Here is a 57,671-nt window from a genome sequence, read left to right on the forward strand (position 1 = left end):
CCCGCGCGGCCGCCCAAGGCGTGGACCACGAGACGGTTTTAGCCCTGGTGACTGAGGCATTACGCCGATCAGCGGGCCAATCAGGAGCCAGCGCGGAGGCGCCCGCCGACGTGGCGGGCGCCTCCGGCTCGGTCTGACCGGCGGTGCGTCAGACGACCGTGAGGTAACCGTTTGCGATCGTCCCCGCCTCGGTCCAGGAGAAGTTGATCCTGGTGCCCTTCGGGCATGCGCCAGCGGTCGTGTGTGAGATGTTGTTGTTGAAGACGCCTTGGACTCGGGCACACTTCCCGTCAGAGCTGGTGTCCTCAACCCACCCAGCCATGGTGATGTTCCCGCCGCTGCAGGTCAGCGTCCAGTGCGCCTTGCCGCCACCGACCGTCGGGCTGAAGGACTGCCCACAGGTTCCTGCGGACGCGGGACTCGACATCGCGACGATCCCCGCTCCTGCCAGGAATGTCGCTGCCACGGCAGCCCCGAACCTCGCACCAATTCTCGACTTACGCACTACATTCTCCTCCCCGTCTGGAGACCGTGCCGACCAAGTGGCCCGGCCGGGAAGAAATTAGCATCACATTGATTGAGGTCGCTAGCCCCAAGTATTTCAGTTGCTGAGTGATTCCCCTCTGGTCAGGGGCCGTGCTGGGATGTAGCCGACGGCATCGGTACGAAAAGCTGGTCTTGCTGCGACTGGGATCTCGTTGCCGGAGGGATGCCGAGAGCGATGCGCGCTATGTCGTTTGTTGGCGGCGACGAGTCCTTGATCTGATCGTTGGGGCCGCGCGCCAGAACGTAGCGGAATCGGAAAGCCGGGCGCGTAGGTCCAGGCCGTGGATGCCCTCCTCCACTTCGGCGAACAAGTAAGTGCCCACCGAATCCAGGCCCTGTAGGGCCACTGTCTGACGTATCTCGGATAGCTTGCGGATCCGTCCGTTGGCACACGAGGTTTCCCGGCGCCCGCTGGGCGTCAGCAGGGCATGTGCGACACCTCGCCGATCCATGCGTTTCGTCGTATATCGCGGACCTGCCGCTGCACGTTCGTCGTGAAGTCGTTGTCGGTGATGATCAGGAACGGTGAGTTTTGCGGATTTCCTCACGGTGATCGACACCTCGGCCAAGCATGTCCTCCGATGGCTGGGTACCTATGTCGACGGTGCCGAACAGCGTGCCGACGAGGTGCCGGCCCATGATGGGGACCTCGGCGGCTTTTAGAAGCGGGTGCATGATGTCGCTCAATGTCGTGGTAGATTATCCGCGGACAGTCGCGGTGCCGCGGCTGCCGGCCGTCAGCTTGTCGCGTGATCGAACCAGAGATGCCAGTGCACCGCCACAACGACCACCGACTCCGGAAAGTAGATCTCGCGAATGCCGACGGCGGTGGCGACCATGTCTGGACGCGAGGCGGCAGCCTCGCCAACCCAGCCGGCCACCGGGCAATTAAGAATTCGAGCAACCTAAAATCCCTTGGTGGCCCAGAGATTATTCTGTTTCCGCGATACCGGCGGGCACAAGGCCAGACCGTCCGGTCAACAGCCCGCTGTTTTCCGCCGCGCGCGGACAAGGTGACGGGACCGGGGTCAACGGCTGGACCGTCCCGCAGAAGTCGCCCGAAGCCCAGGTCCGCACCAAGTCGTTCACATCGGCCCAAAGGATGGCAAGCCAGGCCAGCCCATGGCTGTTTGGGATGAGTTCTCAGCGCGGGCCCGGCATTTGCTGGTCGGCCGACGTGACGTCCCACCGGTCTGCGAGGTGGTCACGCAACTCGCCGTGCACGAGCTGGTAACCCAGCCCGTCGTGGCGCAGCAGGTGCACAGTGGGGACGTACTCCAGGAACTGGTCGGGCTGCCCAGGTCCGAGGTCGTGCCGAGCCAGGAACCGGAGTAGCGGCGCCAGCCGTGCAGGCACCCCATGAGCAGACCGATCTGGACGACGGAGCTTCGGCATCACCACCGCTGCCATCCGGTACGAGCCACCCGGCTCGACCAGCACCTACCACTGGCAGCTCCTCGGCGCGACCCAGCGGTACCAGCCCGCCGGGGCCCGATACGTCATCCCGGCCAGCGAAACCGGCCTCGGGGGCACCTACGACTATCTCTACGGCTACGCCACCGCCGACGGCAGCCCCACCACCACATCGTTGCCTGCCGCCGGCGCTCTCCCCAGCGAGACACTGACCACCGTCTACGACCCGACCAGCGGTCTGCCGACAGCGTTGACTTCCACCACCATGGGGTCCTATGTCAGCCAGCAGGCATACACCGAGTACGGCGAACCGACCCGGACCGAACGCAAGACCAGCAGCGGCATCTACGTCGAGGACACCGTCACCTACGACCCCGCGACCCGCCGCGTCACCGGCACGGCAATCCGGCCGGAAACCGCCACCGGCAAGGTCGTCGACCGCTCCTACAAGTACACCGACGCCGGCACCATCCGCGAGATCGCCGACACCCCACAGGTGGGCCAGGCCGACACCCAGTGCTTCCGCCGCGACGCACTGACCCGACTCACCACCGCGTGGACACCGAAGACCGGCGTCACCTGCGAACCGGACCCCACCGTCGCCAACCTCGGCGGGCCGGCACCGTACTGGAACTCCTGGACCCACGACGCGACCGGAAACCGACTCACCCAGGTACAACACACCGTCACCGGCAACAACACCCAGACCTCCGCCTACCCCGCCCAAGGCGCGGCCGCCGTACGGCCCCACGCCGTCACCACGGTCACCCGCAGCGGCCCGGCCGGCGCGAGCGTCGATGCCTACAGCTACGACGCCACCGGAAACACCATCAGCCGCCCCGGCGTCTCCTCCGCCCAGTCGCTGACCTGGAACTCCGAGGGCCGGCTCGCCTCGGCGACCGACGCCAGCGCGACGACCAGCAACGTGTACGACGCCGACGGCGGCCGGCTGATCCGCCGCGACGCGGCCGGCACCACCCTCTACCTGCCCGGCATGGAACTCCGCCGCGAAGCCGGCACCACCACCTGCACCCGCTACATCACCTTCGCCGGCCAGACCATCGCCCAACGCACCAACGGCGTGATCAGCGGATTGACCTGGCTCTACGCCGACCACCAGGGCACCGGCCAGACCGCCATCGCCGCTGGTACGCAGGCGGTCACGACCCGCCGGACCACCCCGTACGGCACACCTCGTGGAACGAACCCGACCTGGCCGAACGAAAAGGGCTTCGTCGGTGGTGACATCGACCCCACCGGACTGACCCACCTGGGCGCCCGCGCATACGACCCGGGCCAGGGCCGATTCATCTCCGTCGACCCGGTCTTCGTCCCAGAAGACCCACGCCAGCACCACGGCTACCAGTACGGCGCCAACGACCCGGTCACCCACTCCGACCCCACCGGCCTGAGGCTGGCCTCCGACGGAATGAGCGGCGGCGGCCCACCGCCAGCGAGCACGCCGGAGAAGACGAAAAACCCGAAACCGAAGAAGTGCAACTGGATCTGCCAGAAGGGCAAGCAGATCAGCGGCGCTGTCGACGCGACCAAGAGCTGGGTCAAGGAGAACAAGGCAGAGATCGCCGGCTTCGTCGTCGGTGCGGTCGTCGTCGTCGGCTGCGCCGCCGCGATCGGATGGACCGGTGTCGGCGCCGTCGCCTGCGGCGCCATCGCCGGCGCCGCAGGAGCAGCCGTCACCGGCTACATGAACGGCGAACGCGGCCTCGACCTGGTCACCACCACCATCATCGGCGCCGCAACCGGCGCCGTCACCTCCGTCCTCGGCCCCGTCGCCGCCAAAGCCATCGGCGGAGCGGCCAAAGCAGCAGCCGGAGCAATAACCGGAGGCGGCGCCAGAGCCGCAGCCGGAACCGCCGGAACCGCCGCCAGCGCCGGCGCCAAGAACGTCGCCGCCACCGCCGGCAAGAGCCTCGGTGGCAAGTCCGGTACCGGCGCTAAGGCTGGGCCTGCGGGTGACGGCAACAGTGATGATGCGCTACAGAACTATGCAAATTCGCTTCGTCCGGGTGCCACGAAAAGGGGCCCGCATGTAGCGGCAGAGTATACCTCACCGTCCGGCAACACCTATTATGGCCATAATGGCCACGGAATGTCGCCGCAGGCTGGCGGCGCCCTGGAAAAGGCTTTGAAAAATTCAAAGCACCATGGCCAATGCGCCGAGGTGATGTGCTTAATTCAGGCGGAAGCTGCTGAAGGTGTCGCAGGAATTGTGGGTGGATCTTTTCGGGCCGTGAGGGTTCGTGGCCTCGCTTCAGGAGGAAATGCGCATGGCACTTCCATCGCTCCATGTCACCCGCGATGCAGTACCCTGCTTGGCCTCCTCAAGATCAAGGTGAAGTAGGCTGCTGTTTGATCGTGGGGATCTGTGGCAGTTCGCTTTAGGTTGCTGTCGTCCATGGTGGCGACATAATCTGGGGCTCTGGTTGTGGTTCCTGGTGTGCGGCAGTGTGGGAGGAATCATGGGAGTGGCGGGCTTGCCTTTGTGGCTGCCAGAGTGGAAGGGAGCTGAGGCGGAAGTTCAGAGAATCAACATGCCAGGGCTCCGTCTGCACGCGCAGGCGTTCTTGGACCTAGTCTTCAGTGAGGATTACCTCGATACATTGCCGGAAGGTCTTGAGTCAGCCATTGTTTCTCCTGCGGGCATCCTGGCGGAGGCGATCGACGGCGGAACTAATGTAGAAGTGATTGTGGCATCGCGGTTAGTTCGACGGGCTGTCGAATCATTTTTGGAGGATGCGCCTGGCGATCTGCGGCGCTTGATTTGCCAGTTTCCAATAATCGTTGATCGCGATGGATCGGAAGGTTAGGGTTCGAGTCACTTCGGGGCGCAAGATCGCGAGGCGCCTGATCTGCAGTGACTATCGCTCAAAGGCGGACTGGGAGCGGGGCTGTCTCCGCCTCTGGGAGGCCGATACCTGACTGCGCGGGTTCCGTCCGGCTAAAGGATGTCTCGTAACTCGGTGAAGGCGTTGGCTGGCGGTGGTGCTGGGGTCATCCCGCGAGGATGATGTTGTGGAGATGGGCGATACCGGAAGCGGTGTCGGCCAATGTACGGGCGGCGCGGCGGTAGTCGCGCAGGATCTTGAAGGTCTTCATGCGGGCCAGGGCGTGTTCGATCTGGGCGCGGACGGTGCGGTGCTGCTTGTTCAGGTTGGCTTTCCACCTGGGTAGTTCGCTGCCGTCGGCGGGTTTGCGGTACGGGATGATCACCTCTGGATTGCCGCGGTAGGCGCCGTCGGCCATGACCGGCCGCCCCGTGAGTTTCTGGTCGATGCCGGAGGTGCGGTAGACGGCGCTGTTGCTTTGTCGGTTCGGTGGACACGCAGAGCCGCGTCAGCTGGCACTGGTCAGATCGCTCGGGCGAGTTCGGTGAACGCCGCAGCCACCCGCGTCGCGGGTAGAGCGTCGGTGGCGAGTTCGAAGTGTCCGCGGCGGGGGTTCTGCACGAACGCGTGTCCGGCGATGATCGTCTGGGCGGTGCGATCGGAACGCAGCCCGCGCATCGGTCTGAGTCGCTGCTTGAGCTGGCTGTGGTCAGCTTCGATCGGATTGTTGGCATGCCGTTCGACGTGGTGCCACGCCGACGGGATCAGTTCGTCGAGGACGCCGGGATAGGTAGGGGCGGCGTCGGTGACCACCTCGACCGGCGTGACCTTCACCGTGGTCAGGGCTCGTTCGAAGAACCGGCGGGCCGCCTTTGGTAGAGTGATGTAAGGAGTATTGTGCGTGCCAGGCAGCCGACTACGGATCAGAAGGTTAGGGGTTCGAGTCCCTTCGGGCGCACAAGATCGGAAGGTGCCCGACCTGCGAAAACGCCGGTCGGGCGCCTTCAGTGTTGTGTCCCTTGTAGACGTCTGGGTGCTCGGATGGTGCTCGTGCGGCGAGCATCTCTCCCGTCCGGTCCGGTCTAGTGGGCGTACGCCCGGTCCGGGCGGGTGTTGATCATGGCTCGACGCTTGAAATGGTTGCTATGGATGCGCCCTCCACGGGGGCAGCAAGACGGCATGACCAGTTTAGAAGATCATCGAGCTCCTACGTCTTGTCGATCTATCCGACGTAAGCCCTGCCCGTGCTGCCATCATCGCTCAACTCGACCGCCACCACCGCGAAACCACACCCGATCTTCCTCGAAGACCAACTCGAGGAAGCCCTGCGGCACAGCCAACAGCATCCCCGGCTGACCACACCGACCCGGCGGCAGACCGGGATGCCGCAGTTGGGCTGCGGTGACGGCGGCGGCATGGCACCCCGTCGATCGCATGGATGTCGGTTCGCTAGATCGACGTCGCATTCCGCCGTCTCCCGTCGTCGTCGGCCGGTCATTGATGCCGATGTCGGTGTGTCATGGTGACGACTGTTGGCAAACCACTTCGACTTTCGGTTGCGATCCCCGCCTCAGGCGGTGGCGGGGCTCAGCCGCTCGCGAGCAGCAGAAATAGCGAAGTGGACCTCTCGGCCATGACGCCGGTGTGCAGGTCGTGGAAGCTCGGCGCCGGGCGGGGCCGCCGCGTGATCGGCCCCGCCCGGGCGGGCGATGTCACTCGGTGCGTAGCCCTTCGGCCCTGGTCAGTCGCCAGAGCAGCGGCAGGCTGCCGGCCGTGACGGCTAGTACCATCACCGCCGCGGTGCCGGAGACACCGGCGATCGCCGCCCAGTTGAACGAGATGGGTTCGTTCACCATGGCAAGCAGCACCGCCGCCAGGGCGCCACCGGTGGTTACAGCCAAAATCAACCCCAGCAACACTGGAATCGCCACCTGGTAGACCACGGATTCGGACAACGTCCGGCGGCGGGTGCCGACCGCGGTGAGCGCCGCCAGTAACCGCCGCCGTTCACGAAGCTGTTCCACAATGTTGACCAGCATGCTCGCGCCGATGAGCACCAGCAACGCGACCGCGCCGACCCGCAGCGCCTGTTCGAAAGTGGCAAGCTGGCTGGCGTCGCGCCGATCGTCGAAGGTCTGGACGAGGGCGAATGGATCTATATCGGCCATGACGTTGCGGACCCGTTCGATGGCCTCCGGGTCACCAGGGTCCAGTCCCACGAGAGCGATGTCCGGTGCCGGTATGGGTGCGCCGAGCGCTGCGGGGGTGAGCAGGAAATCGGCGCCACCGAAAGCATCATATTGCCGGACAGTGCGGATGTCGGCTGGCACCGTCCACTGGTGCTCACCGTCCCCGCCGCGGACTGTGATGGTGCTTGCGGGACCGGACGACAGGTTGTCCCGGTCGCTGGTGGCGAAGCTGTCGCCGTCGGTGCAGGAGGGCAGTTCGGCATACTGCCGCAGCGCGTTGCAGTCGGCGATCCGCAGATGAATGTAGTTCGGCGCGTCGGGATCGCCGTACAGGTGGGAAACGCCGGTGATGGCGCGGACCCCGGGGACGTCGGTGAGGACGGTGGTCAGATCCGGCCGTATGTCGTCGGGCGGCAGCATCATGTACATGGTGGCCTGGAATCGGTCGGTGGGGCCGTACGAGGTCGCAAGCTGTGCCTGCGCCGCGCCGAGCACGCCCTGGACGGCGATCACGCCAGCTACCGAGACGGCGATGCCGGCGACGGCGCGCACGGCGGTGTCGCTGTCGAGTTGCAGTCGGCGCACCGCGAGTTCCCACGCGACGCCGCCACCGCCCAGGCGACGGACCACCACCTGGACCAACCAGGGCAGCAGCAGCACGACACCGACCAGCAGGAGGGTCACCCCGGCGGTGACCTGGGCTTCGATCGACCCGCCGCTGTCCTGCAGGTCACCGAGGAGCGGGTACAGCAGGAGCAGACCGACCGCTGGGGGAATCAGCCGCCACCAGAGTCGGCGGCGCCGCTCGCCGCCGCGGCGAACCACGCCGAGCGGCTCGATCATCACTCGCCGCAGCGCCGAGAGGGTGACTAGGACGGCGGCGGTGGGCACGGCGAGCCCGATCAGCACGGCCAGCGTCGGCACCGGGCGCAGGTCAGCGGGGAAGAAGCCGAATCTGGCCGGGAGCAGGTCACCGATCAGCTGGCCGGCGCCGAGGAAGACGAGCGCGCCGATGGCCATCCCCAGCGCCGTGCCGACCAGCGTCTCCCCGGCGGCTATCCGGCGGGTCATGGCGCCGTCAGCGCCCACCAACCGGATCGCGGCCAACTGCCGATCCCGCGCCTCACTGCCGAACCGGACCGCAGTCGTCACGAAGATCAAGACCGGCAGCAGCAGGACCACCAGCCCGAGTACGGCCAGGACCAACAGCACCAACGGCAGGCCGTCCTGCCCCTGCTGCGGGCGGCCACCGAACGCGGTGATCCGCTCCGCGCCGAAGGACTCGTCGGTGAGTCGGTCGCTGCCCAGGTAGAAAAAGTGGTCGCGAGGGCCCACAAGTCCCTCGGCCTCGATGATGCCGACCACCCGGGCGTCCCACCGCTCACGTAGCAGGCCGGCGCCCGGAGAGTTCAGCAGTTCGGCGAGGGCTGGCGAAACGATCATCTCCCCATGGGCCAACTGCCGCGGCACGCCGGGCGGCAATGGGGCCTGTTCACCCTCCGGCCACAGCAAGCGGCCGTTGATGAGCACGTTGCGGTAGTGCGACCGGATCTCCGCGGTCAGTAGGGTGTCCGATCCGCGCTCGGTGACCTCGGGTCCCGGCGTACGAGCGGTGCTTCGGTCGGAGCGGGCCATGCCGACGGTGGGCACGGCACTGGCGGCCAGGAGCATCGCCACCCCCAGCCCCACCCCAACCGCGATCATGGCAAGGCGGGCCCAACCGTAGCGGCCGCCGGCCACGCTCAGCCGTACGCCCAGCACCAGGTCGCCGATCCACGCCGTCGAGCCACGCCGTCCGGGCGTGCTGGCGGCACTCACTTCACGTACTCCGGTGCGCGGACCCTGCCGTCGCGGACCACGGCCTCCCGATCGGAGTACGCCGCGACCCGCGCCTCGTGAGTGACCAGCACCACCGCCGCGCCGGTCGTGCGGGCGGCGGCGATGAACAGTTGCATCACCCGCTCGCCGTTGAGCGAGTCGAGCGCGCCAGTCGGCTCATCGGCGAAGATCACCTTGGGGGTGGTGACCAGCGCGCGGGCGACCGCCACCCGCTGCCCCTGCCCGCCGGACACCTCGCCGGGGCGCTTGTTCGCCACGTCGGCGACCTCCAGACGGGCCAGCAGATCGGCCGCCCGCCGGTGCGCCTCGCGCCGGCCGACGCCGGTCAGCCGCAGCGGTAGCGCAACGTTCTCCAGGCAGGTCAGTTCGGGTACGAGCTGCCCAAACTGAAAGACGAACCCGAAGTCGGTACGACGCAACGCGCTACGCCCCACGTCAGACATGGCGTACACGTCCTGGCCGGCATAGCTCACCCGGCCTGCGTCGGGGGCGACGATCCCGGCCAGGCACTGCAGCAGCGTGGACTTGCCGGAACCGGACGGACCCATCAGGGCCAGCACCTCGCCGGCGTACACCTGCAGCGAGGCACCGTCCAGAGCCTGGGTGGCCCCGAAGGTCTTGGTCAGGTCCTCGGCCACCAGCAGCGGCGCGTCGGTGTGCGGGATGGTCATCGCATCTCCTTCCGCACCTTGGCGCGGAGTTGGTCCAGCCGGGCCGCGGTCAGCTCCAGCCAGCGCAGGTCGGCTTCCAGGTGGAACAGTGCGTGGTCACAGACAAGTTGGTCGGTCAGATCACCGGTGAGCTTGCGGTTGGTCAGCTCACGCATCTGCGTCAGGTGCGCGGCGCGCTGGACGTCCAGCAGATCAGCCGCGTCCCGATCGGTGAGCAGCGCCAGGACGACCTTCGTGTAGAGCTTGCTCTGCAGGTACACCTCGGGCTGCTCCGGCTTGGCCAGCCAGCGCTCGACGTCCGTGACGCCGGCCTCGGTGACGGCATACCGCTTCCGCTCCGGGCCCTCGCCCGGCTCGGACTCCACCTCCACGAGGCCGTTCTTCAGCAGCCGGGCCAGGGTCGCGTAGACCTGGCCGTAGTGCACCGACCGGCCGTGGCCGAACTGGTCGTCATAGGAGCGCTTCAGGTCGTAACCGTGCCGTGGACCACGCTCCAGCAGGCCCAGCAACACATAGCCAACAGACATGAGAGGACTATACACACAAGCTATACACACTGTGTATAGTGCATCAAGCGAGCACCCGCGCCGCCGGCGCATTGATCCTGCTGTTCGGCATCAGCCTGCCACAGGTCCTCAGGTCGAGCCGCCGGGCGGTGTGACGGTCGAGCCGGCCGATCATGGGCTCGGGCGTTCGCGGGGTGGGCTGACGACGGAGCTGCACCTGGCCTGTGAGCAGGGGCAGAAGCCATTGTCGATAGTGCTGACCGCCGGGCAGCGTGGCGGACAGTCCCCAGTTCGTCGTGGTGCTTGACGGCATCCGGGTGCCGCGTCTGGGCGGCGGTCGGCCGCGTACCGCCCTGACCGGGTCCTGGCCGGCAAGGGGATGGGAGAAGATCGGCAAGCTGAAACCGTTCCCGGACTCCCCGAACTACGACGCCTCGCCAGCCGGTGCTGCCCGGGACGGTAGCTGCAGGCGTCCGTCAGGCCCTGGCCGCCGGCTGATGGCCCTCGCGGCCGGCCTTCAGGCTGCTTTCGAGTAACTCGCCGCCCGGCCGGAGACGGCCGCGCCGTCGGGCGCCACGCGTCCTGGGGTAGGAGCGTATGGCAGTCAGTCTCGACGGCCGGCGGCCAGGCGGACGTGACGTAGTCCTGGGCTGAAGGCGGCTACGTGCTCTGCGGTGCCGTGGTGCGCTTCCGACGACGTGAAGCGGCCTTCGCTGACCGCGACGTCGTAGGCGCCCCCGTCGGTGTACTCGGTCAGCATTCCGGTCACCTGGTGCTCCGCGGCCCACGCGAGGCCGGCGTCCTGGCTCGTGAACACCGCGCAGGCGTACTGGGCGGTCACCGTGGAAGATCCAGATGGCCTGCCTGAGCGGGCTCGGCTGATCGGCAGCGGGCCTGCGATGCAGGCCCTCCGGGGTGAACGAGAACGAGGCAGGGAACCTGCCTGGCCGATGACGCACGGCGAGAAGCAACGGCTCGGGATACACGCCCCGTGGCGCTGTCCCGGGTGCGGTGCTCTCGAAGGCATTCCATAGATGGAAACAGATCAAGGCGGCGTCGAGGTCAGCCCTGGTGTAGACGAGCGTCTTGGGAAAGAGCGGGTTGGTTCCGCCGATCCACAGCGACGCGGGCCCGAACGTCCCGGTGAGCTCGGACAGGGGCCGGTCCTGCGTGGCGTGACCCACTCGCCGATGTCGGCGCTCAACCGCTGAAACTCCACCTCCGACAACGCCCGGTCCAGGTCGAGTCAGCCGAGGCGATGGGCGATCTCCGGCGTGCCGGGACCACCGTGCACGAACACGAAGACCGGTTCTTCCGATCCCTCCCCCTGATGGACACGAACTGAGGCACACCACCGAGGTGCAGCACCCGAGTGACGTCTACTGCCCTGGGGGTCGAAAGTCGTTGGAGGCTCTTGATCACCTCGACACAACCCAAATCCGCATCATCGGTCACGCGGCGGATCGTAGATCACGCTCTCATGCCTCGCCCAGGACGCGCGAGTCCGATCGAATCTTCTCGACGACCTGCCTGACGGCGCCATCGACCATCGTCAGGGGTGTTTTCCCCTGGGAGTCGTTGATCAGTGTGAATGTTCCACGTACGCCGCCGCAGTAGTCCACGATGCCGTGTTCCAGTTGGGTGCGCAGGGCCGATTCATACCCGCGCCGCGCGAAGGGTTCTGCTCTCGTGGCGGCGATGGGCACGAAGTGCATGGTCAGCCACTGGAGTGCCGGGGTGATTCCCGTACCGGTGCTGCGGTAGGCAAAGCCATTGGCGAATACGCGATCGAACCATCCCTTGAGCTGGGCGGGCATGGACCACCAGTACACCGGGAACACCACTACGAGATGCTGGGCACGCGCGAGTCGCTGCTGTTCGTCCAGCACATCGGCGGGAAGTCCGCGCGCTCCGTTGTAGGCGAGGTGGTCGTCGAGCGTGAAGCGCGGGTCGAACTTCTCGGCGGTCAGGTCGGCGACGGCGGTACTCAGGGGCGCAAGTCCGGTGATCAAGCGATCGACCACGTGATGGGTGAGGGACGTTTCGTCGGGGTGGGTGGCAACTATCAGGGTGTGCATGGCCCTCCTGTCAAGGGATGGTCGGCTGCAGCCGCTTCCCACCGCGTACGGTGTTGCCTCGGACGTTGTACCACCACCGACCGACGGATTCACACTCATCGACGTGGCCGCCGGCGATCCACCGGTACCGCTCACGCCCGGGGCCACTGCCGGGCCGGCGGCACCGGTGGTGGACTGAGTACGGTGTTGCCGTGTTGTCTCCGGAGGTCGTGCTCAGCGTCCGCTACCGCCTGGACGAACGTGTCGCCACCGGCGGCATGGGTGACGTCTGGCGTGCCTCGGACCTGCTCCTCCGCCGTTCGGTCGCGGTCAAGGTGCTGCTGCCCGCGCTGGTTTCCGACCCCGGCTTCCTCGCCCGGTTCCGCGCCGAGGCGCGGATCCTGGCCGCGCTGCGGCACCCCGGGATCGTGCAGGTCTATGACTGCGGTGAGGACGAGTTGTCCGACGGCGCCCGGGCCGACTACCTGGTCATGGAGTTCGTCACCGGGCAGCCGCTGTCGAAACGGATCGAGGCGCTCGGTGCGCTGGACGTGGTCGAGACGATGTCGATCGTGGCCCAGGTCGCGGAGGCTCTGCACGCCGCGCACACCAACGGCATCGTGCACCGGGACGTGAAGCCGAGCAACCTGCTGGTGCAGGAGGACGGCTCGGTCGTGCTGGTCGACTTCGGGGTCGCCCGTTCGACCAACGTCACCAGTGTCACCAACGCGAACGCGGTGCCCGGCACCGCGCTCTACATGGCCCCCGAACAGGCCGCTGGCCGCCCGGTTTCCGGCGCCACCGACATGTACGCCCTGGGCGCGGTGGCGTACTGCTGCCTCACCGGCAGCCCGCCGTTCAACGGGGACAGTCCTCTTCAGGTCGCTGTCCGGCACCTCGACGACGAGCCGCCGGAGCTGCCGCACGACATCCCGGAGGCGGTTCGCGCGCTGGTCTCCCGCGCCCTGGCCAAGGATCCGGCCGACCGGTTCAGCAGCGGGGAGGCGATGGCCGCGGCGGCCCGTGTCGCCGTCTCCGACCCGCCGGAGTCAACCGAGCCGGCCACCGTGGTGCCCGTCGCCGGCGTGGCCGCGTTGCGCGACGCCGAGCCGGGCACCCGCACCGACGCGCCGGTTGTCACCGGGCGGAAGAGGCGCCGTGGCGCCCTGGTCGGCGCGGCCGCGGCGATCTTGGTGGCGCTGGCGAGCCTGGGCGTGGCGCTCGGTGCGACGGGTGAGGCCGATGCTCCGGCGGTCAACGTACCGACGGCGGCGCCGGCTGCCGTACCGAGCGGGAGTGCCGAGGTGCCGGTGGAGGAGGAGCAACCGAATTCGGGACGGCCCTTCCGGCCGACCGGTTCCGCCTCCAGCCCGTTGCCGTCGGCCACCCCATCCCCGGTCTCGCCACAGCCGAGCCCGTCGGCGGCCCCGGAATCGCCGGAGCCGACGGGGAGTACGGATCCGCAGCCCACCGGCGGGACCACTTCCAGCCCGACGGAGACTACGGCCCCGACGCCGACCGACCCCCAGACCACCCCGATGGGTGTGGGCGAACCGCCGGCCGGCCGGGTGCCCTGATCCCGGTGTCCCGCGCCGCACCTGATTTCGAAGGCCGCCCGGCGCGGCCGGAATGATTCCGGCCGGTGTGATGGGCTGGGTTCCGGTCGGCCCGTCGCTGTCGCAACCCTGGCCCGACGGGTGACGGCTGTGGTCGAGTGTGCCGCACCGAACATCGGTGTAGGGGTCCGCGTCCATCGGCCGAACTGGCAATCACTGATCCATCTAACTGGTGGGATCTATTGCGCGAAATGAGCGACAGCCGCAAATCGGCCCACATCGGCAGGGTTCAGATGGGTGATCTGGTGTACGAGGGATGCCGCAGAGGTGAACGCGCTGCTACGGTCTCCACCGTCACCCCTTACATCCTCATGCTCCGTTCCATGCCGTCACGGTCGGCCGGAGCAGGGACAGCGCGTCCGCCGGTGGAGTCGCGCCTCCTTTGAGGAGTTCGGGGGTGACGAACGGCGATGTGGAGAAAGGACGGTCAGCGATGTCCGCTGGCAAGACCTGTGACTGCGTGTGACGGCTGGTTAGTCGGCCCGGTCCGGCCGGCGCTGACTGGGTTCGCCGTCGGTGCGTCAGTCCGAGGTGGAGGACGCGACACATGATCGCCCTGCGGGTCTACCGCATGCTGCCGTCCCCGGTGCGGCGCCGACTGGTCCAGATGCTTCCCGCGCACCGACGGATCAGCCTGGTAGGCACCATCGTCAGCCCCCGCGGCAGTGCCAAGCTCCACCAGATCGGATCGCGGGTGACGGTCGACGACGACGGCGTCCGGACCCGGGCCGAGGTCGTCGCGGCGGCCACCCCGCTGGAGATGTGGCACCGCAACCTGACGGCCGTCACGACCGCTCTGGACGTGGCCGGCATCCGCTACCACTGCCTGCGCAACGACGATCACCTGCGCAGCACCGTCGCGGTCCTCGCCGACAAGCGCGACGCCGTCGGCCGGATGCTCCGCTCCGCTCCCGTGCTGTCGGGCGCCCACGTCCGGACGGTGCAGGTGCAGCCTGGTCGGCACCAGCCCGACCTGGCGCCGACCGAAGTGTTCGAGGTGTGGTTCCCGGTGACCGACGCCCGGGCGGAGCTGGTGCTGGGCTCGCGGTTCGCCTGCGAGATCGAGTTCTGGACGCGTGACGGCGACGTCGTCCGGGCCCCCCGGCACAACGCGGTGATCGACGAGACGCCCGCCGAGCCGGAGCCGGTTCGGGTCGCCGCGGCGCTGCTCAGCCACTTCGTGCCGGAGGCGGACGACCACACCTACGGCACCCGCCGCGACCTCGCCGTCCGGGCCTTCGACCGGGTGGGTTTCCCGATCGACGCCGTCTACACCTGGGTCGACGGGGCCGACCCGGCGTGGCTCAAGCGGAAGGTGGCCGCCCTGGGCGCCCCCGACGGGGCGCTGCACCCGGTGGCCGCGAACGAGTCGCGCTACCACAACCGCGACGAGCTGCGGTTCTCGATGCGGTCGCTGCACAGCTTCGCTCCCTGGCTACGGCGCATCTTCCTGATCACCGACAGCCAGCTGCCGAGCTGGCTGGACCCACACCACCCGCTGGTCACCGTCGTCTCGCACGCCGAACTCTTCGCCGATCTCGGCGGGCGGTCGTCGTTCAACTCGCATGCCATCGAGTCCCGGCTGCACCGCATCAACGGCCTTGCCGAACACTTCCTCTACCTCAACGACGACGTCTTCCTGGGGCGTCCGCTGCTGCCGACCCACTTCTTCCACGCCAACGGGATCGCGAAGTTCTTTCCCTCGCCGGCCCAGTTCGGGCTGGGCGAGGCGAGGTCCACCGACCTGCCGGTGAACGCCGCCGGCAAGAACAACCGTCGCCAGATCCAGCGACAGTTCGGCGTCACCATCACACAGAAGATGAAGCACACGCCGTTCGCGCTACGGCGCAGCATCATGCACCAGATCGAGCAGATGCTGCCGACGGAGGTGGCCGAAACCGCCCGGCACCGGTTCCGTCACCACCGGGACCTCTCCATCCCCTCGTCTCTGCACCAGTACTGGGCGTACCTGTCCGGGCAGGCGGTTCCGGCCGACATCGAATACGAGTACGCCGATCTCGCCCACCCCTCGACGCCCGCCCGCCTCGCCGAACTCCTGTCCCGCCGGCACCGGGACGTGTTCTGCCTCAACGACACGGATTCGGACTCTCGGGCGATGGCTCAGCAGGAGAGCATGCTCGCCCACTTCCTTCCCCGATACCTGCCTTTCCCGGCGCCGTTCGAACTGCCCGACGACGTGGTGGCCGAGCGGCGGAAAGTGGGCGCGACCGAACTGTGGCGCAGGTCGTCCCGAGCTGTCCCGGGCCAGCGGCGGGCCGCTCCCGTCGACGCGCCCACCCTGCCGAACAACCCACTCGACACGGTCGGGTCCTTCACGGCGGTCCTACGGCAGCCGGACGGCTGATCAACCGACCCCCGCCCGGGTCCGTATCGCGATTTCGTATCCCATTCTCAGTGGAGCCCAGTGTGGTAAGCCCTGCCCGCCAGGTCACGATCATCGTCCCGGTCTACAACGTCGCGGATTACCTGCCCGAGACGCTCGATTCGATCGCCGCGCAGACCGTCTTCGCCCAGTGCCATGTCATCCTGGTCGACGACGGCAGCACCGACGGCTCCGATCTGCTGGCCAAGCAGTTCGCCACCGAGCACCCGAACGTGACCGCGGTCCAGCAGGAGAACAGCGGACCGGGCGCAGCCCGGAACCGGGCGCTGGACATGGCCGACACCCCGTACGTCGCGTTCGTCGACTCGGACGACCTGCTGCCGCCGCGCGCCATCGAGGTGCTGCTCAAGGCGATCGTGACGCACAAGGCGAGCATCGCGGTCGGCGACATGGACACCTTCCCGAAGCCCACCACGTTCCTGTGGAAGAAGCCCTTCGGCAAGGGCGACCGGCTCCTGGAGACGGTGGTCGACGCCCCGGATCTGATCTTCGACGCCGGGCCGTGCCACAAGATCTACGATCTCGCCCAGCTTCGCGCCCACGGGCTGCGGTTCCGGGAGGGAGTGCACTTCGAGGACGCCTTCCTGGCGATTCCCATGCTGCTCAAGGCGCAGCGGATCGCCCTGGTGGACGAGGTGGTCTACCAGTACCGCAAGCGGGAAGCGGCCAGCTCCATCATGGACAACCTTTTCGTCCGGAAGCAGAACTTCTGGGACCACCTGGAGCTCTGTGACACCCTGGCGGACCTCCGTCCGGAACTGGACGTGTTCCGGCGCGAGGTGCTGGAGCGGTTCCTGGTGCGCAGCTACCAGGGCTTCGCGATGCGTGCACACGGGGTGTTCGAAGACGCGGACCTGTGGAAGATTTTCGAGAAGCTCATCCGGATCTACCAGGACATCGACCCCTCCTTCATCGCCCGGTGGACGCTGGACACCCGGCACCGGGTGGCGTACCTGGCGGTGAAGTCCTATGACTTCGAGTTGTTCGCCCGGCCCGGGGAGCGGCTGCCGGGAGTCGTCGCCTGCGGTGGCGACCTGTACCTCGACTACCCGGTCACGCCGGCACTGCTACCGCTGACCCGGGTGACCGCCGTGTCGGCCCGTCTCGAGCAGGCGAGGCTTTCCCCCTCGGGAGACGTACTCAAGCTCTCCGGACATGTCGTGATCAACGGGCTGCCGATGCGCGGACCGATGCGTACGCCGTTGGGGCTGCGGGTGCGCGGCAGCGGCCTGACGGTGCCCGTCGTCCAGGAACGACGCCTCGACCTGAAGGCCGCTGACGAAAGTCATGAGTGGAGGGGATTCTCCGCGGAGATTCCCGTGAGCCAGCTACGCAACGGTCAGCACAACCTTCGACTCGTGTTCCTGAGCGAGACCGGGCAGGCGTCCCGGCAGTGTCAGATCTCCGCCGCGTTCCTGCGGGATGCGAACACCAAGGTCGCGGGCGACACCAGGATCCTGCCCACCTTCACCGGGCGGGAGGACGCGGCGCTGCTGGTCCAGCGTCAGGCCGGCCCGACCGGACGGCGCAAGTGGCGGAACATGATGGTGCGCAAGGACCTGCGGCACATCGCCGCGCGGGCCCCGTTCTGGAAGCAGCGCCTGCTCCGCCTGGTCACCGCTCCACTGATGGGCCGGCGGGACATCTGGCTGATCGGCGAGCGTAAGGACACCGCCCAGGACAACTCGTCGCACCTGTTCCGCCATCTGCGCCAGGTGGAACGTAGGCGGGACGTCTACTACGTGCTGACGAAGGACAGTCCGGACCGTCATCGGCTGCGCGACCTGGGCAATGTCGTCACCTACGACTCGTTCCGGCACAAGTTCCTGATGCTGCACACCACGAAGCTGATCAACTCGTACGACATCGACGCCTACATGCTGCCGACGCGATGGGAACGCTCACCCTTCCTGAAGCACCTGAACTGGCGGATCGGATCGTCCCGGGTCTTTCTCCAGCACGGCGTCATCGAGAAGGACGTCAGCGCCGGTCTGCACCGCGGCCGGGGCTCCTTCGACCTCTTCGTGACCTCGGCCCATCGTGAGGCCGAGTACGTGTCGACGGACCTCGACTACGGCGACCTGGTGAAGACCACCGGGCTGCCACGGTTCGACGCTCTGGTGCCCGACCGGGGCCGCCGGCGCATCCTCTTCATGCCCACCTGGCGCACGTATCTGGTGACCCCGTCGTACAACAAGGCGGCCCGTCCCCGGGTGGCGTTCCAGGGATCCGCGTACCAGGTCTTCCTGTCGGAGTTGTTCGGCAGCGAGCGGCTGCGGCAGGCCCTGCGCGGCCACGGCTACGTGCTGGAGTTCCTTCCGCACTACGAGATGCGCTCGCTGCTGACCGACGTCGTACCGGCCGACGACTGTTTCGCGATGGCGGACCAGACGACCCGCACCGTGCAGGACGCGCTGCGCCAGTGCGACCTGTTCATCACCGACTACTCCTCCACCGCGGTCGACGTGGCGTATCTCGGCACTCCGCTGATCTACACACAGTTCGACGCCGAGGAGTTCTTCACCATCGGCGGCTACAGGAAGGGCTACTTCGACGCGCGGGAGGACGGGTTCGGCCCGGTCGCCGAGACGGCGGAGGAAACCGTCGACGCGATCGTCCGCTACCTGGAGAACCGGTGCGTTCGCGAGGAGAAGTACTCGCGCCGGGCGGCTGACTTCTTCGCCGTCCAGGACCGCAACAACTGCCAGCGGGTGGCCGCCGCGATCGCGGCGCTGCCGGGGCCGCAACGGTGAGCCGGCGGCCCGGCCGGATCGGAGGACGCGGATGACTGACGGAAGCGCCAACCCGCCCGAGACCCCCCGGGCCCTGGCCGAGCCGTCGGGCCTGGTGAACGTCTACCGTCGGATGCTCAGCCCGCAGACCCGGCGCGCCATCGCGACGAAGGTGAGCCCGCAGGCCCGTCACCAGCTGAAGCAGTGGGTCGCCAGGGTCTCCCAGGACACCCAGATGGCGGGCCGGCACGCCGACCGGCTCGCCCGACGGCATCCGGAACTGCTCGCCGGCGGCGACCGGGCGGTGGTCACGGCGGACCGCGCACCCCGCATCGCCCAGGTCGCCGCGGACGCCACGCCCTTGCGTGCCCGGATGGCGAACCTGGCTTCGGTGACGGCGGCGCTCGAGGAGGCGGGCGTGGAGTACTTCCGCGTCCGCGGCCGGTCCGACCGGTCGTCCGTCGTCGCCGTCGACGCCGCGGACCGCGCCCGGGTGTATGCCGCGCTGGCAGACCGTTGCCGCCAGGCCCCCGGTTACGTCACGGTCCCACGGGCCAGCGGCGAGCAGCCTCCGGCCGCCGGGTTCGATCCGAAGGTCTGGGAGCGACTGGCCGACGCCACGGTGCTGCGGCTGACCTGGTACCTGACCGATCCACGGCAACGGCTGGTGCTGGGCCAGGCGTACGGCTGCGACGTCGAGTTCTGGACCCGGCAGGATGAGGCACTGGTCGCACCCCGACGCAATCCCGTGGCACAGCGGGTCGCGGCGTCGGCGCCGATCGAGCCTGGCTCCGAGTCCCTCTTCACCGGCATGGTGGCCGCGACCGACCCCGCCCCCGCCCGCACCCGGCCGGAGTTCGCCGGTCGGCTGCCGGACGACGTCACCTTTCCGATCGACATCGTCTACACCTGGGTCGACGGCACCGACCCCGACTGGCTGCGCCGCCGTGCCGAGGCAGCCGGAGTTCCCTACCACGCGGAGGCGGCGAGCGCCGCCCGGTTCCTCAGCCGGGACGAACTGCGCTACTCGCTGCGGTCGGTGCACCTGTTCGCACCATGGGTACGCACCATCTATCTCGTGACCGACAACCAGGTGCCCGGCTGGCTGGATCCGTCCGTTCCGGGCCTGCGGGTGGTCAGCCACCAGGAGATCTTCGCCGACCCTTCGGTGCTTCCGACATACAACTCGCACGCGATCGAAAGCCAACTGCACCACGTCGACGGGCTCTCCGAGCACTTCCTCTACTTCAACGACGACGTCTTCCTCGGCACCGACGTGTCGCCCCAGGACTTCTTCCTGGCCAACGGCATCTCCCGGTTCTTCCCGTCACCGGCGCTGGTGCCTCCGGGCCCCCCGAACGCCGACGACATCCCCGCGTCCGCGGCCGGCAAGAACAACCGCGCCCTGATCGCCGAGCGTTTCGGCACGGTGCTCTCCCGGAAGATGAAGCACATGCCCCACGCGCTACGGCGCAGTGTGCTGTACGAGATCGAGGAGACCCTGCCGGTCGAGCACCAGCGGACCGCGGCGAATCGTTTCCGCAGCATGACGGACATTTCGATCGCCTCGTCGCTGCACCACTACTACGCGTTCCACACCGGGCGGGCGGTGCCGGGCGAACTCGAATACACCATCGCGGAGCTGTCCCACCCCGACACGCCCGCACGGCTGGCGCACCTGCTGGCCCACCGTGACCGGCATGTGTTCTGCCTCAACGACGCGTTCTCCACAGAGGAGGACCTGGCCCAGCAGCTCAAGATCCTGACGCCCTTCCTGGACACCTACTTCCCGGTGCCCAGCCCCTGGGAGAAGGCCTGAGCACCGATGCGGGAACCGGACGGCGGCCCGACCGATACGGCCGGGCCGCCGCCCGCGCGGGTCACGTCCGCCCTTATGGCTGCCGTTCGGGTGCCACCGCCGACACCGTGGACGGGACCTCACGTACCGGCAGGCCGAGCCGTTCGACGGCGGCGTCGATCAGCTCCTGTGTGGACAGCCGTAGGTCGAGCACGACGCCCTCCTCGTCCGGCCAGAGCGGCTCCAGGGTCGCGGTCTGCGAGTCGAGCAGGCTTGCCGGCATGTAGTGGCCGGCACGCAGCGACATCCGCTCCCGGATGACCTCGGTCGGCCCGTCCAGGTGCACGAAGTCGACGCCCGGCGGTCCCTGCCGCAGCACGTCGCGGTAGGTGCGCCGCAGCGCCGAGCAGGCCAGCACCGTCGACACGCCGTCGCGGTGGCGGGCCGCCATCCAGTCGGCCAGGGCGCGCAGCCACGGCCAGCGGGCGTCGTCGTCCAGCGGTACGCCGGCCCGCATCCGGGTCACGTTGGCCTCGGAGTGGAACTCGTCGGCCTCGGCGAAGGTCAGCCCGGTCAGCGCGGCCACCCCCTGGGCGACCGTCGTCTTTCCGGCACCGGACACGCCCATCACCACGACGTGCCGGGTCGGCGGTAGGTCACCAGTCATGGACGGTGCCGTCCTTGAGCCGGTTGAACGGCAGGTACGCCGGCTGGTACGGGAAGCGCGCGGCGGCCTCCTCGTCCAGTTCGACACCGATGCCGGGCTGGGTGCCGGGGTGCAGGTAGCCGTCGGTGAAGGTGAACGACTGGCGGAACACCTGGTTGGTCAGTTCGCCGTGCCGCATGTACTCCTGGATCCCGAAGTTGTGGATGGCCAGGTCGAGGTGCAGCGCGGCGGCCATGCCGACCGGCGAGATGTCGGTCGGGCCGTGGATGCCCGACTTGATCTGGTACTGGGCGGCGAAGTCGAGCAGCTTGCGCATCGCGGTGATGCCACCGGTGTGGGTGACCGCCGACCGCACGTAGTCGATCAACTGTTCCCGGATAAGGGTCTGGTAGTCCCAGACGGTGTTGAAGACCTCGCCGATGGCGAGCGGCGTGGTGGTGTGGTGGCGGACCAGCCGCAGCGCCTCCTGGTTCTCCGCCGGGGTGCAGTCCTCCAGCCAGAACAGGTCGTACGGCTCGAGGGCCTTGCCGAGCTTGGCGGCCTGGATCGGGGTCATCCGGTGGTGGCCGTCGTGCAGCAGCGGCAGTTCCGGGCCGAACTCGCTGCGGACCGCCTCGAACACGCCGGGCAGGTGCCGCAGGTAGGCCCGGGTGTCCCAGTCCTCCTCGGCCGGCAGCGGGATGCGCTGGGCCGGCTCGTAGTCGTAGCGCTTGCCGTCGATGCTGGGCTGGGCGGCGACGCCGTACACGGCGTTGATGCCGGGCACGGAGGTCTGCACCCGGATCGCCCGGAAACCGAGGTCGAGGTGGGCGCGGATCGAGTCGAACAGTTCCGGCAGGTCGCGGCCGGAGGCGTGGCCGTACGCCATGGCGCCGGTGCGGGAGGCGCCGCCGAGCAACTGGTAGAGCGGCATGCCGGCGGCCTTGGCCTTGATGTCCCAGAGCGCGACGTCGACCGCCGCGATGGCCGCCATCGTGACCGGCCCCCGCCGCCAGTACGCCGAGCGGTAGAGGAACTGCCAGGCGTCCTCGATGTTGTGCGCGTCCCGCCCGAGCAGCAGCGGCACCACGTGGTCCCGCAGGTACGAGGCGACGGAGAGTTCGCGCCCGTTGAGTGTGCCGTCGCCCAGCCCGGTGATGCCGTCCTCGGTTGTGATCTTCAATGTCACGAAGTTGCGGTCCGGGCTGGCGACGATGACGTCGGCGGCGACGATCTTCACGAGAGGTGCCTTTCTCGGGGTGGTGCTCAGCGGAGGGTGGTGCCGGCGACGCTGCCGGTGATGAGGGACAACTCGTCGCGGCGGGGCAGGCCCTCCCAGTCGCCGCTGGCGACGACCGCGAAGGCGCCGAGCGCCACCGCGCGCCCGAGCCGGCCGGTGAGGTCCAGCCCGTCGAGGTGCCCGGAGAGGTAGCCGGCGGTGAACGCGTCGCCGGCCCCGACGGTGTCAACGGCGGTGACGGGCACCGCCGCGACGGGCGTGACACCGTCGCGAGTGTAGGCCCGGGCGCCGTCGGCGCCGAGCTTCACCAACACCGTGTGTACGCCTCGACGGAGCAGGCCGGCAACCGCGGTGCCCTCGTCGGCACCGGGTTCGGCGACCAGGTCCAGTTCGTCGGCGGAGGCGACGACGATCGACGCGTACCCGGCCAGCGGGACCAGGGCGGCGCGGGCGGCTTCCCGCGACCAGAGCCGGGCCCGGTAGTTGACGTCGAGACAGACCGGCGTGCCCACGGCCGCCGCCTCCCGCGCCACCCACGTCACGGCCTCGCGGGCGCTGTCGGACAGCGCCGGGGTGACCCCGCTCAGGTGCACCAGGCGCGGCCCGGCCGCGAGCGGTCCACGCAGGTCGTCGATGCCGAGCGCCGATCCCGCCGACCCGACCCGCTGGTAGATCACCCGGGTCAGGTCGGCGGTCCGCCGCTCCAGGAACATCAGACCGGCCGGCCGGTCCGGGTCACGGCGGACCCCGTACGTGTCGACCCCCTCGGCACGGAGCTGGCGCAGGACGAACTCACCCAGCTCGTCGTCGCTGACCCGGCCGACCCAGGCGGCCCGGTGGCCGAGCCGGGCCAGCCCGATCGCGACGTTCGACTCGGCGCCGGCCAGGTGCATGGTCAGCGACCCGCCGAGGTTCAGCGGGGCGGACGACCGCAGCGACACCAGCGCCTCGCCGACGGTCAGCACGTCGACGCCGCCCACGCCGGCATCCGGCTCGGGCGCGGGCCGGCTCGGGGCGGCGGTGAGGTCGCTCATGGCCGGGTCGCGGCGACGAAGGCCCGGGCCCGCTCGCGCAGGGCGTCGACGTCGCCGCCGGACGCGGCGTCACCCACCAGCGGGCCGCCGACCCCGACCGCGATCGCCCCGGCCGCCAGGTAGGCGGGCAGTTCGGCCAGGCCCACCCCGCCGACCGCGACGAACGGGATGTTCGGGAACGGGTCGCGCACCGCCTTGAGGTACGCCGGCCCGCCCACCGACGCCGGGAAGAGCTTGACCGCGCTGGCGCCCTGCCGCACCGCCGCGTACGCCTCGGTCGGGGTGAGCGCGCCCGCGGCGACCGGCAGGCCACGCCGGGCCGCCTCGCCGATCGACTCGACGACCGCCGGGGTCACCACGAACTGGGCGCCGGCAGCGGCCACGTCGGCCACGTCGGCGGCGGTCAGCACGGTGCCGGCGCCGACGAGACAGCCCGCCGGGGCGGTCGCCCGGATCGCCTCGATCGCCTCGCAGGCGCCGGGGGTGGTCAGCGCCACCTCGACGATCGACACGCCCTCGGCCAGCAGGGCGGTGCCGGCCGCGATCGCGGCGGCGGTGTCGGTGCCCCGGATGATCGCCAGCAGGCGGGTCGCGGCGAGTTCGGCGGTGAGGTCGACAGTCATGATCACCATTCCGCGTAGGAGCCGTCGAAGTGCCGGAACGTCGGGCTGCGCCAGGCGTGTCCGCGCTTGTCCGCCGCCCGTACCGCCTGCTCGTCGATCTCGATGCCCAGCCCCGGCGCGGTGAGCCGCTGGACGTACCCGTCGACGAAGTTCAGCGGCTGCCGGTCGACGCAGTAGTCGAGCACCTCGGCGCCGAGGTTGTAGTGGATGCCGATGCTCTGCTCCTGGATCAGGTAGTTCGGCGTGGCGAAGCCGACCTGCAGGCAGGCGGCCAGGGCGATCGGGCCGAGCGGGCAGTGCGGGGCGAGTTGTACGTCGTAGACCTCCGCCAGCGCGGCGATCTTGCGTACCTCGGTGATGCCGCCGGCGTGCGAGAGGTCCGGCTGCGCCACCGCGATGCCGGCCTGGAGCACGGGCAGGAACTCCTGCCGGCTGTAGAGCCGTTCCCCTGTGGACACCGGGGTGGTGGTCGAGCGGACGAACTCGCCGATCAGGTGCGAGTTCTCCGGGACCACCGGCTCCTCCAGGAACAGCGGCCGGTACGGCTCCAGCAGCGGCGCGACCCGGCGGGCGTTGGCGAGGGTGAACCGGCCGTGGAAGTCGACGGCCACGTCACGCTCGTCGCCGAGCACCTCGCGGGCGGCGGCCACCCGGGCCACCACCGCGTCGAGTTCGGCGACGGAGGCGACCGGGCTCATCCGCCCGGAGGCGTTCATCTTCACCGCGGTCAGCCCGGCTTCCACCCGGGCGGCGATGTGGTCGCGGACCTCGTTCGGCTCGTCACCGCCGACCCAGCCGTAGACCCGGATCCGGTCCCGCACGGGCCCGCCGAGAAGCTGGTGTACGGGGGCGCCGTACCGCTTGCCGGCGATGTCCCACAGTGCCTGGTCGAGGCCGGCGACCGCGCTGGCCAGGATCGGGCCGCCCCGGTAGAAGGAGCCCTTGGTCATCACCTGCCAGTGGTCCTCGATCCGCAGCGCGTCCTGGCCGATGAGCACTTCGCTGAGCTGCTCCACGGCGGTGCGTACGGTCTCGGACCGGCCCTCGCAGGTCGCCTCGCCCCAGCCGACGAGCCCGTCGGTGGTCTCCACCCGGACGAACAGCCAGCGGGGCGCGACGAGGAAGGTCTCGACGCGGGAGATGATTGTCATCGTCGATCAGCCCTTCGTCGCACCGGCGGTGAGGCCGGAGACGATGTACTTCTGCACGAACAGCGCGATGACCATGATCGGCAGGGTGACCACGGTGGTCGCCGCCATCAGACCGCCCCAGTCGATGCTGGCGTACCCGACGAAGTCGAAGATCGCCACCGGCAGGGTCTTCGTGTCCGCGCCGGAGAGCACCAGGGCGAACATGAAGTTGTTCCAGGAGAAGATGAACGACAGGATGCCGGCGGTCGCGATGCCCGGCACGGACAGCGGCAGGGTGATCCGGCGGAACGCGCCGATGGGGGTCAGCCCGTCGACCTGGGCCGCCTCCTCGAGTTCGTCCGGCAGGCCGTCGAAGAAGCCCATCATGATGTAGACGATCAGCGGCAGCGACACGAACATGTGGCTCAGGATCAACACGCTGAAGCCGCCGACCATGCGCAGGTTCGAGAAGACGTAGTACCAGGGCACCAGCAGCGAGACGCCGGGGATGACCCGGGCCATCAGCACCACGAGCGCCGACTTCTTCATGTTGAAGCGGCTCATCGAGTACGCGGCCGGCACGCCGAGCAGCAGCGACAGCGCGGTCGCCGCGAAGGCCACCCAGAGGCTGTTGACGATGAACTGGACGTAGTTGGCCTGTTGCAGGACGGTGCCGTAGTTGTCCAGGGTGGGCGTGAAGATCAGCGCCTTGCTGGAGTCGTAGATGTCGACGTTGGTCTTGAACGACGCGGCGACCATCCACAGCAGCGGCGCCACCAGCGAGAGCACCACGAGGACCAGCGCCACCGCGCGGAAGACCTTGAACCCGGAGCGTGCCTTCATCGGCCGGCCTCCTGCTTCTTCTTGCGGTAGGTCAGCGCCCACATCGAGCCGATGATGATCAGGAAGAACAGGATCAGCACCGTCGAGGAGAGGCCGTACTCGTTGTAGTCGAAGCTCAGCCCGTAGGCGTACACGTTGAGGGTCTCCACCTCGTTGAACGAACCGCCGCCACGACCCTTGGTGGCGTAGAGGATGTCGAAGGTCTTCAGCGCGTCGATACCGCGCAGCAGGACCGCGACGATCACGGTGGGCATCAGCAGCGGCAGCGTGACGTGCCGGAACCGCTGCCAGGGGCTGGCACCGTCGATCATCGCCGCTTCCTGCGGCTCGTCCGACAGCGAGGTCAGCCCGGCGAGCAGGATCAGTACGACCATCGGCGTCCACTGCCAGATGTCGATGAAGATCGTGGTGGGCAGCGCGGTGTGCTGCCCGGCCAGCCACGGCTGCGGGCCGATGCCGATCCAGCCGAGCGCCTGGTTGGCCAGCCCGATGTTCGGATCGAAGATGAGCCGCCACATCATGCCGACGGCGACCGGGGTGGCGACCAGCGGCAGGAGGATGGCGACCCGGACCCACTTCTCGCCCTTGAACGGCCGCCACAACAGCAGGGCGATCGCCATGCCGAGGACGACCTCGAAGAGCAGCGCGACACCGGTGAACGCGGCGGTACGCCCCACGGCCGGCCAGAACCGGTCGGTGTCGCCGAGCACGTCGATGTAGTTCCGCAATCCGATGAACTCCGACTCGGCGCGGACCGAGCCGGACGAGTCGGTGAGGCTGAGGTAGATCGTCCAGCCGAGCGGGAAGATGATCAGCGCGACGACGAAGGCCATCGCCGGGGCCGCGAAGAGCCACTTGCGATGGTCGTTGGCCCAACGCGCCCAGCCGGGCGTGTCGGGCATGACGGAGGCGTCACTGGGCGCCTTGCTGGGGGCGGTTACAACTGCCATCAGATCTCCGTGGTGGGAGCCCGGGCGGGGTGGTGGGGCAGTTGGCCCCACCACGCCGCGCTCGGAACTAGCGGGCCTCGTCGTCCAGGAACTTCTGGAACGCCGCGTTGGCGGTCTCGGCCGACGCGGCGGCGTCGCCACCGGTGATCGCGTCGACGATCGGCTGCCCGACGATCTCCCGGGCCTGCGCGACCCGCTCGACGACCGGCCGGTCGTGGCCGACGCCGTTGGCCAGGCTCACCGTGATCGCCTCGGCCATGTCGGCCGGGTAGGTCGAGATGCCCTCCGGGTTGTCCCAGACGGAGGTCCGGGCGCCGGGGACGCCGGCCTTCTGCTGCTCCAGCGTCTGCGCCTTGCCGGCCGCCCACTCGATGAACTTCCAGGCGTTGTCCTGGTTCCCCGAGGCGTCGTTGAGGGCCAGGCCCCACGACGGGATGTTGTACGGCTTCGAACCGGCCGGGCCGGCCGGCATCGGCGCGAACCCGACGGTCTCGGCGACCTTCGACTTGCTCGGGTCGGTGGCGTTCTTGTAGAGCGAGTTCGCCTCCGGGTAGAAGGCGGCCTGGCCTTGGGTGAAGATCGCCATCGCCTCGGACCAGCTCATGTCGGTGCTGACGTTGGCCGGCCCGTTCTCGCGCAGCAGTCCGCCATAGAAGGCGTACGCCTGCTTGGCCGCCTCGGTGCTCACCGCGGCGTTGCCGGACGCGTCGACGAAGTCGCCGCCGAAGCTGTACAGGAAGCTGGAGAACTGGGTGACGGCGGCAGCCTTGCCGGTCCGGGCCACGAAGCCGGCCACACCCGGGTTGTCCGCCTGGATCTTCGTCGCCTGGGCCTTCAGTTCGTCGAGCGTGGCCGGCGGGGCGCTGAAGCCGGACTTCTCCAGCAGGTCCTTGCGGTAGTAGAGGACCTGCTGTTCGGTGATGATCGGGATGCCGACCAGCTTGTCCTCGTGGGTGGTCGCCCCGACCGGGGTCTCCTGGAAGTCGGCGAAGTCGAAGTCGGCGCTGTCCTTGGCCCGGTCGGTCAGGTCGGCGAGGTACCCGTTCTTCGCGAACAGCCGGCCTTCCTGCAGCGGCCGGTACATCATCACGTCGATGTCGCTGGAGCCGGCGTTGAGCTTGACGTTGTACTGGTCCGAGAGCTGGTCCTCGCCGAGCTGGGTGACCTCGACCTTCAGGCCGGTCTGCTGCTCGAACTCCGGGATCACCTTCCGGATGTTCTCGGTCCACACGTGGTTGACCAGCGTCACCCGCACGGTGTCCGATTCGCCGCCGCTACCGCCGCCGCCACAGGCGGACAGCGTCATGGCGGCTACCACCGCCAGAGATGTCCCGATTATCGATCGACGTCCCACGTCCGTCTCTCCTTCTGTGCTGGTCGCCACCCGCGGGGGATGGGCGTGTCACCGGTCGCCACCTCGGGGGACGGGCGCGACCTCAGCGTTTTACATCCGCTTAACTTCGGGATGCTAGGCCGAAAAAGCAGACTTATACAAGGGGGAGACCTGACTGATATGCTCTGACGCGTGAATCTGCCGTCCTCGGGGGTCGCTCCCACCCAGACCGCTCCCACCGAGGCCGGCCTGCACGGACGCGTCCTCGACCACCTCGGCACCGCCATCTGCGGCGGCGACCTGGCCCCCGGGGCAGTGCTCAACATCGATGACCTGGTCGACCGCTACGCGGTGTCCCGCTCGGTGATCCGCGAAGTGCTCCGGGTGCTCGCGTCGATGGGCTTCATCGAGACCCGTCGGCGGGTCGGCGTCATGATCCGCCCGGCCGGTCACTGGAACGTCTTCGATCCCCAGGTGATCCGCTGGCGACTCGCCTCGGCCGGACGCATCGCCCAACTCCGCTCCATCACCGAGCTACGTACGGCCGTGGAACCGCACGCCGCCTGGCTCGCCGCCCACCGCGTCAGCCACGACGACGCCAGCGACCTGGTCGGCCTCGCCGCCAAGATGTGGGCCGCCGGCAAGGCCGGCGACGAGGACCGCTTCCTGGGCCTCGACATCGAGTTCCATCACCGGGTGCTGCGCGCCTCCGGCAACGAGATGTTCGTCAAGCTGCAGGACCTCGTGGCCGAGGTGCTCGCCGGGCGCCACCACCACCACCTCATGCCACACCAGCCGCACGAGCAGGCGCTCCAGTTGCACGCCGACGTGGCGCAGGCGATCCAACGCCGGGACGGGGACGGCGCCCGCCGGGCCATGGTGCAGCTCATGGAGCAGGCGTTCGACGAGATGGCCTCGATGTGGGAGCAGGAAGGCGCCACCGGGCGGCACCCCTTCTGACAGCGGCGCCCGGTCGGGAACGCGTACGGCCCGCCCGACGGGCCTGCCGGTCGGCGGTGCCGACAGGCCCGGTGCGTCCGTCGGGGTCAGGCAAAGATCAGGTTGGTACCCCTCACCGTGATGGGGATCTGGCTGTAGTACACGTAGTTGTAGCCCGGGGTGTGGAGGGTGCCGGGGCAGGCGCTGTCCGGGACGGGGTCCGAGCCGGCGGTGATGGTGCCGAGAGCGTTCACCTTGCCGTCGGTGCGGTAGGCGACCACCGGGCCGCCGCTGTCGCCGGGAGCGACCGCGCACTGTCCGCCGGTGTGGCGGGCCTGGATCAGTGGCCCGACCATGGCGCACGGGATGCCGGCGATGGTGGTCAACAGGCCGGTCGCGGTGATCTGGACGCTGTTGCGCTCGCCGCTGGTGGCTCCGCTGGTGGTGACCCAGTTGCCGACGCGGTTGGGGACGACGCCACCGACCGCCACACGGTTGTTCGAGTAGGGGTCGCCGGTGTAGACCCTGCCTGCCGAATAGGCGCCGCCGATGATCATGGTGTCCTGGCAGGTGTCCTTGCTGTGGATGCTGCCCAACCAGACGCCCGCGCCGGTGTAGGCACTCTGACCGTTCTCGCCGCAGTGTCCGGCGGTGAGCATCGCCGAGTTGGGTCCCAGGAAGATCGCGAAGCCGGTGGTGCACTCGCCGATCGGCGTCCGGAACCGACTGCCACCGACGTACAAGGGGACGTCGGCCTGCCGGTTGTAGGTGGCGACGGGCTTCTCGCCGGCCACGACGGTGACCGGGACGGTGGAGTCGCGTACCGCACGCGCCGCGCCGGCTCTTGCGCTGTCTCCGCCGCTGACGGTGAGCTGGATGCCGCTTCCGTCGACCTTCGGGATGGCGTTGACGACGTTCGGCACGGTGGTGAGCCCGCGGGCCGCGTTCGCCAGCTCGGCCTCGGAGAACCGGGCCGGCAGCAACCTCACCGGTACGTCGTGGTTCAGGTCGGCGATCAGCGAACGCACCTCAGTTCCGGCGTCACCCTTCCAGTAGACCCGCAGCTCGCGGTTCTCCGGAGCGGCCACGAGCCCGGCGAAGCCGGCGTTCTTCGCCGCCTCCACCTTGTCGGCGGCGGCGTTGAGGCGGGTCTGGACCTCGATCAGTTCCGACCAGGTGGCGAACCCACCGGGTACGGCGCCGGTCGGGACGGGCTTGGCGTCGACGGCTGATGCCGCCGATGTCGGGCTGGTGAGCGACGCGGCGACAAGCACCGCCACGCCTGTGGCGACAAGTGCACGATGCAGAATCGCGCGCCTGCTCGAGGGCTGTGATCCGATCATCTGTGCGGCCTCCTACAACGGAATCGCGGCGGCCGACTGGCCACCACAGCTTCGGAGTGTTCCGCTTCGACAACGCAAAGTCACTCTGCGTAGTGATTCTTTCGCATGTATTCGCGGTTGTCGTGGAGGGCGATTGTCCCGATCTTGATCGGAGCGTATATGTCCAAAATCAACATGGTGGTGCGCCGCGGGCGTGATCGCGGCCTTCGTGGTCGCCCTTTCCCCAGGCCAGTTCGGGGTGGGACACTGAGCCGTGTCGAGCGATGGCAGCCAGCGACCCCCGGAACGCCACGGCGCCGGGCCGGTCCTGCCATGATCGCCGGCCACTGGGACCTCGTCGTCGCCGGCGGCCGGATCGCCGGTGCGGCCACCGCGTGGGCACTCGCCCCGTACACGGAGAAGATCCTCGTCGTGGACGCGTCTCGCCCCACCGCGTTCTGGCCGCAACAGTCCACCTGGGACCGGACCGGCAACCTCGCCTGGGCCGAACTCGGACTCCTCGACACCGTTCTGGCCTGCGGCGCCCCGCGCACGTACGGCGACACCTACCGGGTCGGCGACGAGGTCGTCGAGCGGGTGTATCCGCTGGAGGACGAGTACTCGTACCGGATGAGTGTTTCCCGTGAGGTGCTGGACCCGGCGCTGCTCGCCGCGGCCCGTGGCCGTGGCAACGTCACCGTCCTGCGGCCGGCCCAGCTGCGCGACATCGCGCTCGACGCCGGCGGGGTGCGCGGGGTGACCGTCCGGCATGCCGGGGTCGACCGCGAGATCACCTGTGACCTGCTGGTGCTCGCCGACGGCCGGCTGTCGCGCAACGCCGAGCGGGTCGGTGCGGCGGCCTACCGGGTCGTCGACTCGCCGTGGTTCGCCCTGCTCGCCTACTACGAGAACCTGCCGCTGCCGACCGATCGCTCGTACTTCTCGTTGCAGGACCGCAGTGTCCTCATCTCGACCCCCTGCGGCGACAAGCAGTGGTGTGTCGCCCTGGACCTGCACCAGAGCCTGATCGACGAGGCCGGCGAGCATCCGGCGCGGATGTACGACCGGATGGTGCGCGCGGATCCGCACGTCGGGCCGGCTGTCGAGGCCGGGCGGCGGGCCACGTCGGTCGGCGGCGCCGGCCGGATGCGGATGCTGCGCCGGCCGATGAGTGGACCGGGCTGGTGCCTGGTCGGCGACGCCGGCTACCACCTGGATCCGGTCACCGCCCAGGGCACCCGGGCCGCCCTGGTCACCGCCCGGATCCTGCGGGACCGGGTCGCGGCCGCCGGGCGGGTCGGGGCGGCCGACCTCACCGGCCTGACCGAGGAGCGGGACGCGGCTCTCGAGGACGACTGGGCCTACACCGAGCAGATCGTCGCCCCCGGATAGGCGGCCGAGGAGCCGCGCCGGTCGGGAGCGCGCGGGAATTGCCGATACCCGAAGTCGATCGACTTATTTCTATCTAATCGGCGGTCGCCCGGCGAGTCTGTCCCTACCGGTTCCACCACCCGAAGGGGGCACTCATGACGCAGATCCGCGCCGGATACCGGCGCGCCGCGGCCGCGGTCGGCGCCGCGCTGATCCTCACGGCCGTGCCGATCGGCACCTCACCGGCGTACGCCGACAACCAGGTCGAGGCGTTCACGGCCGGCGCGAACGGCCTGCTCTACAAGTCCACCGGCGGCACACCGGCCGTGGTGCACGGTGACCTGTTCGCGCCGCCCGGTGCCGGCGTCGCCACCATCCGGTTCGCCAGTGGCGGCATCACGGCGTTCGCGATCGGCGTGCACGGCGGTCTCGTCGCGTCACGGACCGTTTCGGGCGGCGCCGGAGGGCCCGGCGTCTCCATCGAGGGCCCCTACGGCATGGCCCCGCCCGGAGCCCCGATAGCCGCCGCCGGCCTGGACGTCTTCTTCGTCGCCCGCAACGGCGCCGTCTTCAACAGGTCGTACCGGAGCACTGCCCCGGCCGGGCCGCAGCAGGTCACCGCGGCCGGCATCGCTCCACCCGGCGCGGTGGTCGCCGCCATCCCCGGCACCACCCCCGGCGTCGCGTTCGTCGGCACCGACGGCGCACTCCGCGTGGTCCGGTCCAGCGGCACCGGCACCTGGACGACCGCCCCGGCCAGCCCACCGAACTTCGCCACCCCCGGCGGCGGGCTCGCCGCCACCTCCGCCGCGGCCGGGTTCGTCACCGGGCTCGACGGACAGATCTGGCCGGTGAGGCTGACCGGCGGCCCGTTGCCGGACCCGTGGGCGCCGGTCGCCGTCGCCGGCACCGGGGCCGCACCGGCCGGGGCACACCTCGCCGTGGCCCAGTTCACCGGCGGCCCGACCATCGTGGTGTTCGCCGGCCACGACGGTGCCGTCCGGGCCACCTCGAACGTCGCCGGAACCTGGCACGAGCCGACCGCGGCCACCGCGGCCGGCGTCGCCATCCCCGGAAAGCCGGTCGCCACCACCATCCACGGCGACCACCTCGACGGCGACTGGTGCGGCAACGGCACGGCGTGGCAGATCCGCATCCCGAAGCCGACTCCCCCGGTGGGTCCTTATCCCGAGCCGTGGAACGCCACCACGCTCTCGTTCCAGGCCCCCAACATCCAGCCCGGCGGACACGTCGCCAACGTCCTGCGCTAGCGCTACGCGGTCGGCCGGGTGCCGTTGACGGTGACCCGCTGGCCGTAGCGCGAGTGCGGGTAGTAGTCCCACACCGCGTGGTGCTGGGTGCAGCGGTTGTCCCAGAACACCAGCGTGTTCGGCGTCCAACGGACCCGGCAGCTCAGGATCGGCTGGCCGGCGACGTGGTTGAAGAGCATGTCGAGCAGCGCCCGGCTCTCGTGCCGCGCCAGCTGCACGATGTGCGACGTGAAGCCGGCGTTGACGAAGAGCAGCTTGCGCCCGGTCTCGGGGTGCCGTACGACGACCGGGTGCTCGCTCTTGGGCACCACGTACTCCGGCGGCGGGGTGTAGCCCTGCCACGGGATCAGGCCGTCGTGGATCGCGGTCAGCCCGTCGAGGAACGACCGCATCGACGGGGACAACATCTCGTACGCCAGGTGCATGTTGGCCCACAGGGTGTCGCCGCCGCTGCCGATCTCCGGCGTCCTGGTGACGTAGAGCATCGAACCCAGCGACGGTTCGGCGTCGGCGGTGCCGTCGGTGTGCCAGTCCTCGCCCGCCACGAACTGCGAGTCCTTGTCGGCGCTGATCTCCAGGATGGCCGGGTCCCCGCCGTCGACGTCGGCGAGCGGCTGCAACCGCAGATCGCCGAAGTAGCCGGCGAACCGCTTGTGGTCCTCGGCCGACAGGACCTGGTCACGGAAGACCAGCACGTGGTGGGTGAGGAAGGCCTGCTTGATCTCGGCGAGCTGCTTGTCGTCCAGTTCGGTGGACAGGTCGAGGCCGGAGATCTCCGCGCCGATGACCGGCGACAGCGGCCGGGCGGTGAACGTGTCGTAGTGCTCCTGCGGCCGGGTCGTCAGCCGCTCGACGGCGGCCAGTACGTGGTTGTCCATCTCTTTCCCCTCGTGGATCGGTTGTTTCACAGCCCCCGGGCGAGCAGGTCGGCCACGATCAGCCGGCCGAAGGCGAGGTTGCCGTGGATCGGGTCGTCGGGCTCGCACAGCGCGGCGCGTTGCAGGCCGGTCGCGTCGGTGACCCGGGCGCGCAGGTCGACGATCTCGACTCCCAGGTCGACGAGCGCGCGCCGCATGGTCTCCTGCGCCGCCATGAAGACCGCCCGGTCGGCCATGCCCGGCACCCGTTGTGGCGGCAGCACCGCGAGGACCCGTAGCCCCAGGTCGACGGCGTGCCGGTAGAAGACCAGCGCGTCGCGCGCCATCGCGCGCACGATGTCGTCGAACAGCCGGCTGGACAGGAAACCCGCCGGGAACCCGCCGTCACCGGACCGGTAGACGTGCCAGTTCTCGGTGGTGGCGAAGAAGTGGGCGCTCAGCCCGAACGTCGACACCAGCGGGATCGTGAGCTGGCCGATGTCGGCCACGGCCAGGTCGGTGAGAAAACCCCGGTAGAGCTTTTCGACCTCGGCGTCGCGGAAAACCAGACCGTCGGCGCGTACGTCGAAGAAGTCGGCGTTGAAGTCGCGCCCGGAGCCGATCGGGCCGCCGACGAACGGCAGCCCGGCCGCCTTCGCCGCCCGGCCGATCGGCCCGGCGTGCGAGTCGCCGAGGAGCAGGAACCTAGCCGGCGTTGTAGTAGTCGAGGACGGCGTCGTCACAGAGCAGGTCACCCCCGTCACTGGTCCCGGTCGGGCCGACCGGTCGGGTCCCGGCGGATCGCCCCTCGAGCCCGGCGAAGAAGTGGCGCATGACGAAGTCGACACCCGACGGCGTCACCGAACGCAGGTTCGGCTCGAAGAAGACCCCCCGGAACGGGAAACCGGTGATGATCTCGTACGACGGGAAGTAGTCGACGTGGTCGTGTTCCCGCGCCAACTGGCCGGCGGCGGCCCGCAGCACCGACTTCGAATAGGTAGTGGCGACCAGTGCGTGCTCTCCGGTCGCGGTCGCCGTCAGTGGCACCGGCGACACCGTCAGCAGGACGGTCAGCCGGGGGTTGACGGCCCGGGCCAGCGCGACGGCGGCCGACAGGTCGGCGTGCACGTCGGCGACGGTGAAGTTGCGGAACTCGTGCCGGTCGGCGTCGAACGTGCCACGGACCGTGCCGGGGCAGACCGGGAACACGGTCCCGGTGGGCCGGTCCCGCCACGCCTCGGTCAGCCCCAGGGTGAAGATGAGGCAGCCCGCCTCGGCGACCGCGACCCGGATAGCCGCCAGCGTGACCCGCCGGGCGGCCAGCACCGCCTCCGCCGACGCGTGGCCGGCGGGTTCGACGGACGGCCGGTACGGGTCGAAGAACGCCGCGTCCTCGTTCCAGACCTCGTCGGGCGCCGCCACGTCGTCCAGTGCCCAGGCCAGCCACTGCCGCAGCATGGCGGCCGTGTAGATGTTGCCGGTTCGGAACGAGAACTGGCCGTACTGGCGGGCCCGGCGCTCGTCCCCGGTCAGCCCCGGCGGCGGCAACTCCACCTCGCGCCAGTTCATCCCGTAGTCCAGCAGCGCGGGTCCGATGTGGCGGGCGAAGCACGAACCGGCGGTGAGGACCGGGTCGTCCGGGTCGACCACGAACTTCGGCGTCCACAGGTCCCCGATGTCCAGCATGTCCGGCTCGGCCACGGCGGTGCGCCAAAAGGACCGTGGCGGCAACGACCGGTACGGGTTCATCGCGCCGCCAGGGGATCGGCGGCCAGCACCTTCGCCAGCAGCGCGGTGATGGTGACCTGGTGCGGGAAGAGGAAGAAGTGTTCGCCGGGGAAGACCTGCCGGTGCAGGGGGCCGCTGGTCTCCCGCGCCCAGCCCGCCGTCCGGGCCGGCTCCACGTGCGGGTCCCGGTCCCCGAGCAACAGGTGTACGGGCAGGTCGAGCGGTGCCTCGGCCCGGTATGTGTAGCGCTCGTCCAGCGCCAGGTCGGCGCGCAGCCCCGGCAGCAGCAGTTCCATCATCTCCGGATCGTCGAGCAGTTCGGGTGGCGTGCCGCCGTAGTCGCGCAGTGCCTCGATCAGCTCCGCGTCGGGCAGGTCGTGCAACGGCTGCTCGATCGACCGGGTCTGCGGCCCCTCGGCACCCGCGACCCACAGGCTTCCCGGGACGGGCCGGCGGTTCCGGCGCAGGGCCCGGGCCACCTCGAAGGCCACGAGCGCGCCGAGGCTGTGCCCGAAGAGGGCGAACGGCCGGTCGGCCCGCTCGGCGACCGCGTCGGCCAGCCGGGCGACCAGTTCGTCCAGGTCGTCCAGCGGCTCCTCCAGCAGCCTGGCGCCCCGGCCGGGCAGTTGCGCGACCCACAGCTCGACGTCCGGGCCGAGTAACCGCTGCCAGGGCAGGAAAGCTGCGGCGTTGCCGCCCGCGAACGGGAAGCAGAACAACCGCGCCGGAGCCTCCACATCGGATGCCCGGCAGAACCATTGATCAACAGTCATCGCGTCGCCTCGTTGATGATGCCGGCCACCGTACGGGCCGTCTCCGGCTCGACGATGCCGTAATGGGTGGTGTCGACGCGATGCCACGATGCCAGCGTGGGCAGATGGGCCCGCCACCGCCGGGCCTGCTCGTCCGGCGCGCCGAGGACCGGCAGCCCGGCCGTCGGGCGGCCCGCCAGCCACAGCCGGGCCGGCGTGGCCGCCAACCTCGGCGGGGTGTGGTCCGCCATGCTCGCCAGGTTGGCCCGGCAGCAGCGGGCCAACCCGTCGACGTACGCCGTCGCGGCCGGGCCGGCACCCGACACCGCCCCCAACTCGTGGGCGAAGAGCGCCTCGAGACGTTCGTCGTCGTACGCCCGGAAGGTCGGGCCGGCGTCCGGTGGCGGCGGGTCGAGCAGGTAGACCTCGTCGGCCGGCTGCCCCTCGGCCTCGGCCCGCGCCGCCATCGCCAGCGCCACCCAGGCACCGAAGGACCAGCCGGCGAGCCGCCAGCGCCACTCGTCGCGCGGGAAGCGCGCCTCCAGCGCGGAGTGGTAGTGCGCGGCCCGCTCGGTCAGCGACCAGGCCGGCTGGTCGGCGTGCTCCAGCGCGGGATCGGCGACGAGGCAGACGGTGAGCCCGGGATCGAGTTCGGACACCAGCGACCGGTATGCCTGGATGTCGCCGCCGACCGGGTGGACCAGGCAGAGCAGCGTCCGGCCGTGGCCCGCCTGCCAGACCTCCAGCGGTACGGCCGAACCGTCGGCCGGGGACGTCTCGCCGAGGAGATCCAGCACCTCGTTCAGGCTCACCCGGTGGCTCAGCTGGGACAGGGCGAGGCCGATGCCGAATCGCTCCTTCACCTCGTCGACCAGATCCAGCAACAGCAGTGAGTCGGCGCCGAGGTCGTACAGCGACGCGGCCGGGTCGAGCCGGTCGACATCCAGCCAGTGGCACAGCCACTTGGTCAGCTCGTCGGTGGCCGACCGGGATGCCACGACCGGAACCGCGACCGGCGCCACGGCCGGCGGGGCGTAGAACCCCCGCGCCTCGTCCAGCGCCGTGGTGCAGACCAGCAGGTGCGGCAGCCGCAGCCGCAGCGCGTCCGCGAACAGCCGCCGGCCCTCGGCGACGGACAGGCCGACCGCCAGGTGCGCCCGGTGCCGGGCGTCGGTCGGCAGGGCGTCCCGGGCGATGCCCACCTCGTGCCAGACGTCCCAGTCGACGACGACCCGCGCCGTGGCCCCGCTCCCGGTCGCGCGGTGCCGGGCGAACCCGTCCAGCAGTCCGTTGGCGGCGGCGTAGTCGAGTTGGCCGACCCCGCCGAACTGCGCCGACATCGAGGAGCAGTAGACCGCGAACGCCGGCCGGTGGTGCGCGACGATCCGTTCCACGAGCAGCGCGCCGCGGATCTTGCCGGCCGTCGCCAGCCGCATCGCGGCCGGGTCCCGCCGGGCGACCAGCCCGCCGGCGGCGACCCCGGCGGCGTGGACGACCCCGTCGACGCGCCGCGTGTACGCGTCGAGCCGGGCCACCAGCTCGTCGGCAGGCGTCTCGGCGAGGTCCGCCGCCACGACGTCGACCCGGTCGGCCCACGGGGCCAGCCCGGCCGGGAGGTGACCCCGGCGGGCCAGCAGGATCACCCGGCAGTCGCCCTGCTCCAGCAGCCACGCGGCGATGCTCCCCCCGATGCCGCCGGTGCCACCGAGGACCACGTACACGGCCGGCCCGGCCGGCAGCGGCGCCGGGCCGGCGGGCGGGTGTACCGGCAACAGGGCCTGCTCCCACCAGTAGCCGTCGCGCAGCGCGAGCCGCCGGGGCGGCGCCGGTTCCACCGGGAGACCCGCCAGCGCGGACAGGGTCGGCGCCCAGTCCGCCGGGTCGCGGCTCGGCAGGTCGAGCCAGTGGCCGTCGACGGCGGATTCCTGGGGAGCCACCTCGCAGATCCCGGCAAGCAGGCCCAACTCGGGCCGGCGTACGTCGCCGGTCACCGGTTGGGCGTCGTACGACAGCCACCAGGCCCGCACCCGGTGGCGGTCCGGCCGGCCGGCGACCGCCGCCAGCAGCGCGGCCGGCGTGTCGACGCAGGCCCAGTAGGCGCGGTCCAACGAGTCCGGGCCGACCGGTCCGGTGACGGCCAGCGGCAGCGCGTGCAGCCAGTCGATGTCGGCGCCGGCCAGCGCGTCGAGCAGCCGGCGCAGCGAGTCGGGGTCGGCCGGGTCGACCCGGTAGCTGTCCGGTGCCGCCCGGCTGAAGCGGTCGGCGGCGACGACGGTCACCACGCGGTCGTAGGCCGCCCCGAACGCGCGTACCGCGGCCGGCGGAACCGGCTCGGCCGCCAGGACGACCAGCGTCACCGGCCGGCGTACGTCGACAGGGCCGGCGTGCCGCCACCGGACCCAGTGCGGCTGGTGCAGCCATTCCGCCTCGGGCAGCCGCGCCGGCCACTCCTCCGCTGCCGGCCCGGCCACCGGCGCGGGCAGCGGTCCGGTCACCGACGACGCCGGATCCGGTCCGGCCGGCGGCGGTCCGGCCGGCGGTGTGGCCCGGGCGAAGTCGAAGTCGGCCAGCTCGAACGACGGCGGCGGGAAGTCCCAGGGGGCCGGTGCCGGCCCGGCCGGCCAGCGGATCGCCCGGCCGGCCAGCCACGCGGCGACCAGCTCCGCGGCCGCCCCGGTGACCCCGACGGGCGCCGCTTCGATGGGCACCGCATCCACAGGTGCTGCCTCCACCGGTGCCGCCTCCACGGGCGTCACCTCGGCGGCGGCGGTCCGGAGCCAGGCCACGGCGGCGTCCGCGTCGGCGCACCCGGCCGCCATCCGCCAGCGACCGGCGGGGCGGCCGGCCTGCAGGTGGCGCAGCACCTGCCGGAAGGTGTCGGGCCGGGCCGCGAGGTAGTCGGCGATCCGGCCGGCGTCGGCGCGCAGGGCGACCGCGCTGCTGGCGGCGAGCACCACCACCGGTACGTCGGCCGGCGGCCGGGGGACCGCCGGTTCGGCGGCCTCGACGACCAGGTGGGCGTTGGTGCCGCCGATGCCGAAGCTGCTCACCGCCGCCACCCTCGGCCGCCCGTCCGGCCAGGGGCGCGCCGTCGCGGGTACGTAGAACGGCGCCGGGTCGGGGCCGAGCCGTGGATTGAGGCGCCGGAAGTCGAGGTTCGGCGGAATCAGTCCATGATGGATGGACAGGACGGCGCGGACCAGGCCGACGACGCCGGCCGCCGCACCGAGGTGGCCGATCTGGCTCTTCACCGAGGTGAGCGCGCACCGGCCCGACTCGGCGAGGTCGTACGCCTGGCGCAGCGCGGCCACCTCGACCGGGTCACCCAACTCGGTGCCGGTGCCGTGCGCCTCGACGTAGCCCAGGTCGGCGCTGGACCGACCGCTGCGGCGCAGCGCGGCGCGGATCACCTCACGCTGCCCGGGGATCGACGGGGCGGTGTAGCCGAGCTTGTCGGCGCCGTCGTTGTTGACCGCCGATCCGGTGACCACCGCGTAGACGGTGTCGCCGTCGCGCCGGGCCAGCCGCAGCGGCTTGAGGACCACCACGCCGACCCCGCTGGCGCCGACTGTGCCGGCGGCGTCGTCGCTGAACGGCCGGCAGTGCCCGTCCGGCGAGAAGATGTGCTGCGGCCGGTAGCGGTAGCCGCCGGTCAGCAGCGGGTCGACCAGCACCCCGCCGACCAGCATCACGTCGCTGTCGCCCTGGCGCAGCAGGCCGGCGGCGACGTGTATGGCCACCAGCGAACTCGAGCAGGCCGCCTGCACGGTGAAGGCCGGCCCGGTCAGGCCCAGGTGGTAGGCGACCTTCGTCGCGAGGAAGTCCTTGTCGTGGTGCAGCGCCAACTGGAACTCGTCCGGCAGCCGGGCCGGGTCGCCCTCGCGCAGCATGGCCTGGAAGTACGTGTTCTCGCCGCAGCTCGCGAGCAGGCCGACCCGCTGCCCGGCCGGGTCGGCGATGCCGGCGTGCGCCAGCGCCTCGACACAGCTCATCAGCAGGTGCCGCTGCTGCGGGTCCATCAGCCGCGCGTCGGACCGGCTGATGCCGAAGTGCCCGGGGTCGAAGGCGAGCGGCCCGGCGAGCTGGCTGCGGGCCCCGACGAGGCCGTCGGCGGCGTCGAAGTGCTCGATCCCACGCTCGCCGGCCGCCACCATCGCCCAGAAGGCGGCCAGGTCGGCCGCGCCGGGCAGCCGTACGGCCATCCCGACGACCGCGACCGGCTCGTCCGCCGCCGGCCCGTTCACGGCGGCGGCGGGTGCCGGCGCGGGCCCTCCCTCCAGGAACCGGGCCAGCCGACGGATGGTGACGTGCTCGAAGAGGTCGGGAATGGTCAGCGGCAACCCCTCGGCGACACACCGGAGGTGGAACCGCATCAGGCCGAGGCTGCCCGCGCCGCCGTCGAAGAAGCGCTGATCGGGACCGATGGACACCCCGATCACCTCCTCGAACAGCCCGGCCAGCCGCGCCTCCAGCGCCGACAGGACCGGCGCCGAGACCGGCCGCGCCCGCAACTCCTCGCCCGGCGCGGCCAGCGCCCGGCGGCGGTCCAGCTTGCCGCTGGCCGTACGCGGCAACTCGGGCAGGTACCGGAAGCGGTCGACGCGCACGTACGCGGGCAGCAGCCCGGCCAGGTGGTCGGCCAGTTCCTCCGCGCCAGGCGGGGCGGTCCGGCATTCCAGGCAGCCGACCAGGTGCTCGCCGTCGCGTACGACGACCGCGTTGACGACCGCCGGATGCCGCAGCAGCGCCGCCTCGACCTGCCCCAGCTCCAGCCGGTGGCCGCTCACCTTGACCTGCTGGTCGTCCCGGCCGAGATAGTGCAGCAGGCCGTCGCGGTCGAACCGGGCCTGGTCGCCACTGCGGAAGAAGTGGCCGAGGCCGGGCAGCTCGACGAACCGGGCCTCGTCGAGCGCCGGGTCGCCCAGGTAGCACGGCGCCACCAGCGGCCCACCGATCAGCAGCTGCCCGGGGCAGTCCGGCGGTACGACCTCGTCGGCCCCGTCGACGACCCGCAGCCACATGTTGGCGATCGGGCGCCCGATCGCCGGCCGGACCGGCCAGCCGGCCGGGTCACCGTCGAGGCACAGGCTGCTGACCACGTGTGTCTCGGTCGGCCCGTAGTGGTTGAACAGGCGGGCGCCGGGCAGCCCGGCGAACCAGCGCCGGATGCTGTCGGTGCACACCAGTTGCTCGCCGGCGGTGACCACCTCCCGCAGCCGCGCCGGGAACCGGCCGAGACGTACCCCGTGCTCGGCCAGGAGTTGCAACGCGACGTACGGCATGAAGATCCGCTCGATGCCGGCGCTGTCCAGGTGCTCCAGCAGCGCCGGCATGTCCTGCCGCCAGCCGCGTCGGGGCAGGTGCAGGGTGCCGCCGTCGCAGAGCGTGCCGAAGATCTCCTGGAAGGAGACGTCGAAGGAGAGCATCGAGAACTGGAGGGTGGCCGCCCGTCCGGCCAGGCCACCGGCCTCGACCTGCCACCGCAGCAGGTTGCACAGCATGGCGTCGCCGACCCGCACCCCCTTCGGCGTGCCGGTGGAGCCCGAGGTGAACAGCGTGTAGAGCGGCCGGCCGGCGTACGACGGCGCGGGTGGGGTGGCGGTGCGGGCCAGTACGACCGGCTGGCGGGCGTGGGCGCCCGCGTCGATGGCGTCGAGGGTGGCCTCGTCACCGGGCGACAGCAGCACGCACAGCGGGTCGACCTGGGCGAGGATCTGGCGCAGCAACGCCGGCGGATACGCCCGGTCGAGCGGCACGATGGTGAGGTTGAGCCGGGCCAGCGCCAGCAGCGCCACCACGTGCTCGACCGACGGCTCGAAGAACAGCGCGACGGCCGCGTCCCCGGCGGGCGCCGGATACCGCTGCGCGAGTTCGGCGGCGAGACCGCCGGCATACCCGTCGAGTTCGGCATAGCTGAGCCGGCGGTCACCGGCGACGAGCGCCGTGGCCGCCGCGTCGGCGCGTACCCGCCGGGCGAAGCCCTCGGCCACCGTCACGTACGCCAGCTCGGCGGACTCGCCCCGGCCGGGTTCCGGCAGCCCGCCCCGGTGCGCCCGTACCAGGTCGGCCAGGGTGGACGTGCCGCCGCCGGCCAGCGCGTCGAGGCCCTGCCGGAAGAGGTCGACGAGCGCTGTCACGTCGGCCCCGTCGAAGTGGTCGCCGGCGTACTCCCACAGGCAGTCGAACCCGGCATCGTGCTCGACCACCGACAGGGTGAGCGGGCACTTGGTGCCGGCCGGGGCCAGCCACACCGGCCGGGCCCCGCAGCCGGGCAGCGCCAGCGTGGAGAAGTCGGTGTTGTCGAGGACGAAGAGAAAGTCGAACAGCGGCGTGTCGGCGCCGAAGTCGTGGTCTTCGACGGCGTGCGCGAGCGCCACGTCCTGGGCGTCGAGCACCGGGCGCAGGGCGGCGGCCTGCCGCAGCAGTTGGGTGCGCAGTTCCTCGCGGGGCGCCAACGCCAGCGGCAGCAGCACGGTGTTGGCGAACATCCCGACGCTGGGCGCGAAGTCGCGCACCGGCCGGTTCGCGACCGGGCTGGCGACGCGTGGATGGGTCCGGCCGGTGACGCCGTACACGGCCCACGCGAAGCAGGCGAGCAGCAGATGGAAGCGGGTCAGCCCCAGCTCCGCGCCGACCCGGTCGAGCGCACTGCGGCGTACGGTGTCGACCGAGGTCTGGAGCAGGTGGTCGCCGGCCCCGTTCCGGAACGGTCGCAGCGGCGCGGCGACCTCGTCGATCCCGGCGTAGTGGTCCCGCAGCGCGGCCCGCCGCGCCAGATAGGCCGGCCGGGCGAACCAGTCGGCCTGCCAGACGGCGTAGTCGAGCGGCGTCGGCACGTCCGTCCCGGTGTCGACGCTCGTGCCGGTGTCGGCGTCCGTCGCAGCTTCGGCCGACGGTCCGGCCCCCGGCGATGGGTCGGCCAGCGCCGCGGCGTAGTCGGCCGACAGGGAGCCGAACAGCACGTCGAGCGACCAGCCGTCGACGGCGATGTGGTGCAGGTGCAGCAACAGCGTCCCGCCGTCGTCGCCGGGCAGCCAGTACGCCCGCAGCATCCGCGGCCGCGCCAGGTCGAACGGTACGGCGAACAGCGCCCGCGCCCGATCCTGCCAGCCGTCGTCCGGCTCCGGCCCGGGGTCGGCCCACGGGTCGTAGGGGGCGCCGACCTCCTGGAGCAGTCCCTCGGGCGCGGCCCGGAACCCGGTCCGCAGCGCCGGATGGCGGACCACCGCCCGCCGCAGCGCCTGCCGCAGCGCCGCGACGTCGACCCGGCCGCGCAGCTCGAACGCCAACCCGACGTGATAGGCCCCGGACCCCGGCGACCGCTGCTGCAGCAGCCACAGCCGCTGCTGCTCGGAGGTGGCCGGCGCCGACCGCGCACGGGCGGGGGCGGCCGGCACCGGATACGGCGAACCGGCCACGCCCCGGGCCGCGTCGATCGCGGCGGCCAGCTCCGCGAAGTCGCCGCCCAGGACCGTCGCCTGCGGCAGTTCCCCACCCCAGCGCCGCTGGACCTCGAAGCGCAGCCGCAGCGCCTTCAGCGAATCGCCGCCGCTGGAGATCCACCGGTCGCCCGGCCGCAGGTCCGGTACGCCCAGCACCTCGCCGGCCAGCGCCAGCACCTCGGCCTGCCACGCCGTCGCGGGCGTACCGTCGTCGTCGCCCCGCCACGGCGGATCGTCGCGGCCCAGCAGCGCGTCCTGGTCCACCTTGCCGTTCGCGTTCAGCGGCAGGGCGTCGACCAGATGGATCCGGTGCGGCCGCATGTACGCCGGCAGCGCCGCCGCCAGATGCCGATCCAGATCCACGAAGGACAGATCGGGACCGGCCACCAGATAGGCCAGCAGCTCGTTCACCCCGAGCGGCCCGCGCCGGGTGCACACGTACGCCTGGCGGACCGCCGGATGGGTGACGATCTGCCGTTCGACCTCGCCCGGCTCGACCCGGAAACCACGGACCTTGACCTGCCGGTCGACCCGGCCGACGTATTCGATCCGGCCGGCGGTGTCCTGCCGCACCAGGTCGCCGGTGCGGTAGTACCGTTCCACCGACTCGTCCAGCCACGGCAGCCGGACGAACCTGCCGGCCGTCTCCGCCGGCAGGTTGCGGTAGCCGGCCGCCAGCGCCTCGCCACCGAGATACAGTTCGGCGACCTCGCCCGGCCCGGCGACCCGGCCACCGTCGACCACCAGCAGCGCGTCGGTGCCCGGCAGCACCCCACCGATCGGCACCACCTCCCCGGCGAAGTCGCGCGGGATCGGATGGCACAGGGCGAACGTCGTCGCCTCCGTCGGGCCGTACACGTTGAACAGCCGGGTGCCGCTGGCCGCGTTGGCGTCGTACCAGCGGCGGATCAGCCGCGCGTTGAGCTGCTCGCCGCCGACCAGCACCTGACCGACCCCGGCGAAGCAGTCCGGCACCCGATCGACCACCGCGTTGAACAGCGCCACCGTGATGAACGCCGTGTCCACCCGCTCGGCCCGCAGCGCGGCGGCCAGCAGGTGCGGCGTCGCCACCGTCTCGTCGCCGAGGACCACGCAGCGGCCGCCGGTCAGCAGCGGCACCCAGACCTCGAAACTCAACGCGTCGAACGCCGGGTTCGACATGCAGGCGTACCGGGCCGCCGGCGGCAGCTCGATGTAGCCCGGCCGGGCCAGCCGCAGGATGCCGGCGTCGTGTACCTCGACGCCCTTCGGCCGACCGGTGGTGCCCGAGGTGTAGAAGAGGAACGCGACCGGTGCGGGCGCCACGTCCGGCGGCGGCTCCCCACCGGCGCGCAACAGCCCGTCGACCGGCAGCGGCCGTACGCCGTCGGGCAGGTCGCCGGCTCCGTCGGAACCGTGGACCAGGGCGGTGACCGCCGCGTCGAGCAGCATGTGGCGCTGCCGATCGGGCGGACTCTGCCGGTCCAGCGGCACCACCGTCGCGCCCAGCCGCAGGATGCCGAGCATCGCGCAGACGAGCTGCCAGGAACGGGGGAGCCGGACCGCGACCGCCTGCCCGGGGCGTACCCCGGCGGCCCGCAGCGACCGGGCGACGGCGGCACTCCCGGCGTCCAGGTCGGCGTACCGTAGCCGCCGGTCGCCGTCGGACACCGCGACCGCGTCCGGCGTACGGCGCGCCTGGGCGAGCACCGCGCGGGCGAGGCCGGGCTCCATCACGCCTCCCGTACGGCTTGCCGGGGCGGAATCCGGTCCAGTTCGTCGCGCAGCAGGCCGGCCACCCGGAGCACCTCCGCGCTCTCCAGGATGTCCCAGTGGTCGCAGTGCACCTGCTCCAGCCGGAAGTCGGCGCCGCGCCGCCGCCAGAAGCCGCGTACCTCGGCCAGGAAGTCCTCGCCGCGTCCGGCGGTCGCCTGCAGAAGCACCAGCCGGGCCGGCGACGGCAGCGTCGGATAGTCACGCATGGTGGTGCGGTTGTGGTTGTAGATCCGGTGGTACTGGTCGATCTGCCGGTCGTCGATCCCCGGATACATCCCGTTGAACTTGATCAGTTTGTCCCGGAACTCGGCCATGTCCACCGGCTCGATCGCGGCCCGATGGGCCGGGTCGTCCGTGCCGAGGGTGTCCAGCAGGACCACGCTCAGCCCGGGATGCCCGGCCAGCGCCAGCCGCCGGCCCATCTCGTACGCCACCAGCCCGCCGTACGACAGTCCGGTGAGGACGACCGGCCCGGACAGCAACGGCTCGACCTGGCGCAGATATGCCTCGGCCATCGCCTCGACCGTCGGCAGGAACTCCTCGCCCGGGTTCACCCCCGGCGACTGGATGCCGTACACGCCGACCGACTCGGGCAGGGCCTTGGCCAGCGACAGGTAGCAGAACGCGGTGCCGCCGGCCGGGTGCACGCAGATCACCCGGGCGCCGCCGTCGCCGGCCCGGAACTCGATCAGGTTGCTCGGCGGCCTACCCGACGTGCCCCGCCGCAGCCGGCCGCCCAGTGCCTCGATCGTCGGGTGCAGCATGATCTCGTGCACCGGCAGCGGCACGCCGAACTCCTCGCCGACGGCGTGTGCCAGCTTGATCGCCGAGATCGAGGTACCGCCGATGTCGAAGAACGAGTCGCTGATGCCGATGTCCGGCTGGAGCAGCAGCCGCTTCCAGATCTGGTAGAGCGTCAGCTCGATCTGGTCGCGCGGGCTGGCCAGGTTGACCTGCCACGGCATGTTCACCCGCGCGAGCCGCAGCAGTTCGGCCTGGTCGAATTTTCCGTTGGCGGTCTGCGGCAGGTGCGGCAGCTCCACGAACTGCGCCGGGATCATGTAGCCGGGCAGCCGTCGCGACAGCGCCGCCCGCCACTCGCTGTGCAGCAGCGGCGTCGCCTCGCCGCGGCCGACCCCGGCCACCAGCCGTGGCTCGCCGGCCGCGTCCCGGTCGACCAGCACCACCGCCTCGTGCACGTCGTGCCGGTCGAGCAGCGCCGCCTCGATCTCGCCCAGCTCGATCCGGAATCCCCGCAGCTTGACCTGGTTGTCCCGCCGGCCGAGGTATTCGATGTCACCGTCGGGCAGGAAACGGGCCAGGTCACCGGTGCGGTAGACGCGTTCGCCGGGCACGAACGGGTCGGCCACGAACCGGTCGGCGGTCAGCGCCGGCCGGCCCAGATAGCCGCGGGCGAGTCCGGCACCGCCGATGTAGATCTCGCCGGTCACCCCGACCGGCACCGGTTCCAGCCGCTCGTCCAGCAGGTAGACGCGGGTGTTGGCCAGCGGCCGGCCGATCGGGCACTGCCGTGCCAGCGGCCGTGGGTCGAGGTAGGCGGTGCTGTAGACGGCGGTCTCGGTCGGCCCGTACCCGTTGAGCACCCGCAGGCCGGGCAGGACCTCCTGGATCCGGTGCAGGCCCTGCTCCGGCAGCGGCTCCACGCCGACCAGGAGCTGCCGCAGCGCCAGCCCGGCCAGCCGGGCGGGGTCCTCGTCGAGCCACCGGACGAAGGCCGGCGGCAGGTATGCCTGCACCACCCGGTGCTCGCGCAGCCAGCCCATCAGCGCGGCCGGATCGGCCCGCACCTCCTCCGGTACGAGGTGCAGGGCGCCACCGGTGGTCAGCGGCAGGAAGATCTCCTGCACCGAGACGTCGAAGCCGATGCTCGACCACAGTGCCGCCGCCTCGCCGGGTACGGCGCCCAGCCGCGACACCCAGTGGTCGAGGAGATTGGCGATGCTGCCGTGGGCGACCGCGACCCCCTTCGGCCGACCGGTGGAACCGGACGTGTAGATCACGTACGCCAGGTCGGCGGCATGCGGGGCGACGCCGGGCGGCGCGTCCGACCGCCCCTCCGCCTCGACCGAGACGATGTCCTCGACCGTGATGCCCTCGGCCGCGATCCCGATCCCGGTCCCGGAACCGGCCCCGGCACCGTCGGCGAGCACCAGAACCGGTGCCGCGTCGTGGATCATGCCGGCCAGCCGGGCCGGCGGCAGGGTCGGGTCCAGCGGCAGATAGGCGGCGCCGGCCTTCAGGATGCCCAGGATCGCGACGACCAGTTCGACGCCGCGCCCCGCGTGCAGGCCGACGACCTGGTCGGCACGTACGCCCCGGGCGATCAGCGCCTGCGCCAGCCGGTTCGACCGCCGGTCCAGCGTGCCGTAGTCGAGCCGCCCGCCGGCACCGGCCGCGGCGAGCCGGTCCGGGTGCCGCCGCGCCCGCTCCCCGAACCGCTCGACCAGGCTGGACACGGTCACGGGCCGCCCGGTGCGGTTCCAGTCGACCACCTGCCGCCGGCGCTCGGCCGGCCCGAGCAGGCGCAGCGCACCCACCGGCACCGACGGGTCGGCGGCCACCTGCCCGAGCAGGCGTACGAAATGGTCGGCCATCCGGGCGACCGTCGCCGCGTCGAACAGGTCGGTGTTGTATTCGAAGGTGAGATGCAGCCCGTCGGCCTGTTCGGCCGCCTCGACCGACAGGTCGAACTTCGCCGCGCCGGTGCTGCTCGCCAGCGGCCGCAGCGCCAGATCCGGCAGGTCCACCTGCCCGCGCGGGATGTTCTGCAACACCAGCATCACCTGGAACAGCGGCGAGTAGCTGGTGTGCCGCTCCGGTTTCAGCGCGTCCACCAGCTGCTCGAACGGCAGGTCCGGATGGGCGTACGCGTCGAGCAGGTGCCGGCGTACGTCGGCCAGCAACGCCGCGAACGGCTGCCCCGGTTCCAGCCGGTTACGGATCACCACGGTGTTGATGAAGTGGCCGATCAGGCCCTCGACCGCACGGTGGTTGCGGTTGGCGAACGGGGTTCCGACGCAGACGTCGTCCTGGCCGCTGTAACGCCACAGCAGCACCGACAGGGTGGCCATCAGCGTCATGAACAGCGTCGCGTCGCCGGCCCGGCCGACCTCCCGCAGGCCGTGGAGCACGTCGGCACCGACCACGACGCCGTGACAGTCGCCGCGATACCGCTGCACCGCCGGCCGGGGCCGGTCGGTCGGCAGCGCCAGCAGGGCCGGCGCCCCGGCCAGGGTCCGGGTCCAGTAGCCGAGCTGGCGCTCCAGTTCGCCACCGGCCAGGTGCCGGCGCTGCCACAGCGCGTAGTCCGGGTACTGGATCGGCAGCTCCGCCAGCGGGCTCGCCGCGCCCCGCGCGTACGCCCCGTAGAGCGTGGTCACCTCGCCGATCAGGATGCCGATCGACCAGCCGTCGGCCACCGTGTGGTGCACGTTGAGCAGCCAGCGGTGCTCGTCGTCGGCGAGCCGGAGCAGGCTGCTGCGCAGCAGCGGCCCGGTGGCCAGGTCGAACGGTGCCCGCGCGTCGGCTTCGACGGCCTCGTCGGCCCGCCGTCGCCGTTCCGGGTCGGGCAGCCCGCCGAGGTCGGTGACCGGCAGGGCGACCGGGCCGGCCGGGCGTACGACCTGGCAGGGTTCGCCGTCGACGTCCGCGAAGACGGTGCGCAGCGCCTCGTGCCGGCGGACCACCTCGGTCAGCGCCCGGGCCAGCGCCGCCACGTCCAGCGCGCCGGTGATGTCGAAGGCCACCGGGTTGTTGTAGAACGGGTTGCCGGGCGAGAGTTGGTCGAGGAACCACAGTTGGCGCTGGGCGTACGCGAGCGGCAGCGGCGCGTCCGACACCGGCCGGCGCGGGATCGTCTCCGGATCGGAGCCGGTCAGGATCGCGATCAGCTGTTCCTTGTGGAGCTTTAGCTCGGCCAGCAGCTCCGGGGTGAGCACGTCACGCGGCGCCTGCAGGCGCAGCCGGTCGCCGTCGACCAACAACCCGACGGAGTGCCGGTTGAGCGTGTCGAGCAACTCGAAGGCGTTCATATCTCGACCGTGATGGTGTCGGTGGATCCGGCGTCGGCCGGGCGTTGCCCGGGAATGCCGGGGTCGGGGCGGGTGCCGCCGACCAGCGAATAGACCAGCCGGTGCGACGTGTCCAGGTCGAACAGCGCGGCCAGCTCGTCGGTCTCCAGCGAGCCGATCCCGCACAGGCCGAGACCGTGGTCGGCGGCGGCCATCGTCAGCAGTTGGGCCATCGCACCCGCCTCGATGTTGCAGAAGGCCACGCTCTGCTCCGGGTAGAGCGGGTCGATCGCGGCCCGCTGCGCCACCAGGAACAGCGCGAACGCGGCGGACTCGAAGACCGGCCGGTTGACGAAGTAGTCGTAGGCGTCCGGGCTCAGCTCGCGCTCACCACCGAGCGCGACCAGCCGGTGCGTCGCCGGATCGTGGTAGTACGCCCCGCCCGGCACCCCGGTGATCCGGCCCGGCTTGACGTAGAGATACGTCTGCACCGGGTAGGTGCCGCCGGCCGAGCCGTACTGGAACTTCGCCCGGCCGTCCACCTGCCGCTGCGCCAGCGCGGCCAGGAGCAGGCCCAGCGCGTGCGCCGGCACCGGGTCCGCGCCGAAGCGGCGCACCGAGCGGTAGTCGGTGTAGCGGCGGGCGAATGCCGGGTCGGCCGGCGCGGCCAGCGCCACCTGCCCGGTGGCCGGCGGGAAGACCCGTCGGCCCTCGCCACGCGCCTTGAACTCGGCGCGGGCGGCCGGGTCGTCGACCACCGCCCGCTGCGCCCGCGCGACGACGGCCCGCTGGGCGACGTGCTCGCGATACATGCCGAGCAGGTCGGCCAGGGTGGGCTGGCGCATCAGCCGGGCCAGCTTCGGCCGGAAGCCCAGCTCGCCGGAGAGCGCGTTGGCGATCCGTACGATGTCGATCGACGTGGCGCCGAGCAGCAGCAGGTTGGCGTCCGGCGCGACGACCGGCACGTCGAGGATCTCGGTGACGATCTTCACCAGGCGGTCCTCGGCCGGGTCGTCGAGCACCAGCGCCGCGACCACGGGCACCGCCGACGGCCGGGGGTCAGGCAGTTGGCCCCGGTCGACCTTGCCGTTGGCCGACAGCGGCAACGCGTCGAGGAACGTGAACGACGCCGGCACCATGTATGCCGGCACCCGCCGCTCCAGGTGCTCGACCAGGACGGCGGCGTCGAGGGCGACGCCGTCGGGCACCACGTACGCGGCCAGCCGCTTGTCGGCCTGCGCCGCGCCGATCAGCCGCAGCGCCGCGGCGCGTACGCCCGGATGGCTCTCCAGCGCCGACTCGATCTCGCCCAACTCGACCCGGTAGCCGTTGACCTTGACCTGGTCGTCCTCCCGGCCGAGGAACTCGATCGAGCCGTCCGGTCGCAGCCGTCCCAGGTCACCGGTGCGGTAGAGCCGCTCACCGGTGACCGGATGGACCACGAAACTGGCCGCGGTCGCCGCCTCGTCCCGCCAGTACCCCCGCGCCAGACCGATCCCACCGATGTAGAGGTGGCCGACGGCCCAGGTCGGCCGGGTACGCAGCGCCTCGTCGAGCACGTAGAACCGCTGGTTGGCCAGCGCCCGGCCGTACGGGATGCTGCGCCAGGCCGGGTCGACCTCGCCGATCGGGTGGTGGATCGACCAGATCGACGCCTCGGTGGCGCCGCCGAGACTGTGCACGTCGACGTCGGGCAGCAGCGCCCGCAGCCGCCCTGGCAGCGGGAGCGGAATCCAGTCACCGGACAGCATCACCAGCCGCAGCGACGGCGGCGGCGGGTGACCGCCCTCGGCGTGGTCGACCAGCATCCCGGCCAGGGCCGGCACCGAGTTCCAGACGCTGACCCGGTGCGTCCACGCCAGCTCCGACCAGTGCACCGGGTCGCGGGCCAGCTCGGGATCGAGCGTCACGACCGCCGCACCGGCGGCGAGCGTGCCGAAGATGTCGAAGACGGAGAGGTCGAAGCTGAGCGCGGAGACGGCCAGCACCCGGTCGGCCGGCCCGACACCGAAGCGCCCGTTGACGTCGAGCAGGGTGTTGACCGCGCCCCGGTGGTCGATCATCACGCCCTTCGGGGTGCCGGTGGAGCCGGACGTGTAGATCACGTACGCCAGGTCGGTGTCGGCCACCGCGACCGGCCGCGGCTCCGGGCCGCCGGCACCGACCGTGGCCGCGTCGACCACCAGCTGCCCGACACCGTCGGGTACGGCGACCGGGGCCGGACCCACCAGGGCCAGTTCCGCCCCGGCCCGCCCCAGCACCCGGGCCACCCGCTCCGCCGGCCAGTCCGGATCGACCGGCAGGTAGGCACCGCCGGCGTAGAGCACCGCCAGGGTGGCGACGACCTGCTCCCAGCCCCGGTCGAGCAGCACCGCGACGAGCTGCCCGGGACGTACGCCCCGGTCCTGCAGGCGGCCGGCGAGCCGCCGCGCCTCGGTGCGCAGCGTCGCGTAGTCCAGCCGCCGGTCCGGGGCCAGCACGGCGGGCGCGGCCGGGGTCGCCAGCGCCTGCCGGTCGAACAGCTCGTGCATCAGCGGACCCGGTGCCGGCAGCGCGGCCGGTGCCGGCGGCGCCACCGGGCCGTCCACCGTGGTGTGCCAGGCGGCGGCGTCCGTGAGCCGGTCGAGCAGCGTCCGGTAGGCGGCGAACATCTCGGCGACCAGCCCGGCGGGGAACAGCTCGTCGATGCTGTCCCAGTTGAAGTGCAGCCGCCCGCCGGCCTCCAGGACCGTGTGGTCGATCCAGACCTGCGGCGTCTGGGTGATGCCGTGGACGACCTCACCGTTCAGCGCCGCCGGCAGACCGCTGTCACCGGACTCGGGCGCCAGCTCGCTCAGCGTGCTGTTGAAGACGACCGGCAGCGCGGCGTGCCGCGTCCCCCGGGCCCGCGCGAGTTCCCGGTTGACCCGTACGCCGCTGACCGCGGCATGGTCGATGTCCTGCCACAACTGCTCCTGCACCGCGCGGGCCCGGGTCACGAAGTCGACCCCGGCCGGCACGTCGACCTCCACCAGCACCAGCGAGGTGAAGTCGCCGATCACCGCGTTGATGCCCGGATGCAGCGGCAGCCGGTTGAACAGCGGCAGGCTCAGCGTGAACCGGGACTGCCGGCTCCACCTGGCCAGCACCTGCGCGAACGCGGTCAGCAGCAGCACCGACGGGGTCACCCCGTAGCGGCCGGCCGCCGCCTTGAGCCGACCCCACTGCTCGGCCGGCAGCACCTCGTCGTACCGGGTGAAACGCGGCCGCTCGACGCTCTCCGGCTGGCGTTCCAGCGGCAGCCCGGGCGCCGGCGCCAGCGTGCCGACCCGCTCCCGCCAGTAGGCGAGCGCCCGGTCGTAACGCGGCGTCCGGCGCAGCGCCCGCTCGGCCAGCACGTAGTCGCGGAAGCTCACCGTGAGCGGCGGCAGGTCGGCGTCCGGGTCGGCGTAGAGCAACCCCAGCTCGTGCTCCAGGATCTGCCCGCTGGCCGCGTCGACGATCAGCGCGTCGATGCTGACATGCAGCCGCGCCTCCCCGTCGAGCAGCGTCAGCGCGAACTCGAACAGCGGCCACCGGCCGGCGTCGAGCAACTGGTGCGACATCCGCTCCCGGATCTCGGCCAGCCGCCGCCCGACGGTCTCCGGATCGAGCCCGCGCAGGTCGTGCCGGGCCATCGGGTACGACGGCACGGTCGCCAGGACCCGCTGGGTGCCGTCGTGGAAGACCGCCCGCAGCATGTCGTGCCGGGCGATCAGCCGGTCCAGCGCACGCCTGAAGCGCTCCTCGTCGAACTCGCGCAGCCGCAACTCGCTGTAGCCGTGCGCGCCGACCCCACCGAGCTCGATCGTCGACTCGCGGCCGACCCAGTACGCCTCCTGGATGTCGGTGAGCGGAAACGGTTCGTGCCGGCCGGCCGGGTCGGGGGTGAGCGCCGGCAGGTCGACGACGGCGGGCGGGTCGTGCCGCGCCAGTTCGGCCACGAGGTCGGCCAGGACCGGCTTCTGGAAAAGAGTGCGCAGCGACAGTCCCGCCGCCATCCGCTGGTTCACGGCGTGGACGAGCCGGGTCGCCAGGAGCGAGTGCCCGCCCAGCGCGAAGAAATTGTCGTACGCCCCGACCCGGTCGCGGCGCAGCACCTCGGCCCAGATTTCGGCCATCCGGGCTTCCCGGTCGTCGCGCGGCGCGACGTAGGCGGTCGCGTCGTCCGCCTGCTCCGGGGCGCGCAGCGCCCGCCGGTCGAGCTTGCCGTTCGCGGTCAGCGGCAACCGGTCCAGCACCACCCACCGGGTCGGCACCAGATGCCCGGGCAACCGCCGGCGCAGGTGGTCGCGGGCCACCTCGGCGGTGACCTCGCCGGCCAGGTAGCCGACCAGGTGCGGGTCACCGGGCGAGTCCTCGCGCAGCAGCACCGCCGCCTCGCGTACGCCCGGCACGTCCCGCAGCGCGCTTTCGATCTCGCCCGGCTCGACCCGGAACCCACGTACCTTCACCTGGTCGTCGGCCCGCCCGGCGAACTCGATGGTGCCGTCGGCGCGCCGGCGGACCAGGTCACCGCTGCGGTACATCCGCTCGCCCGGCCCGGCGAACGGGTCGGGATGGAACCGGGTCGCCGTCAGGCCGGACCGGTTGAGGTAGCCGCGCGCCAGGCCGGTGCCGCCGATGTACAGCTCGCCGAGCACGCCGTCCGGCACCGGTTCGAGCCGCCCGTCGAGCACGTAGAGCCGGGCGCCCGCGATCGGGCGGCCGATCGGCGGCAGCGCCGGCCAGCTCGCCGCGTCGACGGTGGCCAGCGCGAACTGGCTGACCACGTGGGTCTCGGTGGGCCCGTACTGGTTGTAGAGGTAATCGCCACCGAGCCCGACCAGCAGGGCCCGGACGTCGTCGTTGACCCGCAACGCCTCACCGGCGGTCACGATCTCGCAGCCCGGCGCGAGCGGGGCGACCGCTCCGGTGAGGCCGGCCATCTGGTGCAGCACCGCCGCCGGCAGGAATGCCCGCCGGACGCCCCGCTCGGCGATGAACCGGCGCAACCCGCCGAGGTCGCGACCGCGCTCCTCGTCCATCAGCACCAGCTCGCCGCCGTGGCACAGGGTGCTCCAGATCTCCTGGAACGACACGTCGAAGCTGATCGAGGCGAACTGCAGCACCCGCTCCGGTGCCGGGCTGCCCGGTGCCGCGAAACGCAACTGCCAGTCGACCAGGTTGTCGAGGCACCGCCAGGTCTGCGCCACCCCCTTCGGCTGACCGGTGGAGCCGGACGTGTAGATCACGTAGGCGAGGTGGTCGGGTCCGGCCGCCGGCTCCGGGGCGCCGGTCGGGTGCCCGGCCCAGCGCGACCGGTCGGCGTGGAGGTCGATTGCGGGCGGCGCGCCGGGGAGGTCGGCGACGGCAGCGGTGTCGCCGGCGGTCAGCAGCAGGACCGGGGCGCTGTCGCGCAGCATGTACGCCAGCCGGTCGGCCGGGTAACCCGGGTCCAGCGGCACGTACGCGCCACCGGCCCGGAGGATCGCGACCATTGCCACGACCAGGTCCGGTGAGCGGCGCAGGCAGACCGCGACCAGCGAGTCCGGACCGACTCCCCGCTCCCGCAGGTGGTGGGCGAGCTGGTTGGCGCGGCGGTCCAGTTCGGCGTAGCGCAGCGATCCGCCCTCGAACGAGACCGCCACGGCGTCGGGGGCGGTGCCGACCCGGCTGTCGAACCGGGCCCGGATGTCCCGCTCGACCGGCGCCGTACGGGCCTGGCGCAGCACCCGCGCCCGGTCCCGCTCGTCGAGCAGGGTCAGTTCGGCCACCGGGCGTTCGGGGTGGTCGGCCATCTGGGTCAGGACCCGGTGCAGGTAGCGGGTGTATCGGTGGGCGGTGTCGGTGTCGAACAGTGCGGTGGCGTATTCGAGGCTGCCGGTGATCCGGCCGCCCTGCTCGGCCAGGGCGAGGACCAGGTCGAACTTGGCGCTCGTGTACGGGAACGGCAGCGCGGTGACCTCGATGCCGGGCAGCGCCAGCTCGCCGTCCTCGTTGTTCTGCCAGGCGAACATCACCTGGAACAGCGGCGCGTGGGCGAGGCTGCGGGTGGGGTTGACGAGTTCGACGACCTGTTCGAAGGGGAGGTCCTGGTGTTCGAGGGTGGTGAGGGAGAGGTCGCGTACGCGGTCGAGGAGTTGGGTGGTGGTGGGGTTGCCGGTGAGGTCGACGCGTAGGGCGAGGGTGTTGACGAAGAAGCCGATGAGGTCTTCGAGTTCGGCGCGGCGTCGGTTGGCGGTGGGGGTGCCGATGACCAGGTCGGTCTGGCCGGAGAGCCGGGACAGCACGATCGCCCAGCCGGTCAGCAGGGTCATGAACAGCGACCCGCCGTGCCGGGCACCGAGCGCCTTGAGGGCCGCCGTCAGGTCGGCGTCGAGGTCCAGCGCCAACTGGGCGCCGACGTGGTCCTGTTCGGCCGGCCGGGGGCGGTCGGTGGGGAGTTCGAGCAGGGCCGGCGCGTCGGCGAGGGCCTGTCGCCAGTAGGTCTCCTGCCGGGTGAGTACGCCGTCGGCGAGCCACTGCCGCTGCCAGGCGGCGTAGTCGGCGTACTGGATCGGCAGCGGCGGCAGCGGATCGGTGTCACCTCCGTGGAACGCGGTGTAGAGAACGCCGAGTTCCCGGGTGAGTACCCCCATCGACCAGCCGTCGGAGACGATGTGGTGCATCGTCAGCAGCAGCACGTGCCGGTCGGGGGCGAGTACGACCAGCCGGCCCCGGATCAGCGGCCCGGCCGCCAGGTCGAACGGTGTGGCAGCCTCGGCGGCCTGGAGTTCGGCCAGCCTGGCGACCGCTCCGGGGTGGCCGGTGAGGTCGTCGACGCCCAGCGCGAAGCCGGTGCCGGGCGGGTCGATGTGCTGGTGGGCGTCGGCGTCGTCGGCCACGATCCGGGTGTGTAGCACCTCGTGCCGGGCGACGAGCGCGTCGAGGGCCGCGGTGAGCGCCGACCGGTCGAGCCAGCCGTCGAGCCGCAACGCCATCGGCATGTGGTAGGCCGGACCGACCCCGCCGAGGCGTTCGAGGAACCACAACCGCTGCTGCGCGAACGACAGCGCCAACGCACCGCCACGGTCGACCGGACGGACCGGCGGCAGCACGTCGCGGCCGTCCGGCGTCATCCGCTCCACGAAGGCGGCCAGCAGCGGGGCCGCGAACAGCGCCGCCGGGGAAACCTCCCGCCCCAACGCCTGCCGGATCTTCGACACCAGCCGCATGGCGAGCAGCGAGTGGCCGCCCAGCGCGAAGAAGTCGTCGTACCGGCCGACCCGCTCGATGCCCAGCACGTCGGCCCAGACCGCGGCGACCACCGTCTCCAGCAGGCCGACCGGCTCGACGTACCCACGCTGGCCGAACGCCTCCCCGTCCGGCGCCGGCAGCGCCGCCCGGTCGACCTTGCCGTTCGGCGTCAGCGGCCACGCCGCCAGCCGGACGAACGCCGCCGGCACCATGTAGTCCGGCAACTCGGCCGCCAGCCGGTCGCGCAGCACCCTGGCGCTCGGCGGCTGCCCGCCGCCACTCAGGTGGTAGGCGATGAGCCGCTGGTGGCCGCTGCTGTCCGGGCGGGCGACGACGACCGCCTCCCGTACGCCCGGACAGCCGGCCAACCGCGCCTCGATCTCGCCGAGCTCGACCCGGAAGCCACGGACCTTCACCTGGAAGTCGTCGCGGCCGAGGAACTCCAACTGCCCGTCCGGCAGCCGGCGGCCCAGGTCACCGGTGCGGTAGAGCCGGTCACCGGGCACGAACGGGCTGACACCGAAGCGCTGCGCGGTCAGCTCGGGCCGGTT

Annotated in this window: 32 protein-coding genes and 3 pseudogenes (1 of these 35 running past the window's edge); 12 read left to right on the forward strand and 23 right to left on the reverse strand. The window is 71.1% G+C overall.

All coding sequences use genetic code 11. From position 1 onward, the window contains the following. Positions 1-1,071: 1,071 nt before the first annotated feature. The 4 genes from AB0M79_RS21225 to AB0M79_RS21240 all read left to right on the forward strand — a co-directional run bounded on the left by AB0M79_RS21225 (position 1,072) and on the right by AB0M79_RS21240 (position 4,787). A complete protein-coding gene (locus AB0M79_RS21225) occupies positions 1,072-1,209 on the forward strand; it encodes a hypothetical protein (RefSeq protein WP_364216233.1) in 138 nt (45 codons plus the stop codon). 459 nt (positions 1,210-1,668) lie between these two features. After that, positions 1,669-1,881 (forward strand): hypothetical protein, encoded by a 213-nt coding sequence (locus AB0M79_RS21230; RefSeq protein ID WP_364216236.1) that lies wholly within the window; start codon positions 1,669-1,671, stop codon positions 1,879-1,881. Positions 1,882-2,455: 574 nt separating this feature from the next. Beyond that, entirely contained in the window at positions 2,456-4,321 is a 1,866-nt protein-coding gene (locus AB0M79_RS21235) for an RHS repeat-associated core domain-containing protein (RefSeq protein ID WP_364216239.1), read from the forward strand. A gap of 118 nt (positions 4,322-4,439) precedes the next feature. Next, on the forward strand, positions 4,440-4,787 hold the full coding sequence (locus AB0M79_RS21240) for a hypothetical protein (protein ID WP_364216242.1): 348 nt from the start codon (positions 4,440-4,442) through the stop codon (positions 4,785-4,787). A 184-nt stretch (positions 4,788-4,971) separates the two neighbouring features. Here AB0M79_RS21240 and AB0M79_RS21245 read toward each other — a convergent pair. The 5 genes and pseudogenes from AB0M79_RS21245 to AB0M79_RS21265 all read right to left on the reverse strand — a co-directional run. Further along, positions 4,972-5,298: pseudogene (locus AB0M79_RS21245) on the reverse strand (transposase family protein); the annotation flags it as partial. A gap of 29 nt (positions 5,299-5,327) precedes the next feature. Beyond that, positions 5,328-5,675, reverse strand: a pseudogene (locus tag AB0M79_RS21250) (DDE-type integrase/transposase/recombinase); the annotation flags it as partial. 842 nt (positions 5,676-6,517) lie between these two features. Continuing rightward, the gene (locus tag AB0M79_RS21255) at positions 6,518-8,812 is read right to left on the reverse strand and encodes an ABC transporter permease (RefSeq protein ID WP_364216245.1); all 2,295 of its coding nucleotides are present in this window, start codon (positions 8,810-8,812) and stop codon (positions 6,518-6,520) included. Next, complete coding sequence (locus AB0M79_RS21260) at positions 8,809-9,504, reverse strand: ABC transporter ATP-binding protein (RefSeq protein WP_364216248.1); 696 nt, start codon at positions 9,502-9,504, stop codon at positions 8,809-8,811. Before AB0M79_RS21260 ends, AB0M79_RS21255 begins: the two co-directional genes overlap by 4 nt. Continuing rightward, positions 9,501-10,031, reverse strand: a complete 531-nt coding sequence (locus tag AB0M79_RS21265; RefSeq protein ID WP_364216251.1) for a PadR family transcriptional regulator — start codon at positions 10,029-10,031, stop codon at positions 9,501-9,503. The genes AB0M79_RS21260 and AB0M79_RS21265 overlap by 4 nt, the downstream gene beginning before the upstream one ends. Positions 10,032-10,188: 157 nt before the next feature. On the opposite strand from AB0M79_RS21265, the pseudogene AB0M79_RS21270 reads away from it, so the two are divergent. After that, positions 10,189-10,360 (forward strand): annotated as a pseudogene (locus tag AB0M79_RS21270) (IS5/IS1182 family transposase); the annotation flags it as partial. 254 nt (positions 10,361-10,614) lie between these two features. Here AB0M79_RS21270 and AB0M79_RS21275 read toward each other — a convergent pair. Then, positions 10,615-10,851 (reverse strand): hypothetical protein, encoded by a 237-nt coding sequence (locus AB0M79_RS21275; protein ID WP_364216254.1) that lies wholly within the window; start codon positions 10,849-10,851, stop codon positions 10,615-10,617. A 637-nt stretch (positions 10,852-11,488) separates the two neighbouring features. After that, positions 11,489-12,088 carry an NAD(P)H-dependent oxidoreductase gene (locus AB0M79_RS21280; protein WP_364216257.1) on the reverse strand — a complete coding sequence of 200 codons (600 nt, stop codon included), beginning with the start codon at positions 12,086-12,088 and terminating at the stop codon, positions 11,489-11,491. A 191-nt stretch (positions 12,089-12,279) separates the two neighbouring features. Here AB0M79_RS21280 and AB0M79_RS21285 point away from each other — a divergent pair, with 191 nt between their 5' ends. The 4 genes from AB0M79_RS21285 to AB0M79_RS21300 all read left to right on the forward strand — a co-directional run bounded on the left by AB0M79_RS21285 (position 12,280) and on the right by AB0M79_RS21300 (position 20,638). Continuing rightward, the gene (locus tag AB0M79_RS21285) at positions 12,280-13,644 is read left to right on the forward strand and encodes a serine/threonine-protein kinase (RefSeq protein ID WP_364216260.1); all 1,365 of its coding nucleotides are present in this window, start codon (positions 12,280-12,282) and stop codon (positions 13,642-13,644) included. Positions 13,645-14,230: 586 nt separating this feature from the next. Then, positions 14,231-16,048 carry a stealth family protein gene (locus AB0M79_RS21290; protein ID WP_364216263.1) on the forward strand — a complete coding sequence of 606 codons (1,818 nt, stop codon included), beginning with the start codon at positions 14,231-14,233 and terminating at the stop codon, positions 16,046-16,048. Between the two features lie 62 nt (positions 16,049-16,110). Continuing rightward, positions 16,111-18,840 (forward strand): CDP-glycerol glycerophosphotransferase family protein, encoded by a 2,730-nt coding sequence (locus tag AB0M79_RS21295; protein WP_364216266.1) that lies wholly within the window; start codon positions 16,111-16,113, stop codon positions 18,838-18,840. Between the two features lie 31 nt (positions 18,841-18,871). Further along, positions 18,872-20,638, forward strand: coding sequence for a stealth family protein (locus AB0M79_RS21300; protein ID WP_364216269.1), 1,767 nt, complete (start codon positions 18,872-18,874; stop codon positions 20,636-20,638). A 73-nt stretch (positions 20,639-20,711) separates the two neighbouring features. Here the strand turns inward: AB0M79_RS21300 and AB0M79_RS21305 are convergent, their stop codons facing one another. The 8 genes from AB0M79_RS21305 to AB0M79_RS21340 form a co-directional block, all read right to left on the reverse strand. Next, positions 20,712-21,284: a gluconokinase gene (locus AB0M79_RS21305; RefSeq protein ID WP_364216272.1), complete on the reverse strand. Its 573-nt coding sequence runs from the start codon at positions 21,282-21,284 to the stop codon at positions 20,712-20,714. Then, positions 21,274-22,503 (reverse strand): D-mannonate dehydratase ManD, encoded by a 1,230-nt coding sequence (manD, locus tag AB0M79_RS21310; protein ID WP_357534910.1) that lies wholly within the window; start codon positions 22,501-22,503, stop codon positions 21,274-21,276. The genes AB0M79_RS21305 and manD overlap by 11 nt, the downstream gene beginning before the upstream one ends. Before the next feature lie 26 nt (positions 22,504-22,529). Beyond that, entirely contained in the window at positions 22,530-23,537 is a 1,008-nt protein-coding gene (locus tag AB0M79_RS21315; protein WP_364216276.1) for a sugar kinase, read from the reverse strand. Then, entirely contained in the window at positions 23,534-24,160 is a 627-nt protein-coding gene (locus tag AB0M79_RS21320) for a bifunctional 4-hydroxy-2-oxoglutarate aldolase/2-dehydro-3-deoxy-phosphogluconate aldolase (protein ID WP_357534906.1), read from the reverse strand. The genes AB0M79_RS21315 and AB0M79_RS21320 overlap by 4 nt, the downstream gene beginning before the upstream one ends. A gap of 2 nt (positions 24,161-24,162) precedes the next feature. Beyond that, on the reverse strand, positions 24,163-25,311 hold the full coding sequence (gene dgoD, locus AB0M79_RS21325; protein WP_364216280.1) for a galactonate dehydratase: 1,149 nt from the start codon (positions 25,309-25,311) through the stop codon (positions 24,163-24,165). Positions 25,312-25,317: 6 nt separating this feature from the next. Further along, a complete protein-coding gene (locus AB0M79_RS21330; protein ID WP_364216283.1) occupies positions 25,318-26,133 on the reverse strand; it encodes a carbohydrate ABC transporter permease in 816 nt (271 codons plus the stop codon). After that, complete coding sequence (locus AB0M79_RS21335; protein WP_364216286.1) at positions 26,130-27,083, reverse strand: sugar ABC transporter permease; 954 nt, start codon at positions 27,081-27,083, stop codon at positions 26,130-26,132. The genes AB0M79_RS21330 and AB0M79_RS21335 overlap by 4 nt, the downstream gene beginning before the upstream one ends. A gap of 67 nt (positions 27,084-27,150) precedes the next feature. Continuing rightward, the gene (locus AB0M79_RS21340; protein WP_364216289.1) at positions 27,151-28,389 is read right to left on the reverse strand and encodes a sugar ABC transporter substrate-binding protein; all 1,239 of its coding nucleotides are present in this window, start codon (positions 28,387-28,389) and stop codon (positions 27,151-27,153) included. A gap of 219 nt (positions 28,390-28,608) precedes the next feature. Between AB0M79_RS21340 and AB0M79_RS21345 the strand changes: the two genes are divergently transcribed. Then, positions 28,609-29,376: an FCD domain-containing protein gene (locus AB0M79_RS21345; RefSeq protein WP_364216292.1), complete on the forward strand. Its 768-nt coding sequence runs from the start codon at positions 28,609-28,611 to the stop codon at positions 29,374-29,376. 86 nt (positions 29,377-29,462) lie between these two features. Here AB0M79_RS21345 and AB0M79_RS21350 read toward each other — a convergent pair whose 3' ends face one another. Further along, positions 29,463-30,635, reverse strand: coding sequence for a hypothetical protein (locus AB0M79_RS21350; RefSeq protein WP_364216295.1), 1,173 nt, complete (start codon positions 30,633-30,635; stop codon positions 29,463-29,465). A 375-nt stretch (positions 30,636-31,010) separates the two neighbouring features. On the opposite strand from AB0M79_RS21350, the gene AB0M79_RS21355 reads away from it, so the two are divergent. After that, entirely contained in the window at positions 31,011-32,069 is a 1,059-nt protein-coding gene (locus AB0M79_RS21355; protein WP_364216298.1) for an FAD-dependent monooxygenase, read from the forward strand. Positions 32,070-32,203: 134 nt separating this feature from the next. Further along, positions 32,204-33,319, forward strand: coding sequence for a hypothetical protein (locus tag AB0M79_RS21360; protein ID WP_364216302.1), 1,116 nt, complete (start codon positions 32,204-32,206; stop codon positions 33,317-33,319). A gap of 2 nt (positions 33,320-33,321) precedes the next feature. On the opposite strand, the gene AB0M79_RS21365 is transcribed toward AB0M79_RS21360, so the two are convergent. The 7 genes in view from AB0M79_RS21365 to AB0M79_RS21395 are tightly spaced (at most 59 nt apart) and all read right to left on the reverse strand, a layout consistent with a single transcriptional unit that may run on beyond the window. After that, positions 33,322-34,197, reverse strand: coding sequence for a TauD/TfdA family dioxygenase (locus AB0M79_RS21365; RefSeq protein WP_364216305.1), 876 nt, complete (start codon positions 34,195-34,197; stop codon positions 33,322-33,324). Positions 34,198-34,223: 26 nt separating this feature from the next. Then, on the reverse strand, positions 34,224-34,919 hold the full coding sequence (locus AB0M79_RS21370) for a hypothetical protein (protein ID WP_364216308.1): 696 nt from the start codon (positions 34,917-34,919) through the stop codon (positions 34,224-34,226). After that, positions 34,882-35,862 carry a GSCFA domain-containing protein gene (locus AB0M79_RS21375; protein WP_364216311.1) on the reverse strand — a complete coding sequence of 327 codons (981 nt, stop codon included), beginning with the start codon at positions 35,860-35,862 and terminating at the stop codon, positions 34,882-34,884. Before AB0M79_RS21375 ends, AB0M79_RS21370 begins: the two co-directional genes overlap by 38 nt. 59 nt (positions 35,863-35,921) lie before the next feature. Beyond that, the gene (locus AB0M79_RS21380; protein WP_364216314.1) at positions 35,922-36,677 is read right to left on the reverse strand and encodes an alpha/beta fold hydrolase; all 756 of its coding nucleotides are present in this window, start codon (positions 36,675-36,677) and stop codon (positions 35,922-35,924) included. After that, positions 36,674-45,811, reverse strand: coding sequence for an amino acid adenylation domain-containing protein (locus tag AB0M79_RS21385; RefSeq protein WP_364216317.1), 9,138 nt, complete (start codon positions 45,809-45,811; stop codon positions 36,674-36,676). Before AB0M79_RS21385 ends, AB0M79_RS21380 begins: the two co-directional genes overlap by 4 nt. Then, positions 45,811-49,905, reverse strand: coding sequence for an amino acid adenylation domain-containing protein (locus tag AB0M79_RS21390; RefSeq protein ID WP_364216320.1), 4,095 nt, complete (start codon positions 49,903-49,905; stop codon positions 45,811-45,813). Before AB0M79_RS21390 ends, AB0M79_RS21385 begins: the two co-directional genes overlap by 1 nt. Beyond that, positions 49,902-57,671: the 3' portion of an amino acid adenylation domain-containing protein gene (locus tag AB0M79_RS21395; RefSeq protein ID WP_364216323.1), read on the reverse strand. 5,835 nt of this gene lie beyond the right edge of the window; 7,770 of the gene's 13,605 nt are visible here — the last part of the coding sequence; the start codon falls outside the window, past its right edge; it ends in the stop codon at positions 49,902-49,904. The genes AB0M79_RS21390 and AB0M79_RS21395 overlap by 4 nt, the downstream gene beginning before the upstream one ends.

This window comes from Polymorphospora sp. NPDC051019 (genome assembly GCF_040683055.1).
Classification (GTDB): domain Bacteria; phylum Actinomycetota; class Actinomycetes; order Mycobacteriales; family Micromonosporaceae; genus Polymorphospora; species Polymorphospora lycopeni.

What these genes read in the sequence shown, in the direction of transcription:
- AB0M79_RS21230 (WP_364216236.1), top strand. Translation starts at nt 1,669, where the DNA reads ATGGCTGTTTGGGATGAGTTCTCAGCGCGGGCCCGGCATTTGCTGGTC.
- AB0M79_RS21240 (WP_364216242.1), top strand. Translation starts at nt 4,440, where the DNA reads ATGGGAGTGGCGGGCTTGCCTTTGTGGCTGCCAGAGTGGAAGGGAGCT.
- AB0M79_RS21260 (WP_364216248.1), bottom strand. Translation starts at nt 9,504, where the DNA reads ATGACCATCCCGCACACCGACGCGCCGCTGCTGGTGGCCGAGGACCTG.
- AB0M79_RS21265 (WP_364216251.1), bottom strand. Translation starts at nt 10,031, where the DNA reads ATGTCTGTTGGCTATGTGTTGCTGGGCCTGCTGGAGCGTGGTCCACGG.
- AB0M79_RS21280 (WP_364216257.1), bottom strand. Translation starts at nt 12,088, where the DNA reads ATGCACACCCTGATAGTTGCCACCCACCCCGACGAAACGTCCCTCACC.
- AB0M79_RS21290 (WP_364216263.1), top strand. Translation starts at nt 14,231, where the DNA reads ATGATCGCCCTGCGGGTCTACCGCATGCTGCCGTCCCCGGTGCGGCGC.
- AB0M79_RS21300 (WP_364216269.1), top strand. Translation starts at nt 18,872, where the DNA reads ATGACTGACGGAAGCGCCAACCCGCCCGAGACCCCCCGGGCCCTGGCC.
- AB0M79_RS21305 (WP_364216272.1), bottom strand. Translation starts at nt 21,284, where the DNA reads ATGACTGGTGACCTACCGCCGACCCGGCACGTCGTGGTGATGGGCGTG.
- AB0M79_RS21315 (WP_364216276.1), bottom strand. Translation starts at nt 23,537, where the DNA reads ATGAGCGACCTCACCGCCGCCCCGAGCCGGCCCGCGCCCGAGCCGGAT.
- AB0M79_RS21320 (WP_357534906.1), bottom strand. Translation starts at nt 24,160, where the DNA reads ATGACTGTCGACCTCACCGCCGAACTCGCCGCGACCCGCCTGCTGGCG.
- dgoD (WP_364216280.1), bottom strand. Translation starts at nt 25,311, where the DNA reads ATGACAATCATCTCCCGCGTCGAGACCTTCCTCGTCGCGCCCCGCTGG.
- AB0M79_RS21330 (WP_364216283.1), bottom strand. Translation starts at nt 26,133, where the DNA reads ATGAAGGCACGCTCCGGGTTCAAGGTCTTCCGCGCGGTGGCGCTGGTC.
- AB0M79_RS21335 (WP_364216286.1), bottom strand. Translation starts at nt 27,083, where the DNA reads ATGGCAGTTGTAACCGCCCCCAGCAAGGCGCCCAGTGACGCCTCCGTC.
- AB0M79_RS21340 (WP_364216289.1), bottom strand. Translation starts at nt 28,389, where the DNA reads ATGACGCTGTCCGCCTGTGGCGGCGGCGGTAGCGGCGGCGAATCGGAC.
- AB0M79_RS21355 (WP_364216298.1), top strand. Translation starts at nt 31,011, where the DNA reads ATGATCGCCGGCCACTGGGACCTCGTCGTCGCCGGCGGCCGGATCGCC.
- AB0M79_RS21360 (WP_364216302.1), top strand. Translation starts at nt 32,204, where the DNA reads ATGACGCAGATCCGCGCCGGATACCGGCGCGCCGCGGCCGCGGTCGGC.
- AB0M79_RS21365 (WP_364216305.1), bottom strand. Translation starts at nt 34,197, where the DNA reads ATGGACAACCACGTACTGGCCGCCGTCGAGCGGCTGACGACCCGGCCG.
- AB0M79_RS21375 (WP_364216311.1), bottom strand. Translation starts at nt 35,862, where the DNA reads ATGCTGGACATCGGGGACCTGTGGACGCCGAAGTTCGTGGTCGACCCG.
- AB0M79_RS21380 (WP_364216314.1), bottom strand. Translation starts at nt 36,677, where the DNA reads ATGACTGTTGATCAATGGTTCTGCCGGGCATCCGATGTGGAGGCTCCG.
- AB0M79_RS21385 (WP_364216317.1), bottom strand. Translation starts at nt 45,811, where the DNA reads ATGGAGCCCGGCCTCGCCCGCGCGGTGCTCGCCCAGGCGCGCCGTACG.
- AB0M79_RS21390 (WP_364216320.1), bottom strand. Translation starts at nt 49,905, where the DNA reads ATGAACGCCTTCGAGTTGCTCGACACGCTCAACCGGCACTCCGTCGGG.